Origin of the sequence: Saccharothrix sabaoui, assembly GCF_051756985.1 — a bacterium.
In the GTDB taxonomy this organism is placed as follows: Bacteria; Actinomycetota; Actinomycetes; order Mycobacteriales; family Pseudonocardiaceae; genus Actinosynnema.
The window spans coordinates 1-57220 of record NZ_JBPKJK010000006.1 but is presented as its reverse complement, the minus strand read 5'-3'; the positions used below and the strand labels follow the sequence as shown (position 1 = coordinate 57220).

The 57220-nt window shown below is 74.6% G+C and carries 51 protein-coding genes, 1 pseudogene and 1 riboswitch (1 of these 53 cut by a window edge); of the genes and pseudogenes, 14 read left to right on the top strand and 38 right to left on the bottom strand.

The window, feature by feature from the left end:
- On the bottom strand, positions 1-795 hold the 5' portion of the coding sequence (locus ACR807_RS03465; RefSeq protein ID WP_438919709.1) for a DNA polymerase III subunit beta family protein. It extends 285 nt beyond the left edge of the window; 795 of the gene's 1080 nt are visible here — the first part of the coding sequence; the start codon lies at positions 793-795; its stop codon lies beyond the left edge, outside the window.
- Positions 796-842: 47 nt separating this feature from the next.
- Positions 843-1157 (bottom strand): DMT family transporter, encoded by a 315-nt coding sequence (locus ACR807_RS03460; RefSeq protein WP_438919708.1) that lies wholly within the window; start codon positions 1155-1157, stop codon positions 843-845.
- Between the two features lie 10 nt (positions 1158-1167).
- A riboswitch (guanidine-III (ykkC-III) riboswitch) is annotated at positions 1168-1232 on the bottom strand.
- 251 nt (positions 1233-1483) lie between these two features.
- Between ACR807_RS03460 and ACR807_RS03455 the strand changes: the two genes are divergently transcribed.
- Complete coding sequence (locus tag ACR807_RS03455; protein WP_438919707.1) at positions 1484-2872, top strand: FAD-dependent monooxygenase; 1389 nt, start codon at positions 1484-1486, stop codon at positions 2870-2872.
- Here ACR807_RS03455 and ACR807_RS03450 read toward each other — a convergent pair.
- The 7 genes from ACR807_RS03450 to ACR807_RS03420 all read right to left on the bottom strand — a co-directional run bounded on the left by ACR807_RS03450 (position 2820) and on the right by ACR807_RS03420 (position 13236).
- Positions 2820-5642, bottom strand: a complete 2823-nt coding sequence (locus tag ACR807_RS03450) for an ATP-binding protein (protein WP_438919706.1) — start codon at positions 5640-5642, stop codon at positions 2820-2822. The two genes, ACR807_RS03455 and ACR807_RS03450, sit on opposite strands and share 53 nt — an antisense overlap.
- A 60-nt stretch (positions 5643-5702) precedes the next feature.
- On the bottom strand, positions 5703-6503 hold the full coding sequence (locus ACR807_RS03445; RefSeq protein ID WP_438919705.1) for a hypothetical protein: 801 nt from the start codon (positions 6501-6503) through the stop codon (positions 5703-5705).
- A gap of 227 nt (positions 6504-6730) precedes the next feature.
- Positions 6731-8131, bottom strand: coding sequence for a Gfo/Idh/MocA family protein (locus ACR807_RS03440; protein WP_438919704.1), 1401 nt, complete (start codon positions 8129-8131; stop codon positions 6731-6733).
- Positions 8132-8142: 11 nt separating this feature from the next.
- Entirely contained in the window at positions 8143-10158 is a 2016-nt protein-coding gene (locus tag ACR807_RS03435) for a hypothetical protein (protein ID WP_438919703.1), read from the bottom strand.
- A 7-nt stretch (positions 10159-10165) separates the two neighbouring features.
- Positions 10166-11443: an ABC transporter substrate-binding protein gene (locus ACR807_RS03430; RefSeq protein ID WP_438919702.1), complete on the bottom strand. Its 1278-nt coding sequence runs from the start codon at positions 11441-11443 to the stop codon at positions 10166-10168.
- A 10-nt stretch (positions 11444-11453) separates the two neighbouring features.
- The gene (locus tag ACR807_RS03425; protein WP_438919701.1) at positions 11454-12290 is read right to left on the bottom strand and encodes a carbohydrate ABC transporter permease; all 837 of its coding nucleotides are present in this window, start codon (positions 12288-12290) and stop codon (positions 11454-11456) included.
- Between the two features lie 40 nt (positions 12291-12330).
- Positions 12331-13236 carry a carbohydrate ABC transporter permease gene (locus ACR807_RS03420; RefSeq protein WP_438919700.1) on the bottom strand — a complete coding sequence of 302 codons (906 nt, stop codon included), beginning with the start codon at positions 13234-13236 and terminating at the stop codon, positions 12331-12333.
- A gap of 130 nt (positions 13237-13366) precedes the next feature.
- On the opposite strand from ACR807_RS03420, the gene ACR807_RS03415 reads away from it, so the two are divergent.
- Entirely contained in the window at positions 13367-14749 is a 1383-nt protein-coding gene (locus tag ACR807_RS03415; RefSeq protein WP_438919699.1) for a glycoside hydrolase family 5 protein, read from the top strand.
- Between the two features lie 133 nt (positions 14750-14882).
- Here the strand turns inward: ACR807_RS03415 and ACR807_RS03410 are convergent, their stop codons facing one another.
- A complete protein-coding gene (locus ACR807_RS03410) occupies positions 14883-15917 on the bottom strand; it encodes an Lrp/AsnC family transcriptional regulator (protein ID WP_438919698.1) in 1035 nt (344 codons plus the stop codon).
- 71 nt (positions 15918-15988) lie between these two features.
- On the opposite strand from ACR807_RS03410, the gene ACR807_RS03405 reads away from it, so the two are divergent.
- Positions 15989-16396: a hypothetical protein gene (locus tag ACR807_RS03405; RefSeq protein WP_438919697.1), complete on the top strand. Its 408-nt coding sequence runs from the start codon at positions 15989-15991 to the stop codon at positions 16394-16396.
- A 51-nt stretch (positions 16397-16447) separates the two neighbouring features.
- On the opposite strand, the gene ACR807_RS03400 is transcribed toward ACR807_RS03405, so the two are convergent.
- The gene (locus ACR807_RS03400) at positions 16448-16690 is read right to left on the bottom strand and encodes an acyl carrier protein (protein ID WP_438919696.1); all 243 of its coding nucleotides are present in this window, start codon (positions 16688-16690) and stop codon (positions 16448-16450) included.
- A 145-nt stretch (positions 16691-16835) separates the two neighbouring features.
- On the opposite strand from ACR807_RS03400, the gene ACR807_RS03395 reads away from it, so the two are divergent.
- Positions 16836-17294: a PaaI family thioesterase gene (locus ACR807_RS03395; RefSeq protein ID WP_438919695.1), complete on the top strand. Its 459-nt coding sequence runs from the start codon at positions 16836-16838 to the stop codon at positions 17292-17294.
- Between the two features lie 53 nt (positions 17295-17347).
- Here ACR807_RS03395 and ACR807_RS03390 read toward each other — a convergent pair whose 3' ends face one another.
- From ACR807_RS03390 to ACR807_RS03320, 15 genes and pseudogenes are all read right to left on the bottom strand, one after another.
- On the bottom strand, positions 17348-18238 hold the full coding sequence (locus ACR807_RS03390) for an alpha/beta fold hydrolase (RefSeq protein WP_438919694.1): 891 nt from the start codon (positions 18236-18238) through the stop codon (positions 17348-17350).
- Positions 18239-18329: 91 nt separating this feature from the next.
- Positions 18330-18797, bottom strand: a complete 468-nt coding sequence (locus ACR807_RS03385) for a type II toxin-antitoxin system RatA family toxin (protein WP_438919693.1) — start codon at positions 18795-18797, stop codon at positions 18330-18332.
- Positions 18794-20380, bottom strand: a complete 1587-nt coding sequence (locus ACR807_RS03380) for an aldehyde dehydrogenase family protein (protein ID WP_438919692.1) — start codon at positions 20378-20380, stop codon at positions 18794-18796. Before ACR807_RS03380 ends, ACR807_RS03385 begins: the two co-directional genes overlap by 4 nt.
- Complete coding sequence (locus ACR807_RS03375) at positions 20377-21774, bottom strand: FAD/NAD(P)-binding protein (RefSeq protein WP_438919691.1); 1398 nt, start codon at positions 21772-21774, stop codon at positions 20377-20379. The genes ACR807_RS03380 and ACR807_RS03375 overlap by 4 nt, the downstream gene beginning before the upstream one ends.
- Before the next feature lie 7 nt (positions 21775-21781).
- Positions 21782-23071, bottom strand: a complete 1290-nt coding sequence (locus ACR807_RS03370; protein WP_438919690.1) for a sulfate adenylyltransferase subunit 1 — start codon at positions 23069-23071, stop codon at positions 21782-21784.
- On the bottom strand, positions 23071-23985 hold the full coding sequence (gene cysD / locus ACR807_RS03365) for a sulfate adenylyltransferase subunit CysD (protein ID WP_438919689.1): 915 nt from the start codon (positions 23983-23985) through the stop codon (positions 23071-23073). Before cysD ends, ACR807_RS03370 begins: the two co-directional genes overlap by 1 nt.
- Positions 23982-24548, bottom strand: a pseudogene (gene cysC / locus ACR807_RS03360) (adenylyl-sulfate kinase); the annotation flags it as partial. The pseudogene cysC and the gene cysD, both read right to left, overlap by 4 nt.
- A gap of 42 nt (positions 24549-24590) precedes the next feature.
- The gene (locus ACR807_RS03355; RefSeq protein ID WP_438919688.1) at positions 24591-25736 is read right to left on the bottom strand and encodes an acyl-CoA dehydrogenase family protein; all 1146 of its coding nucleotides are present in this window, start codon (positions 25734-25736) and stop codon (positions 24591-24593) included.
- A 12-nt stretch (positions 25737-25748) separates the two neighbouring features.
- A complete protein-coding gene (locus ACR807_RS03350; RefSeq protein ID WP_438919687.1) occupies positions 25749-27404 on the bottom strand; it encodes an AMP-binding protein in 1656 nt (551 codons plus the stop codon).
- A 32-nt stretch (positions 27405-27436) separates the two neighbouring features.
- Positions 27437-28195 (bottom strand): SDR family oxidoreductase, encoded by a 759-nt coding sequence (locus ACR807_RS03345; RefSeq protein ID WP_438919686.1) that lies wholly within the window; start codon positions 28193-28195, stop codon positions 27437-27439.
- Positions 28195-29115 carry a sulfotransferase gene (locus tag ACR807_RS03340; RefSeq protein ID WP_438919685.1) on the bottom strand — a complete coding sequence of 307 codons (921 nt, stop codon included), beginning with the start codon at positions 29113-29115 and terminating at the stop codon, positions 28195-28197. Before ACR807_RS03340 ends, ACR807_RS03345 begins: the two co-directional genes overlap by 1 nt.
- A complete protein-coding gene (locus ACR807_RS03335; RefSeq protein WP_438919684.1) occupies positions 29112-30017 on the bottom strand; it encodes a family 3 encapsulin nanocompartment shell protein in 906 nt (301 codons plus the stop codon). Before ACR807_RS03335 ends, ACR807_RS03340 begins: the two co-directional genes overlap by 4 nt.
- A gap of 40 nt (positions 30018-30057) precedes the next feature.
- Positions 30058-30846: a 2-amino-3,7-dideoxy-D-threo-hept-6-ulosonate synthase gene (locus tag ACR807_RS03330; protein WP_438919683.1), complete on the bottom strand. Its 789-nt coding sequence runs from the start codon at positions 30844-30846 to the stop codon at positions 30058-30060.
- Between the two features lie 26 nt (positions 30847-30872).
- Positions 30873-32135 carry an aspartate kinase gene (locus tag ACR807_RS03325; RefSeq protein WP_438919682.1) on the bottom strand — a complete coding sequence of 421 codons (1263 nt, stop codon included), beginning with the start codon at positions 32133-32135 and terminating at the stop codon, positions 30873-30875.
- 286 nt (positions 32136-32421) lie between these two features.
- A complete protein-coding gene (locus ACR807_RS03320) occupies positions 32422-35271 on the bottom strand; it encodes a helix-turn-helix transcriptional regulator (RefSeq protein ID WP_438919681.1) in 2850 nt (949 codons plus the stop codon).
- Positions 35272-35592: 321 nt separating this feature from the next.
- Between ACR807_RS03320 and ACR807_RS03315 the strand changes: the two genes are divergently transcribed.
- From ACR807_RS03315 to ACR807_RS03305, 3 genes are read left to right on the top strand one after another with little or no spacing between them, the layout of a single operon-like run.
- Positions 35593-36789, top strand: coding sequence for an MFS transporter (locus ACR807_RS03315; RefSeq protein ID WP_438919680.1), 1197 nt, complete (start codon positions 35593-35595; stop codon positions 36787-36789).
- Between the two features lie 41 nt (positions 36790-36830).
- Complete coding sequence (locus tag ACR807_RS03310) at positions 36831-37484, top strand: HAD-IA family hydrolase (protein ID WP_438919679.1); 654 nt, start codon at positions 36831-36833, stop codon at positions 37482-37484.
- 3 nt (positions 37485-37487) lie between these two features.
- Entirely contained in the window at positions 37488-38243 is a 756-nt protein-coding gene (locus ACR807_RS03305; protein WP_438919678.1) for an inositol monophosphatase family protein, read from the top strand.
- Between the two features lie 5 nt (positions 38244-38248).
- Here the strand turns inward: ACR807_RS03305 and ACR807_RS03300 are convergent, their stop codons facing one another.
- Complete coding sequence (locus tag ACR807_RS03300; RefSeq protein WP_438919677.1) at positions 38249-38488, bottom strand: hypothetical protein; 240 nt, start codon at positions 38486-38488, stop codon at positions 38249-38251.
- 120 nt (positions 38489-38608) lie between these two features.
- Between ACR807_RS03300 and ACR807_RS03295 the strand changes: the two genes are divergently transcribed.
- The 4 genes from ACR807_RS03295 (at position 38609) to ACR807_RS03280 (ending at position 41551) form a co-directional block, all read left to right on the top strand.
- Positions 38609-39352, top strand: coding sequence for a DUF3800 domain-containing protein (locus tag ACR807_RS03295; RefSeq protein ID WP_438919676.1), 744 nt, complete (start codon positions 38609-38611; stop codon positions 39350-39352).
- A 143-nt stretch (positions 39353-39495) separates the two neighbouring features.
- Positions 39496-40194, top strand: coding sequence for a GTP cyclohydrolase II (locus ACR807_RS03290; protein WP_438919675.1), 699 nt, complete (start codon positions 39496-39498; stop codon positions 40192-40194).
- Positions 40191-41084, top strand: a complete 894-nt coding sequence (locus ACR807_RS03285; RefSeq protein ID WP_438919674.1) for a dioxygenase family protein — start codon at positions 40191-40193, stop codon at positions 41082-41084. Before ACR807_RS03290 ends, ACR807_RS03285 begins: the two co-directional genes overlap by 4 nt.
- A complete protein-coding gene (locus ACR807_RS03280) occupies positions 41081-41551 on the top strand; it encodes a MarR family winged helix-turn-helix transcriptional regulator (RefSeq protein ID WP_438919673.1) in 471 nt (156 codons plus the stop codon). The genes ACR807_RS03285 and ACR807_RS03280 overlap by 4 nt, the downstream gene beginning before the upstream one ends.
- On the opposite strand, the gene ACR807_RS03275 is transcribed toward ACR807_RS03280, so the two are convergent.
- The 5 genes from ACR807_RS03275 to ACR807_RS03255 all read right to left on the bottom strand — a co-directional run bounded on the left by ACR807_RS03275 (position 41538) and on the right by ACR807_RS03255 (position 45369).
- Positions 41538-42707 (bottom strand): RtcB family protein, encoded by a 1170-nt coding sequence (locus tag ACR807_RS03275; RefSeq protein ID WP_438919672.1) that lies wholly within the window; start codon positions 42705-42707, stop codon positions 41538-41540. The two genes, ACR807_RS03280 and ACR807_RS03275, sit on opposite strands and share 14 nt — an antisense overlap.
- A 32-nt stretch (positions 42708-42739) precedes the next feature.
- A complete protein-coding gene (locus tag ACR807_RS03270) occupies positions 42740-43387 on the bottom strand; it encodes a hypothetical protein (protein WP_438919671.1) in 648 nt (215 codons plus the stop codon).
- Between the two features lie 66 nt (positions 43388-43453).
- The gene (locus ACR807_RS03265; RefSeq protein WP_438919670.1) at positions 43454-43603 is read right to left on the bottom strand and encodes a hypothetical protein; all 150 of its coding nucleotides are present in this window, start codon (positions 43601-43603) and stop codon (positions 43454-43456) included.
- Positions 43604-43676: 73 nt separating this feature from the next.
- On the bottom strand, positions 43677-44597 hold the full coding sequence (locus ACR807_RS03260; protein WP_438919669.1) for a PDR/VanB family oxidoreductase: 921 nt from the start codon (positions 44595-44597) through the stop codon (positions 43677-43679).
- Positions 44590-45369, bottom strand: coding sequence for an MOSC domain-containing protein (locus ACR807_RS03255; protein WP_438919668.1), 780 nt, complete (start codon positions 45367-45369; stop codon positions 44590-44592). Before ACR807_RS03255 ends, ACR807_RS03260 begins: the two co-directional genes overlap by 8 nt.
- Before the next feature lie 125 nt (positions 45370-45494).
- On the opposite strand from ACR807_RS03255, the gene ACR807_RS03250 reads away from it, so the two are divergent.
- Positions 45495-48308 (top strand): AfsR/SARP family transcriptional regulator, encoded by a 2814-nt coding sequence (locus ACR807_RS03250; protein ID WP_438919667.1) that lies wholly within the window; start codon positions 45495-45497, stop codon positions 48306-48308.
- Here the strand turns inward: ACR807_RS03250 and ACR807_RS03245 are convergent.
- Together ACR807_RS03245 and ACR807_RS03240 are read right to left on the bottom strand one after the other, a co-directional pair.
- Positions 48305-49630, bottom strand: a complete 1326-nt coding sequence (locus tag ACR807_RS03245; protein ID WP_438919666.1) for an MFS transporter — start codon at positions 49628-49630, stop codon at positions 48305-48307. The two genes, ACR807_RS03250 and ACR807_RS03245, sit on opposite strands and share 4 nt — an antisense overlap.
- A gap of 134 nt (positions 49631-49764) precedes the next feature.
- Positions 49765-50418 carry a TetR/AcrR family transcriptional regulator gene (locus ACR807_RS03240; RefSeq protein ID WP_438919665.1) on the bottom strand — a complete coding sequence of 218 codons (654 nt, stop codon included), beginning with the start codon at positions 50416-50418 and terminating at the stop codon, positions 49765-49767.
- Positions 50419-50544: 126 nt separating this feature from the next.
- On the opposite strand from ACR807_RS03240, the gene ACR807_RS03235 reads away from it, so the two are divergent.
- Positions 50545-51411, top strand: coding sequence for a shikimate dehydrogenase (locus ACR807_RS03235; RefSeq protein ID WP_438919664.1), 867 nt, complete (start codon positions 50545-50547; stop codon positions 51409-51411).
- Entirely contained in the window at positions 51401-53200 is a 1800-nt protein-coding gene (locus ACR807_RS03230; protein ID WP_438919663.1) for a bifunctional sugar phosphate isomerase/epimerase/4-hydroxyphenylpyruvate dioxygenase family protein, read from the top strand. Before ACR807_RS03235 ends, ACR807_RS03230 begins: the two co-directional genes overlap by 11 nt.
- Positions 53201-53325: 125 nt before the next feature.
- On the opposite strand, the gene ACR807_RS03225 is transcribed toward ACR807_RS03230, so the two are convergent.
- Genes ACR807_RS03225 through ACR807_RS03210 form a run of 4 tightly spaced genes read right to left on the bottom strand, consistent with a single transcriptional unit; the run spans position 53326 to position 56961 of the window.
- Complete coding sequence (locus ACR807_RS03225) at positions 53326-53985, bottom strand: tryptophan 2,3-dioxygenase family protein (protein WP_438919662.1); 660 nt, start codon at positions 53983-53985, stop codon at positions 53326-53328.
- 11 nt (positions 53986-53996) lie between these two features.
- Positions 53997-54929 (bottom strand): diiron oxygenase, encoded by a 933-nt coding sequence (locus ACR807_RS03220; protein ID WP_438919661.1) that lies wholly within the window; start codon positions 54927-54929, stop codon positions 53997-53999.
- On the bottom strand, positions 54926-56173 hold the full coding sequence (locus ACR807_RS03215; protein ID WP_438919660.1) for an aminotransferase class I/II-fold pyridoxal phosphate-dependent enzyme: 1248 nt from the start codon (positions 56171-56173) through the stop codon (positions 54926-54928). The genes ACR807_RS03220 and ACR807_RS03215 overlap by 4 nt, the downstream gene beginning before the upstream one ends.
- Positions 56173-56961: an SDR family oxidoreductase gene (locus ACR807_RS03210; protein ID WP_438919659.1), complete on the bottom strand. Its 789-nt coding sequence runs from the start codon at positions 56959-56961 to the stop codon at positions 56173-56175. Before ACR807_RS03210 ends, ACR807_RS03215 begins: the two co-directional genes overlap by 1 nt.
- Between the last annotated feature and the right edge of the window lie 259 nt (positions 56962-57220).

Genomic DNA, 57220 nt, shown 5'->3' with positions numbered 1-57220 from the left:
CTGCGCCTCCAGGTCCCGCAGCAGGGCGTTGCGGGGGACCAGGACGCGGGTGCGCACCTCCGGCAGGGACGCCAGCAGCAGCCGGTGGTCGGGGAACGGTCCGGGCAGGGCGCGGCACTCGCGGGCGTCCGCGTCGTCGTCGCCCCGGAGATGGACGCGGCCGGCTCGGGCGCTCACCCGCAGGTCGTGGCGGCGGCGCGTCCACGGCAGCGCCAACCTCAGGTCGTCGGCGTCGACGGTGACCGCCCAGTCCGCCTCGCTCGGCGCGGTGGGGACGAGGGCGCGGGTCGACAGGCGGTACCGGTCGGTGGCGGTGAGCACGACACCGTCGGCGGACACCTCGACGCGCACCCCGTTGAGCACGGGCAGCTCCGGTTCCTGCGCGGTGGCGGTGAGGACCTGCTCGACGGCGGCGGTGAACACCGGGCCGTTGAGGCGTACCTCCGGCGCCGGCGGCACGAGACCGAGCGCGGCCTTGACCGCCGCGGCCGTCTCCCGGGCCCGGCGGGTGCGGTGCGCGAGGCGCGCCACGTACTCGTCGATGATCCGGGCGGCGTCGCGGGAGCCAGGTGCGAGGACCTCGGCGATCAGCTCCAGCGGCATGTCGACCTCGCGCAGGCGGCGGATCGCCGCGGCGCGTTCCGCCTGGTCGCGGGTGTAGTAGCGGTACCCGGACGAGTCGTCCACGCTGGCCGGCGGCAACAGGCCCGAGTCGGCGTAGAAGCGCAGCGCGCCGGCCGTCAACCCGCTGGAGCGGGCGAAGGCGCCGATGGTGAGGAGTTCGGGGTCGGGCACCCGGCCATCATCGGGCTTCGGGTAACCCGAAGGTCAACCGCGCGCCGTCAGTGGGTGAGCTTGAGGCCGATCACGCAGCCCACGACCCCCGCCAGCAACAGGGCCCTGACCGGCGACACCGGTTCCGCCCCCGACCACATGGCGTAGCCGGCGGTCAGGGCCGCGCCGATGCCGACCCACACCGCGTACGCCGTGCCCACGGGCAGGCCGCGCATGGCGTACGCGAGACCGGCCACGCTGCCGGTCGCGGCGAGGGCGAAGACGACCGTCGGCCAGAGCTTGGAGAACCCCTCCGACCTGCTCAGGGCGGTGGCCCACACGGCTTCCAGCACGGCGGAGAGGACGAGGACGACCCAGTGCACGACGACTCCCGGAACGCCGTCTTGTCGCTGACCGGGTACGGCGCCGCTCGTCCGGGAACCCGTTCCGGGCTCGTCCCCACCTTCCCACACGCCGGCGCGGCGCGTGCCGAGTCCTCCACCACGGCCACCGTGAAGGCCACCACGATGACGATGACCGCCGCCACCACCCTCATCACGTTCCCCCCTCCGGTCACCCCACGCCGTTGTACTGCGGATCGGTTGTCCGGGATCGGGGGTCCGGGGACGAACGACAAAGCGCGGACGCGGCAGCGCGCCGGCAGCGGCCTGTCGGTGCGCCGGCAGCGCGGCCGGACAGGGTGATCGGCATGGATGAGGCAGTGGTGATCGTCGGCGCGGGTCCGACCGGTTTGACCCTGGCGTGCGACCTCGCCCGGCGCGGGGTGCCGCACCGGGTCGTCGACCGCGACCCGGGCGCGTTCGTCGGGTCGCGGGGCAAGGGGTTGCAGCCCCGGACGCTGGAGGTGTTCGCCGACCTCGGCGTGGTGGACGGCGTGCTCGCGCACGGCGGGCCGTACCCGCCCGTGCGGGCCTACCTCGGGCACGAGGTGGTGTGGGAGCGGCACATGGCGGAGGTGTCGCCGCCGCGCCCCGACGTGCCCCACCCGAACGGCGTGATGCTGCCGCAGTGGCGGACGTGCCTGCTGCTGCGCGAGCGGCTGGCCGAGCTGGGCGGCGAGGTCCGCACCGGCGTGGAGTTCACCGGGTTCGAGCAGGACGCGGACGGGGTGACGGTCCACCTGGGCGACGAGCGGGTGCGGGCGGCGTACCTGGTCGGCGCGGACGGCGGGCGCAGCACCGTGCGCGGGGGCATGGGCGTCGGGTTCGCCGGGCAGACCGACGAGGACTTCCGCCAGCTCGTCGCGGACGTGCGGATCTCCGGGCTGGACCGCGACCACTGGCACTTCTGGGGTGCGCCGGACGCGCCGGGCACGCCGCTGCTGGGGGCCTGCCCCCTGGCGGGCACCGACACGTTCCAGGTGACGACCTCGTTCCTGGAGGAGGCGTCGGTCGAGGGCGTCCAGGAGCTGCTGACGCGGGCGTCCGGGCGGGACGACCTGGTGGTGGAGGGCCTGGTCTGGTGGAGCTCGTGGCGGCCGAACGTGCGGATGGTGGACCGGTACCGGGTGGGGCGGGTGTTCCTCGCGGGGGACGCCGCGCACGTGCACACGCCGGCCGGCGGCCAGGGGCTGAACACGGGGGTGCAGGACGCCTACAACCTGGGCTGGAAGCTGGCCACCGGCGACGACGAGCTGCTCGACACCTACGAACAGGAGCGGCTCCCGGTGGCCGCCGGCGTGCTGGGCATCAGCAGCGAGCTGTTCGACCGGGCGGTGCGGGGCGGGGTGGCCGCGGTGGACCGCGGTGATCCGGCGCTCACGCAGCTCGGCGTGCACTACCGGCACAGCGCGTTGTCCGAGGAGCGCCGGGCCCGCCCCGGCGCGGTGCGGGCGGGCGACCGGGCCCCGGACGGGCTGTGCGGCGGGCGGCGGGTGCACGAGGTGCTGGCCGGGCCGGGGTTCGCGGTGCTGGCCTTCGGGGACGCCCGCTGCGACGGGGCGCACGTGGTGACCGACGCGCCGGCCTACGACGTGCGCGGGGACGCGCTCGCGGTGGTCCGCCCGGACGGCCACATCGGGTTGTTCACCGACCGGGCGGAGGACGTCGCGCCGTACCTGGCGCGCTGGAGCCGGTGATCTCGGCCCGCAGGGCGGGGTTGTCGGTGCCCCGGGCCCGCCGGGCGAGGTCGAGGAGGGCGAGCGCGCCCTCCTGGTCGCCGGTCGCCGCGCACCAGGCGGCGCGGCCCTCCAGGGCGGTGGCGCGCACCGGGCCGTCCGGGGCCCGGTGCGCGTGCTCGACGGCGAGGGCGTGCTGCTCCCCCGCCGCGTCGAGGTCGCCGAGCGCGGTGAGGGTGCGGGCGTGGTTGTCGTGCGCCATGGCCAGGAACTGCGGCGAGGCCGCGGCGGGGTCGACGGCCAGCGCCAGGTGGTGCCGGCGCAGCGCGGTCGCGGTGTCCCCGGCCAGCCGCGCCACCTCGGCCAGGCCGTTGTGCACGCGGGCGAGGGCGAGCGGGTCGTCGTCGCGTACGGCCTCGCGCTCGGCGCGCTCCAGGACGGCGCGCGCGCCGTCGAGGTCACCGGTGCGGGCGCGCAGCTGGGCGGTCTGCGCGCGCATGATCGCCGAGGCGGCGGGCACGTGCCTCGTCGCCTCGCTCACCGAGCCGAGCGCCGCGAGGACGTCGCCCCGGTTGGCCTGGAGGGTCGACAGGAACATCAGCGAGCAGGCCAGGCCGGTGTGGTCGCCGACCTCGCGGAAACCCCGCGCCGCCGCGGCGTAGTGCCGCTCGGCCCGCGCCCCGCCGCCCTCGCTGATCTCCGAGGCGGCGTACCCGTGCACCAGCTCCCCCGCCGCGCGCCGCCACGCGTCGGTCGAGGCGGTGAGCCGGTCGGCGATCGCGGTCAGCCGGGCGTGGTCGGTGTGGTCGCCGACGCACGCGGCGAGCAGGGCGGCGGGCTCGTCGCGGCGGGCGAGGTCGTCCAGCAGCCCGGGGGTCGGGTCGGTCAGGGCGCGCGCCAGGTCGCCGTCCACCCGGGCCGCCCACCGCCGGGCCTCGTCGAGCCGGCCGCGCACCAGCCAGTACCAGAGCCTGGCCGCGAACAGCCGGGTGGCGAACGGCGGGCGGGACATCGCCAGGTCGAGGTTCGCGCCCTCGGCGGTGAGGCGCTCGCCCCACACCTCCTGCGCGGGGCCGCGCAGCAGTGGTTCGGCGCGCTCGGCGAGGTCCGCGTAGTGGGCCGCGTGCCGCCGGCGGACCTCGTGCCCCCGGTCGGGCACGACGCCGGACTCGCCGCCGGGCACGACGCCGGGCTTGCCGGCCGCGTACTCGCGGACGGTCTCCAGCAGCCGGTAGCGGCCGTCCACCTCGACCACGAGCGACTTGTCCACCAGCGACGACAGCTCGTCCAGCGAGGCGCCGGTGACGTCCTCGACGGCGTCGGCGGTCGCGCCGCCCGCGAAGACCGAGAGGGCGGCGAGCAGGGCGCGCCCGGGCTCGTCGAGCAGGTCCCAGCTCCAGTCGAGGACGGCGCGCAACGTGCGGTGCCGGGCCGGGGCCGCGCGCACGCCGCGGTCGAGCAGCCCGAGCCGGTCGCCGAGCCGCCGCACGAGCTGGTCGGGGGTGAGCGAGCGCAGCCGGGCCGCGGCCAGCTCGATGGCCAGCGGGAGGCCGTCGAGCGCGCGGCAGACGTCCGCGGTGGACGCGTCGGCGGTGAAGCCCGGTCGCACGGCGCGGGCCCGGTCGGTGAACAGGGCGACCGCCGGGTCCTCGGCCAGCGGCGCGAGGGGCCGCAGGGTCTCGCCGGTGATGCCGAGCGGTTCCCGGCTGGTCGCCAGCACGCGCAGCCGGGGGCAGCGGGCGAGCAGGTCGGCGGTGAACCCGGCGATGTCGTCCAGCAGGTGCTCGCAGTTGTCCAGCAGCAGCAGGGCGGCGCGGTCGGCGAGGAAGTCGCGGGGGTCGTCGGCGGTGTCGACGGCGGCGCGCACGGCGGCCGTGACGCCCTCGCCGGACGTGACGGGCACGAGGTCGACGAGCCAGACGCCGTCCGGCACGCCGTCCCGGAGGCGTTCGGCGGCCTCGACGGCCAACCGCGTCTTGCCCGCGCCGCCGGTGCCGGTGATCGTGACCAGCCGGGCCGGGCCGAGTGCGGCGACGACCTGCTCCAGCTCCCGTTCCCGCCCGACGAAGCTGGTCAGCCGGGCCGGCAGGGTGGAGCGCGCGGCGGTGGCGCGCAGGGCGTGCAGGTGGGCGTCGCGCAGTTCGCGGCCGGGGTCGGCGCCGAGCTGGTCGGCCAGCGCGGACCGGGCGCGCTCGTGGGCGGCGAGGGCGTCGGCGCGGTGGCCGAGGGCGGTGTGGGCGCGCACCAGCCGCGCGTGCAGCGCCTCGCGCAGGGGTGCGGCGGTGATCAGCTCCTCGATCTCGGCGATGAGCGCGGGCGTGGGGCCGGCGGCGAGGTCGAGGTCGATCCGCGCCTCGACGGCGCTCGCGCGCAGCCCGGCGAGGCGGGCGGCGGGGGCGGTGGTGAACGCGGCGTCCCCGGCGTCCGCGAACGGCTCGCCCCGCCACAGCGCCAGGGCGTCCCGGGGCCGCCCCTCGGCCGCGGCGCGGGCGAACACCTCGGCGTCGACCTCGTCCGGCGGGACGTCGAGCCGGTAGCCGGCGGGGTGCGAGCCGATGGCGTCGCGCCCGAGCGCCCGGCGCAGCCTGGCGACCAGCGACTGCAACGCCGCCACGGGGTCGGCCGGCTCGTCCCCGGGCCACAGGTCGGCGACCAGCCGGTCGGTGGTGACCACCCGGCCGACGTCCACGACCAGCCTGAGCAGGAGGGTGCGCAGCATCGTGCCGCCGAGCGCGGTGGGCGCGCCGTCCGGCCCGAGGACCTCCAGCTGGCCGAGCACCCTGATCCGCACGCGGCCATTCTCCCCGCCGGAGGGGCCGGGCACGTCGCCGCACCCGGCCCCGGTGGCCCGCTACGCCGACGCGGCGCGTTCCAGCAGCACCCGGTGGCGGATCATCCAGTCCGCGGCACGGGCTCGCCACGCCAGTGCCCAGAGCGGTCCCGGGTCGGTCGAGTCCGGGGTGATCCGGGCCCGGGCCGCCTCGGCGGCGCAGTCGCGGATCGCGAACTCGATCATCCTGGTGACCAGCCCGTCCCGTTCGGCCACCGCCAGGCGGTAGCCGTCGAGGAACAGCCCGAACTGCCGGGCGCGGGCGGGCGGGTCGGGCAGGCCGTGGCGGCGGTCGACGTCGGCGCCGTGCAGGCGGGCGTGCCACCAGGCGGCCGAGACGACCTCGTCGAGGCGGTCGACCGGACCGGCCAGGGTCCAGTCGATGAACGCCACCGGCCGGCCGTCGCGCGACACCGTGTGCCACGGCCCCGCGTCGCGGTGCCCGATGACGCTGCCGGGGCCTTCGTGGTGCATCCACCACGGCTTCCACCCCGCGCCGGTCGGCGGCACGAAGTCCGCCGTGGCGTCGTGCAGCCCGCGCAGCAGCGCGCCGACCTCGTGGACGGCCTCGTCCGACCACCCGTGCGGGTGGGCGATGACACCGTCGTAGTACGTCAGGACCTCGTTGCCGTCGACGTCGACGCCGTCGCCGACTACCCGGGGCGCGCCGGCGAAACCGACGCGCTCCAGGTGGCGCAGCAGGGCGTGGACGGTCGGGGTCCACGGCCCGGCGGGGCGCCTGGTGGTCCGACCGGACCGGACGACGTGGCTGGGACCTCCCTCGGCCGCTGTCAGCGGTTCGGGGGACGTTGCGGAAGACATGCTCGTGCTCCTCGTGCTCGACGTGGTGGGCGGGGGAACCGCCGGACGCGAGACGGGGCACCGGGTCGTCGGACGACGCCCGCGGAACGGGGGTCAGACCTCGGTGCGCTCGGGCGTCCGGGCGGTGGTGACCACATCGGTGGACTCGCGCGACATGTCGGCCCTCCTCGTTCGGGTGGGTGCACGCTAGCGGGGCGGCGCGCCGTCCCGCGACGGGATTTCCGCGCTCAGCCCTCCGGGAACAGGCCGAGGTCGGCGAGGTGGACCACCTGCCCGGTGTCCAGGGAGCGGTTGGCCGCGATGCCCACGCCGACGCTGAGCAGGCCGTCGCGCAGTCCCGCGCGGCGGCGCAGGGGGTCCGGGGTCGGCGAGGGGCGGAACACGTCGGCGAGCAGGTGGGCGTCGCCGCCGCCGTGGGCACCGTCGCCCCGCGGCAGGGGGACCTCCTCGGCCGGGGACCAGTGGGGTTGCCACAGGAGGCGTTCGCCGGCCGGGCGGGGGTCCGGCGCGGTCGGCCCGTGCGGCGCGGCACCGGTCCCCACGACACCGGGGTCGGCGGCACCGGGGTCCACGGCAGTGGGGTCGGCGGGCGGGCGGCCGACCACGCCCGCGGCCCCGGCGGGCGGCACGTGCCCGCGTTCCACCACGTCCAGCTCCAGCCGGCCCTGCGTGCCGTTGACCGCGACCCGGTAGCCCTCCCACGGCGAGTGGGCGTTGAGCGAGTAGCTCATCGACGCCCCCGAGCGGTAGCCGACGACCACCGAGAGGTTGTCCTCCGCGGTGATGCCGGCGCTGAACACGTCGCGGTCGCGCAGGTAGCCGTCGTCCGGTTCGGCCTCCAGGTAGAGCCGGCGCAGCACGTCGTCGGCGCGCAGGTCCAGGCCGAACGGGTCGTGCTCGACGCCGGGCGCGCCCGTGGAGCGCTCCGGGCGGGGGCCGAGGCCGCGGCGGGCGGCGTTGTCGGCGCCGTAGAACCGCAGGCCGCCCAGCGCGAACACGGTCCGCGGCACGTCCCCGAGCCACCAATTTACAAGATCGAAGTGGTGCGCGGCTTTGTGCACGAGCAGGCCGCCGGAATGCCGCTTTTCCCTGTGCCAGCGCCTGAAGTAGTCCGCGCCGTGCACGGTGTCGAGCACCCACTCGAAGTGCACGGAGGTGACCTCGCCGATCGCGCCGCCCGCGATCAGCCGGCGCAGTTCGGCGTTGCGCGGCGAGTACCGGTAGTTGAACGTCACGACCAGCCGGCCGGCCGAGTCGCGGGCGGCGTCGGCGATGGCCCGCGCGCCCTCGGCGGTGGTGGTCAGCGGCTTCTCCACCACGACGTCGCACCCGGCCCGCAGCGCGGCGACGGCGTAGCGGTGGTGGGTGGCGTCCGGCGAGGTGACGACCACCGCGTCCGGCCGCCGTTCGCGCAGCAGGTCGTCGAACCGCTCGGGCGCGTAGCGCGCCGGCGCGTGGCCGAGGACGGCGTCGTAGTACGCCATGCGGGTCGGGCTCGGGTCGCACCACGCCACCACCTCGCCGTCGTCGGCGTACTCGGACGCGAGGGCCTCGACGTACAGGGCGGCGCGGTGGCCCACGCCGACCACGGCGTAGCGGCGGCGGGAACCGGTGGTGTCGGCGGACAAGTGAGCTCTCCTCACGGCGCGGGGTGGAGTCCTTCGTGCCGGACGGTCCAGTCGGCGGGGAAGCCGGGGCGGGGCGGTGAGCCGTCCCACCCGGCGGCCATCAGGGCCACGGCGGCGAGCAGCCCGCCGTTGCCCGGCAGGTAGGCGGGCAGCAGGTCGCCCTGCCGGTTGTGCCCGTTGGGCAGGTGGTGGTTCTTGGGCGTGTCCATCAGCAGGGCGTCCACCGCCGTGCGCGGTTCGCCGAGCCGGGTCGCGGTCATCGCCACCGCCGGGAAGTCCCAGCCCCACGTACTGCCCCAGTCCCAGTCGGCCAGCACGTCGCGCAGGGTCGCGCGCAGCACCCGGTGGTCGACCAGGCCGGTGTCCGGGACGACGCCGAGCGCGTACAGCACCGACGGGTGGTCGTCGCGCCGCGTCCACGGCGGCGTGCCGACTGCGGCGTACCGGCCGTCGCGCACGACCGGCCGGACCAGGTGGTCGGCCACCGCGGTCCACCGGGGCTCCTCGGGCAGGCCCAGCAGGACCCGCCACCGCTGCGCGACCCGCAGCCCCCACGCCCAGTAGGCCAGTTCGAACGCGGGGTTCGCGGTCGTGGCGCGGTCGCGGTAGTAGGTCTCCTGCGCGGGCACGAGCGGCGGCCCCAGCGCGTGACCGGCGTCGGTGGCGACGGCGAAGTCCGCCATGAACGCCGCCGTCTCCAGCACGCACTCACCGTAGCGCTCCAGCGCGTCCGGGACACCGGCCCGGCGCACCAGCTCGGCGAGGTGGACCGGGTGCGGCTGCTGCCACACCAGGAACGGCCCGATCGGGCTCGGGCTCTCCCGCCCGTCCGGGCCGACCTGCTTGGGCCACCGCGCTCCCCCGCACCCCTGGGCGCGGGCGGTCGCGCGGGCGGCGTCCAGGACGCGCGGGTACCAGTCGAGGCTCCGGGTCAGCAGCTCGGGCCGGCCCCACAGCGGGAAGTGCGCGCCGTGCCACCAGTGCATCTCCAGGTGGAACCGGCCGCGCCAGCTGTTGCACAGCAGCCCGGTCTCGGCGGGCGGCAGGGAGCCCGCGCAGTGCACCGCGGTGAGGTACTGCGACAGCACGACGCGCCGTTGCAGCTCGGGGGCGCGCCCGTCGTCGGAGTCCAGCTCGACCGCGCCGCCGGAGGACCAGAACCGGGGCCACGCGCGTTCGGCCGCCGCCAGCACCTCGGCGAACGGGACCGGTCCCGCGTCGGGTACCCCGGCGCCGAACCCCGCGGTCAGCTCCAGCACCTCCCGGTCGGTGGAGACGACGAACTCGTGCGGTCCGGTCCGCCGCACGGCCGCGCCCGGCGCGTGGACGCGCACCGACAGCCGCGTCCCGTCCAGCTCGCGGTCGACGGCGAACCCGCCCGGCAGCCGGCGGAGCGTGCTGCGGTGCCGGTCGGGGTGGTCCCAGTCGGCGGCGTCGTGCCAGCTCTCCGAGCCGCGGGGGAAGGCGAACCGGACCCCGAGCCGGGCCTGCGCGGGCGAGGCCACCCGGAAGCCGAGCACGTCCCGGTCCGGGTGGCAGCACGTCACCACCCGCACCGGCACGCCAGCCAGCACGACGGCGCTGGTGATGGTCCCGCGCCACAGGTCCAGCCGCTGCCGCGCCCCCTCCAGCCGCCCGGGGTCCGGTGGCGCGCCGTCGACCAGCAGGCCGATCCGGGCCAGGTCGAGCCGGTGCGGGTTGGCCCGCAGCCACTCCTGCCCCGGCGTGGCCGCGTCGAAGTCGGCCAGGTCCACGTACGGCACGGGGCCCCGGGGCGTGTCGTACCGGCGCACGCTGTCGGCGAGGACCGGCGGCGGGGAGGGCGGGGGCGTGCTGTGCCACGCCCACTGGGCCATGGTGCCCAGCAGCGTGCCGCCGCCCACCGGGTGGGCGCGGGGGAAGGTCTGCAACCCGGTCACGTCGACCGTGCAGCACAGCTCCCCGTTGCCCACCGACAGGGGCGAGCGCGGGTCGAGGCCGGTCACCTCGACGGCGTGCCGGTCGACCAGCGCGCGTCGCTCGATCACCCGCGGCTCACCCGCCGATCGCCGCCGCGACCTCGTCGACGAACCGCCGCGCCGCCCCGGGCGGGCCGACCCGGTCGAACAGCACGTCGGAGTGGACGCGCTGGAGGATCTGGAGGGTGTCGGTCGAGCCGACCGGGCCCTGCACCAGCGCCGGGGTGGTCTTGCCGCTCACCTCGTCGATGAACGCGACCTCGGCCTCCTGGTCCTCGGTCAGCGACCCGGCGACGACGTCGCGGATCCGGGGGTTCGCCGGGATGCCCCGGTCGGTGCCGATGGCCGCGCCGGCCGCCGGGTCGCCGACCAGGAACGCGATGAGCTTCGCCGCCTCCCTCGGGTGCTCGCTGCGGGCGTTGACGGTGTAGAGCTGGGACGCCTGCAACCACATGCCCACCTGCTCCCCGGTGGACTCCCCCGGCGCGCGCAGCATCACCAGCGGCGCGCCGGACGAGGTGCGCAGGGCGGTGAGCCGGTTGCTCCAGTCGAACCTCATGCCCGCGAGGCCCCGGCCCACCAGCGTCTGCTCGGGCGCGGACACGGACACCTGCTCGATCGTCACGGTGGCCTGCGGCGTGGTACCCGCGTCGCGCAGCCGGGTCGTCATCCGGAACCAGTCCTCGACGCTGCCGGTGCTGATGCCGACCTTCCCGTCCGCGGTGTAGAGCCCTTCACCGCGCTGCTTGGAGAAGATCTCCAGCGCCTCCGGCGAGGTCGGGTCCTCCACGCCGACCGTGCCCGCCGGCGCGCGGTCGGCGACCTCGCCCGCGATCCGCTCGAAGTCGTCCCACGTCCAGGTGTCGTCGTCGGGCAGCGGCACGCCCGCCGCCCCGAACACCGCCGGGTTGGCCACGACCCCGTAGGTGTTCACTCCGGTCGGCACGCCGTACTGGACGCCGTCGAACCTCCCGTTGGCGACGGCCGCCTGGTCGAGGTCGGCGAGGTTCAGCTCACCGGCCACCCCGGCGAGGTCGAGCAGCGCGCCGCGACCGCCGTACTCGCGCGGGTAGACCCCGCCCATGGTGATCACGTCCGGCGCGTCGCCCGCCGCGACCTGGGTGGCGATCCGGTCGAAGTAGGCGCTGAAGTCGGCGTACTCGCCCTCGACCGCGATGCCGGGGTTCGCGGCCCGGAAGGCGTCGACGGCCTCCTGCGTGGACTGGGCGCGCTGTTCGTTGCCCCACCACGAGAAGCGCAGCTCGACCGGTCCGCCGTCGCCGCCCGACCCGGACCAGCACCCGGACAGGGCCAGCGCCGCGACGCCGACCAAGCACAGCACGGTCCTGCTCATGTCGCTCTCCTCACTTGATGCCCGTGGTCGCGATCCCCTGCGTCAGGTAGCGCTGCCCGGCCAGGAAGAACCCGAAGACCGGGGCCAGGCCGACCACCGACATGGCGAACAGCGGCCCCCAGGAGCTGCGGCCCTGGCCGTCCACGAAGGTGCGCAGCGCCACCGGGACGGTGTGGAGGTCCCGGTCGGTCAGGAAGATCAACTGGCTGAAGAAGTCGTTCCAGGTCCAGATGAACGTGAAGATCGCGGTGGTGGCCAGCGCGGGCGCGCACAGCGGCATGACGATCCGCCAGTAGATCCGCCAGTGGCCGCAGCCGTCGATGCGCGCCGCCTCGTCCAGCTCGGTGGGCAGCGAGCGGATGAACTGCACCATCAGGAAGATGAAGAACGCGTCCGTGGCGAGGAACTTCGGCACGACCAGCGGCAGGTAGGTGTTGATCCAGTCCAGCTGGGAGAACAGCACGTAGCGAGGCACGATCAGCACGTGCACCGGCAGCATGACGGTGACCAGGGTGAGGGCGAACAGCACCCGCTTGCCGCGGAACTCCAAGCGGGCGAACGCGTAGGCCGCCATCGAGCAGGTCAGCAGGTTGCCCACGACCGAGGCCACCGCGATCACCGCCGAGTTCCACAGGTACCGCTGGAACGGCGCGCCCAGGGCCGTCCAGCCCTCGGCGTAGTTGTCGAGCGTGAACCCGGTGGGCCACAACGACGGGTCGCGGAAGAGGGTGTCGGTCGGCTTGAAGGAGCTGGAGAGCAGCCACAGCAGCGGGTAGACCATGACCAGGCCGAGCACGACCAGCAGGGCGTGCCGCAGCGGGGCGGGCATCCGGCGTTCCCCGGGCATCCCGCGCTCCCCGGGTGGTTGGCGTTCTCCGGGTGGTTGGTCAGTCACCGTAGAACACCCAACGCCTGGCCAGCAGGAAGTTGAGCGCGGTGAGCGCCGCGACGATCAGCAGCAGGAGCCAGGCCAACGCCGAGGCGTAGCCCATCTGGAACGAGCCGAAGCCGCGTTCGTAGAGGTAGAGCGTGAAGAACAACGTCCGGTCCGACGGCCCGCCCGTGCCGCCGCTCACCACGAACGCCTGGGTGAAGTTCTGGAAGGCGTCGATGAGCTGGAGGACCAGGTTGAAGAAGGTGACCGGGGTGAGCAGCGGCAGCGTGATGTGCCGGAACCGGGCCCAGCGCCCCGCGCCGTCCACGGTGGCCGCCTCGTAGTGCGCCACCGGGATCTGCCGCAGACCGGCCAGGAAGATCACCATGGGCGCGCCGAACGTCCACACGTTGAGCACGACCAGCGTGCCCAGCGCCCAGTCCGGGTGCGAGACCCAGCCGACGCCGCGCACGCCGACCAGCGCGAGCAGGTCGTTGACCAGGCCGTCGGTGCCGAACATCTGCCGCCACAGGATCGCGACCGACACGCTGCCCGCGAGCAGCGACGGCAGGTAGTAGACCGAGCGGTAGAACGCCAGGCCGCGCACGCCGCGGTCGAGCAGCAGGGCCAGCGCCAGGGCCGCCGCGAGCTGGAGCGGCACGGAGACGAAGACGTACCGGAACGTGACGCCGAGCGAGGTGAGGAGCCGGTCGTCGCCGAGCATCCGGGCGTAGTTGTCCAGGCCGGTCCACCGCGGGGGCCGCAGCAGCGAGTAGTCCGTGAACGACAGGTACAGCGAGGCGAGGACCGGGCCGAGGGTGATCGTGACCATGCCGACGAGCCACGGCGCCAGGAACAGGTACGCGGCCCTGCCGTCGCGGCGGCGCAGGGCTCCGGCGCGCCCGGGGGTCCTCGCCACACGACCTCCTCGGCGTCGTCGGGGCGTTCGGGAAACCGCTTGCCCGATTTCCTGTCTACCATCCGGGGAGCACCACCCCGAACAGCTTCGAGAACTTGCGAAAACCCCCGAATTCCTTGCGGGAGACGAGATGGCGGACCTTTCACCGATTCGGGTCGACGGCGACCGGCTGGTCGACGGCTCCGGCGGCGCGGTGCTGCTCACCGGTTACGGGCTCGGCGGGTGGATGAACATGGAGAACTTCATCACCGGGTTCCCGAGCACGGAGTCGTTGCAGCGCAAGGCACTGCGCCGCGCGTTGGGCGAGGAGGGGTACCGGCGGTTCTTCGACCGGTTCCTGGACGTGTTCTTCGGCGAGGACGACGCCCGGTTCCTCGCCTCGCTGGGGCTCAACGCGCTGCGCGTGCCGTTGAACTACCGGCACTTCGAGTCCGACGACCGCCCGTTCGAGATCATCGAGGAGGGGTTCGCACCGCTGGACCGGTTGATCGACCGGTGTGCCGAGCAGGGGATCTACACGATCCTGGACCTGCACGCCCTGCCCGGCTGCCAGAACCAGCACTGGCACAGCGACAACCCCACGCACTGGGCGCAGTTCTGGGCGCACCGCCACTTCCAGGACCGGGTCGTGCACCTGTGGGAGGTGATCGCCGACCGCTACGCCGACCGGCCGGAGGTGGCGGGCTACAACCCGGTCAACGAGCCGGCCGACGCCTCGGGCGAGGTGATCGGCCCGTTCTACCGGCGGCTGGAGCGGGCGATCCGCGCGGTGGACCCGCGGCACGTGCTGTTCCTCGACGGCAACCGCTACTCCACCGACTTCTCCGTGTTCGACGAGCCATTCGCGAACTCGGTGCACAGCGCGCACGACTACGCGCTGCCGGGCATCGCGCGCGACGGCCGCTACCCCGGCGTAACGCGCGGCGAGCACTTCGACCGGGGCGCGCTGGAGCGGGCGTTCCTGCGGCGCACCGAGTTCATGCGGCGCACCGGGACGCCCGTGTGGATCGGCGAGTTCGGGCCGGTCTTCACCGGTGACGCCGAGGTCGACGCGGAGCGGTGCGCGTTGCTGCGCGACCAGCTCGACCTGTACCACGAGAACGGCGCGAGCTGGAGCCTGTGGACGTACAAGGACATCGGGGTCCAGGGCCTGGTGCGCACCCGGCCGGACTGCGGCTACCTGCGGCGGATCGCGCCGGTGCTGGCGAAGAAGGCGCGGCTGGGCGCGGACGCGTGGGGCGGTGACGACCGGGGCGTGCGGCACGTGCTCGACCCGGTGGAGGAGCTGTTCGAGCGCGAGTTCCCGGACTTCGACCCGTTCCCCTGGGGCCGCCGCCCCTGGCTGACCACGCTGGTGCGCAACATCCTGCTGGCCGAACCCCTGGTCGGCGAGTTCGGCCGCTGCTTCACCGGCGTGTCACCGGAGGAGGCCGAGTCCCTGGCCGACGACTTCGCCTTCGCCAACTGCCTCCCCCGCACCCCCCTGACCACCCTCCTCCACTCCCGCCCCTGACCGCGAGTCATGCGCTCGCGACCCGCGAGTCATGCGCTCGCGACCCTCGTGTCATGCGCTCGGAGAGAGCCGAATGTCGGACTCATGGGTCATGAGCGCATGACTCGCCGGTCATGAGCGCATGACTCGCGGGTCAGGCCCACGGGTCGACGGGGAGGACGTCGGTGCTGCGGCCGTCCGGGGTCAGCAGGCAGCCCATCCGCTTGACCGCGCGCAGCTCGATGGTGCGGTCGGTCACGACCAGGGTCGGGAAGCGCGTGGACAGCTGCTCCTCGAACCGCTGGCTGTCGGCCAACGAGCGCAGCCACAGGCTGATCACGAGGTTGTCCGCTCCCGTCACGGCCGCGCACATGCGGACCTCCGGCAGCGTCGCGAGCCCCTCCACCGCGGCACGCAGCTCGTGCGGCGGCACGCGGGTCCAGAAGCTCGCCGACACCGGCCACCCGGTGACGGGTTGCGCGGTCTCGCAGCGGAACGACAGGGTGCCCTCCCGCACGGCCCGGGCCAGTCGCCTGCGCGCGGTGGAGGCGCTGGTGCCGGTGCGCTCGGCGAGGTCGGCGACGCTGCACCGCCCGTCCGGGGCGAGTGCCAGGAGCAGGTCGCGGTCGGCGTCGGCCAGGACGCCCGCGGTGGGCGGTGGGCGGTGCAGGCCGGCGCGCTGCCCGCCGGTCAGCGAGTCGAACTGCCACGCGCCGCCCTCGGTGACCATGCGCGTCACCAGGTGCGTCCGGGTGGCGCGGACCCCGGTCAGGCCCAGCACCAGCGCGGACAGCGCCGCGAGGGTCGGCGTGAGGACGGTCAGGTACAGGTCGCGGCCGCTGCTGGCGATCGTCACGGACGCGATCTGCGGCACCCGGACCAGCTCGGCGATCACCCGTTCACGGGTCGCCGGCTCGCAGTCGACCTCGACGAACGCGAGGCAGCGGTGCCTCGCCCAGCCGGTCAGGCGCGGGTAGGCGACCACCCGGACCACCCCGGCCGCGGCCAGGCGGTTCCAGCGGCGGGCGGCCGTGGCCGGGTTGACGTCGAGCGCCGCGCCGATCTCGGCCCACGAGGCGCGCGGGGCGAGCTGGACGACGTTGACCAGGGCCCGGTCGGTCTCGTCGAGGCCGACGTCGAGGTCGGGCACGGAGGTGGCGGCGGGAGCCGCTGTGACCCGATCCTGCACCGGAGGCCCCTCACGTGGCGGTTTCGGGGGATTCCGGGCTCAGCGTAGACCCGATCCCCGACAGTCGGGGCATGGACGCGAACCGCGAGAACCCGCGAACCACCCGCACCGCCGGCTGGGCCGGCCTGACCGTCGCCGGCCTCGGCGCACCCGTCTACGCCCTGTGCACCGCCCTGGTCGAGCCCGGCACCGGGCTGCTCGGCCTCGTCGGCGACCTCGCCACGCTGTGGGGGCTGGGCGCGCAGGCCGCCCTCGTCCTGCTCGGGCTCGCCGCGCTGCTCGCCCTGGAGGCGGCGCTGACCAGGGGCTTCACCTCGGCCAACCGCTGGGCGGTGGTGCCGCCGGGAGCGGCGGCGGCCCTGGTCGCCGCACCGCTGCTCGTGCTCGTCGCCGTCGCCTGCCTCGCGCTGGTGCTCGTGCTCGCGCTGCTCTCCGGGGATGGCGGGGGCGACGGCGGCCACCCGGTCGGGGAGTTGTGAGCCGTGGCGGCGGGGTCCGTTCGGGGGCGGACCCCGCCGTCGGTGGGCGGCTCAGCTCACGGCGGGGCCGGACTTGTCGCTGGCCGCCATGTCCTTGAGGAACTCGTGGCACTGCTTGGCGCGCGCCGAGTCCTCCTCCATCACGCGCCGGAAGAAGTCGGCGATGTCCTGCCGACCGGCGTTCTCGGCGTCGCGGACGTACTGGCCGTAGTCGTGCCCGGCCTTGAGCGAGTGGTACTGCACGGAGATGAGGTCGTAGCTGACGTCGTCGAAACCGGTCTCACCGGTGGCCATCGTTCCTCCTCGGTGTCTCACCCGGACTGCGGTGTCCCTTGGCGTGCTCCTGTTACCCCGTCCGCCGCCGCTCAACCTCACCCGACGGGATTGCGTCCGGACGGGTGTCGCGCGCACGGCCGGGGGTCCCTCTACTGTGGACGCGGTGATCAGCATCCAGGAGCGCCTCTATCCCGACCTGCCCTGCTTCGGCTGCGGCCACGGCAACCCGAAGGGGCTGCGGCTGCGCAGCTACCCGGGCGACGACGGCGTGGTGACCGCCGCGTTCACGCCCTGGCCGGAGCACGACAACGGGCTCGGTTTCCTCAACGGCGGTGTGGTCTGCACCGTCCTGGACTGCCACAGCGCGGCGGCGGTCGTGCTGGAGGCCGAGCGGCGGGGGTGGCCTCCCCTGCCGGGGGCGGCGTTGCCCTACGTGACGGCCGGGTTGGACGTGCGCTACCTGCGGCCGTCGCCGCTGCACGAGCCGGTGGAGCTGCGGGCGGTGGTGCGGGAGGCGTCCGAGGCGCAGATGACCGTGGACGTCTCGCTGGTGTGGGACGGCAAGCCGCGGGCCGAGGCGACCGCCCTGTGGAAGCGGTGGCGGCCCCGGCCCGCGAGCTGAACGGTCCCGGCGACTGGACGGCACCGGCTGGGCGGCACCGGGTCGAGGGGGTGCTACGGGGTGCGGCCGGGCAGTGTCCTGGTGAGGAAGTCGCGGACGAGGGGGACCACCTCGGTGAGGTTGGTCTCCAGCGCCCAGTGCCCGCCCTCCAGCAGGTGCAGCTCGGCGTCGGGCAGGTCGCGCAGGTAGGCGCGGGCGGCGCCCTCGGGCATGTAGCCGTCCTCCGGTCCCCACACGATGAGCGTGGGCGGCCGGTGCTCGCGCAGGTACGCCTGCTCGTCGGCGAACCAGTCGAGGGTGCACGCCTGGTCGGCGATCAGGTTGACGAGGTTGGCGCGCCGCTCGGGCGTGGTCAGGGACCAGTGCAGGTGCCACAGGTCGGGGCTGACCCGGGCGGCGAGGTGGTCGGCGACCTCGCCGACGAACTCGTCGCGGAACCCGTCCTCGGTCACGTTGGCGGCCAGCTCCTCGCGGCCCTCCTCGGTGGGGTTGGCCCAGTACTCCTTGAGCGGCTTGTACTTGGGGCCGTGCTGGTCCTCGTAGATGTCGCCGTTCTGGATGATCAGCGCGGTGACGCGCTCGGGGGCCGACATGGCCAGGCGCAGGCCGAACTGGGTGCCGTAGTCGTGCAGCCAGATGGCGTAGCGGTCCAGGCCGAGGGTCTCGGTGAAGCGGCGCAGGAAGTCGGAGTAGCCGGCGAAGGTGTAGGGGAAGTCGTCGGGGGTGGCGCTGTAGCCGAAGCCCGGGTAGTCCGGGGCGATCAGCCGCCACCGGTCGCCGAGGGCGGGCATGAGGTTGCGGAACTGGAAGGACGAGCAGGGGTACCCGTGCGGCAGCAGCACCACCGGCGCGTCGGCGGGTCCGGCTTCGCGGACGAAGGTCTCGATGCCGTCGACGTCGAGGGTGCGGTGCGTGACGGTGGCCGGCTCGTGCGACGAAGTCATGCTTCGGGGTTTCGCACCACGAGCTGATCAAACACCTACCGTTCGGGCGAATTCCCACGCCGGTGTGATCACGCACCGCAACATCGACTGGTCACGTGGTGCTGAACACCTCGTCGCGCAGGGCCGATTCGCCCTCCACGACCTCCGCCGGTCCCGCCGCCCGGGACACCACGGACGTGGCCGCGCGCAGCAGCACGCGGGCGATCATCGGGTCGATCGCGCCGGCCAGGTGCGGGACGCCGGTGCGGAACGACACCCGGTGCACGACCCGGCTGCCGCCGTCGGTCGACCGGACCTCCCAGGTGCCGCCGAAGTCCACGAAGTCGCCCTCGACCTGCTCGAACCGCAGGGTGCGGGCGTCGACGTCGACCTCGGTGCGCTGGGTCCAGCGCGCCACCCCGCCCCGGAAGCGCAGGGCGTAGCGGTGCTCGCCCCCGGCGAGGACCTCGACCGATTCGAGGTCGTCCGCCGTCTCGGCGAAGCGCTCCTGGCGCCGCAGGACGGCGAACACCTCGTCCGGGGTCCTGGGGGTGGACAGGACCACGCTGTGCTCGTTCATCGGCTTCCTCCGCGCGTCACGTTGACGCCCTGCAGGTGGGACGTCCTCAGCATCAGGTAGTTGGCCTCGCCGAAGACCCCTCCGGTCAGGCCGGTGCCGCCGTGCGTCGGCAGGAACGGCCGGAACGCCGAGTGGGAGTCGTTGACGTTCACCACTCCCCCGTTGGTCACGCCGGTGGCGATCCGGTCGACCAGCCGGTCGTCGCGCACCCAGAACGAGTTGCGCAGGCCGTAGGCGTTGTCGTTGACGAACCGCAGCACCTCGTCGAACAGGGCGTCGTCGGAGGCGGCCTCCGCGGCGTCGGGCACGACGACGGGCAGCAGCGGGGAGAAGGTCTCCTCGCGCACGGCGGGCGTCTCGCGGGCGGCGCGCAGGCCGTCGACCCGCAGCACGGTGGGTTCCACGAACAGGCCGGTGTCCGACGGCGTGCCGTCCACCTCCAGGCGGCGCCCGCCGTGCAGCAGCCGCGCGCCCCGGCCGAGGGCGTCGGCGACGTTGGCGAAGTGCGCGCGGGCCATGAGCACGGGGGTGAGCACCACGCCGGGCTCGTCGGGGTAGCCGGGGCGGGTGTCGGCGGCGATCGCGACCAGGCGGGACAGCAGCTCGTCGGCGACGGCCGGGTGGGCGATGACGTGGTTGGGGATGTTGCAGATCTGGCCGGACTGCCGGAAGTTCTCGGTGATGGAGCGGGCGGCGGCGTCGAGGTCGGCGTCGGCCCACACCACCACGCAGTCGTTGCCCGCCAGCTCCAGCACGGGTTTCTTGCCCGCGGCCACGGCGGCGCGCTCGAACTCCAGGCCCTTGGCGCTGCCGCCGACGTAGACGACGTCGTCGACGTGCGGGCTCTCCAGCCACAGGTCGGTCATCGGCGGCCCGCACAGGACGTTGAACACCCCGGCGGGCGCGCCGGCCTCCTCCAGCACGGGGATGACGACCTCGCGCAGGGCGTGCGTGGTGGCCAGCGGCACGCCGCGCGGCGCGCGCACCACCACGGCGTTGCCCGCGAGCAGCGCGGACGCGCCGAACAGCGCGTTGGGCGTGGAGGCGTTCTGCGGCGGGTTGACGCACACCACGCCGTCGGGCACGCGGCGGACGGTGGCGTACCCGGAGCCGTGGTGCTTGGTGGTCTCCATCTGGGTGGCGCACCAGTGCAGCGTCTCGCTGCTGAAGTCGGCGCGCCAGTACTCGTCCAGGGTGGGTCCGGCCAGGTCGACGGGCTGCCCCTCGGCGACGAGCAGGTCCACGAGGTCGTCGCGCTTCTCGCGCAGCCGCTCCCCGATGCGCAGGCCGAGCGCCACCCGCTCGTGCAGCGGGACGCGCGCCCACTCCGGCGCGGCGCGCGCGGCCGACTCCAGCGCGTACCGGGCCATCCGGTCGTCGGCCAGCGCGCAGCCGCCGGCGACGGACGGGCCCGCGGAACGGGGGTCGACCCGGCCCGCGTCGAGGTCCCGCTTGAGGGCCTGCGCGGCGATGGTGTCCTCCAGCACCGCGCGGGCGGCGACGGTGTGCACGTAGCGGCCCTCGGGGTGCTCGACGTCCTTGCCGTCGATGTAGGCCGGGTACATCAGCAGGTCGTTGGTCATGTCCTCACCTCTCGCGCGGCGGCGTCCACCGCGACGGCGCCCATCGCGGCCGCGGCGATCGTCGCCGCCTGGTTGCGGATCTCCGGGACGGCGGTGCTCTCGAACAGCTCACCCCGCCGCAGCGCGCCGAGGGTGAAGATGCGGCGGGGCGCGCCGCGCCGGTCGAGCACCCGGCCGTCGCCGCCGGTCGCCACGCCCAGGCCCACCGGGTCGGGGCGGGCGGTGCCGCCGGCCACCAGGTCGTGCAGCAGCGGGTCGCCGACGTCCTGCCGGAACCCGGTGGTGTTGACCAGCCACCCGACGCGCAGCGACCGCGTGCCGCCGGGGGTGGCCAGGTCGACGTCGAACCCGTCGTCGACCTCGCGCACGCGGGCGACCCGGCCCCGGTGCACGTGCAGCCGGCCGGCGCCGACCAGCGCCCGGACCCGCCGGTGGGTGGCGGGCGCGGCGCGGTGGCGGTGCACGTCCCAGTACCTGTTGACGCGGTCCAGGAAGCGCCGCCGGTCGTCCACGTCGAGCTGCTGCCACAGCCGGGGCGCGTGCGGGCGCATCCGGTCGACGAACTCGCGCCAGCGGTCCGGGTCGGCCTTGACGCAGCGCCGCGCGAAGCCCAGCAGGTCGCCGAGCGAGGCGATCCGGTCGGGCGGCTCGGGCACCCGACCGGCGGGCGCGCGGCCCGCCCGGTGGGCGCGGGGCAGCAGGCCGTGCCGCGACACGGCGTGCACGACCGCGTCCGGGTGGGCGCGGGTGACCGTCGTGGCCAGGTCCATCATGGACAGCCCGGTGCCGATGACCAGGACCGGCGAGCCGTCGGTGGCGGCGAGCGGCCCGGCCCACGGGTCGCGCACGTAGCGCGGCGACCCGGTGGGCAGCACGGCGGCCAGCGGGTCGCCGCCGCCGACGCCGGGGGCCAGCACGGCGAGGTCCGCCCGCACCGGGCCGCGCCGGGCCAGCTCGACGGTGACGCCGCGCTCGTCGGCCGACAGGCCGGTCGCGGTGTCGGCGACCCGGTCGACCACCGCCGCGCGGCCGGCGCGCCGCTCCTCGGCCAGCAGCGCCTCGACGAGGTAGCGGCCGTAGTCCCCGCGCGGCAGGAACGTCGTGCCGTCGGCGTCGCGGCCGCGGTCCCGGCTCCAGCGCACGAAGTGGTCGGGGTCGTCGGCGAGGGCGCTCATCTTCCCGGCGGGGGTGTTGAGCAGGTGGTCCGGGTCGGCCGTGCGGTAGGCCCGGCCGGGGCCGAACTCGCCGCTGCGGTCGACCAGGACCAGCTCCAGCCGCGCGCCGCCGGGGGTGCCACCCCCGGCGGCGTCGGCGGCGGCGCGCAGCAGGTGGATCGCCGCCAGCGCCCCGCTGGCGCCGACGCCGACGACGACCACCTTCATGCTGTCGGCCATGCCGCGATCAGCCGTCCTGCCCGCGGCGGTCGGCGGCGACCACCGACAGCGAGTCGCCCAGCAGGCCGGCGGCCAGCGTGTTGCCGCCGTTGGGGTCGATCAGCAGGAACGCGCCGGTGGCCACGCACTCGGCGTAGTCGTCGAACGGCAGCGCGTCGGCGACCTGGAGCCGGACCTGCCCGATCTCGTTGAGCGCCAGCTCCTCCGGGTCCTGCTCGATGGCCAGCTCCTGCTCGTCGAAGCGGGCGGGCAGGCTGGGCACGCGGCACTGCGTGGTCTGCGTGCCGTGCCGCAGCAGCACCTTCGCGCCGGGCCGCAGCGGTTCCTCGGCCAGCCAGCACACCGTGGCGTCGAACTCCTCCTCGACCTTGGGCCTGCGCTCGGCGGAGGCGATGAGGTCGCCGCGGGTGACGGCCAGGTCGTCGGCCAGCACCAGCGTCACCGGCTGCCCCTCGTCGGCGGAGTCGACCGGCCCGTCCGGGGTGCCGACCTCGGTGACCGTGGTGACGGTGCCCGCGGGCAGCACCACGACCTCGTCGCCGGGCGCGACCCGGCCCGCCACGACCTGCCCCGCGTAGGCGCGGTAGTCGTTGCCGTCGGAGCGCAGCACGTACTGCACCGGCATCCGGAACCCGACGTCGCAGCCGCGCCGGTCGGGTGAGACCTCCTCCAGGTGCTCCAGCAGCGTCGGCCCGTCGTACCACGGGGTGTTCTCCGAGCGGGTCACCACGTTGTCGCCGGTCAGCGCGGACAGCGGGATGGTGGTGACCTGGTCCTCGCGGTAGCCCAGCGAGACGGCGTGCGCGACGAACTCCTCGCGGATCTTCTCGTGGGTGTCGCGGTCGAAGTCGACCAGGTCGAGCTTGTTGACCGCGAGCGTGATGCCGGGGACGCCGAGCATCGCCATCACGGCCAGGTGCCTGCGGGTCTGCGGCAGCACGCCCTTGCGGGCGTCGGTGAGCAGCACCGCGTGGTCGGAGGTGGAGGCGCCGGTGACGGTGTTGCGCAGGTACTGGACGTGCCCGGGGGTGTCGGCCAGCACGAACGTGCGCCTGGCCGTGGCGAAGTAGCGGTAGGCCACGTCGATGGTGATGCCCTGCTCGCGCTCGGCCCGCAGGCCGTCCACGAGCAGCGACAGGTCGGGGTTGTCCAGGCCGCGCTCCTCGCTGCTGGAGATCACGGCGTCGATCTGGTCGCTGAGCACGGACTTGGTGTCGTAGAGCAGCCGGCCGACGAGGGTGGACTTCCCGTCGTCCACGCTGCCCGCCGTGACCAGCCGCAACAGGTCGGACGTCATCAGAAGTACCCCTCCCGCTTGCGGTCTTCCATGGCTGCCTCGGAGATCCGGTCGTCGGCCCGGCTCGCGCCGCGCTCGGTGAGCCTGCTGGCCTTGATCTCCTCGATGATGTCGGCGACGGTGGCCGCGTCGGACTCGACCGCGCCGGTGCACGAGCCGTCGCCGACCGTGCGGTAGCGCACGACCTTCCGCACGACCTCCTCGTCCTCGGCCGGGCCGCCCCACTGGCCGGAGGTCAGCCACATGCCGTCCCGCAGGTACACGTCGCGCTCGTGCGCGAAGTACAGCGGGGGCAGTTCGATGCCGCGCTCGTCGACGTAGCGCCACACGTCCAGCTCGGTCCAGTTGGAGATCGGGAAGACGCGGACGTGCTCGCCGGGCTTGTGCATGCCGTTGTAGAGGTTCCACAGCTCGACGCGCTGGCGGCGCGGGTCCCACCGGCCGAAGTTGTCGCGGATGCTGAAGATCCGCTCCTTGGCGCGGGAGCGCTCCTCGTCGCGGCGACCGCCGCCGATGACGGCGTCGAAGCCCTGCTCGGTGATGGTGTCCAGCAGCGGCGTGGTCTGCAGCGGGTTGCGCAGGCCGTCGGGCCGCTCCTCGACCTTGCCCCGGTCGATCCAGTCCTGCACCTCGGCCACGTGCAGCGAGAGGCCGAACCGCTCGACGATGTCGTCGCGGAACTTCAGCACCTCGGGGAAGTTGTGGCCGGTGTCGACGTGGACCAGGGTGAACGGTGGCGGCAGCGGCGCGAAGGCCCGCACCGCCAGGTGCACCAGGGCGGTGGAGTCCTTGCCGCCGGAGAACAGCAGCGCGGGCTTGTCGAACTCGCCCGCGACCTCGCGCAGGATGTGGATGGCCTCGGCCTCCAGCGTGGCGACGCCGGTGACCGCCCTCTCCTTCGTCGGAGCGCTCATCGCAGCACCGCCTCCCTCGTGTCCGGTTCCCGGCTTTCCTGCTCGCAGCGCTCCAGGGCGCGTTCGATCATGTCCAGGCTCTCCTCGATGCCGTGCTCGGCGGTGTCCACGCGGACCTCCGGCGAGGCGGGTGCCTCGTAGACGTCGCTGACACCGGTCATGCCGTCCACCTCGCCGCGGTCGGCCTTGGCGTACAGGCCCTTGACGTCGCGGTCCGCGCACACCTCGACCGGGGCGTGGACGTGCACCTCGACGAAGTTGAGGCCGGCGTCCTCGTGGGCGGCGCGGACCTCGGCGCGGGCGGAGCGGAACGGCGCGATGACGGACACGACGGTGAGCACGTCGTGCTCGGCGAGCATCGCGGCCAGCTTGCCGATGCGCCGGACGTTCTCGGTCCGGTCCTCCTTGGTGAACCCCAGTTCGGGGAAGAACTCCTTGCGGATCTCGTCGCCGTCCAGGTGCTGGACGTGCCGCCGGTCGCGGAACCGGGCGACCAGTTCCCGGCCGAGCGTGGACTTGCCGGAACTGGGCAGCCCGGTCAACCACAGCGTGGTGGCCACAGGTCTTTCCTCCTTCTCCTCCGTCGTCGTGTTCTCCGGGCGTGCCTAGGGCGCGTGCTCCCGGCCCAGCAGCTGTCGGGCCACCACGAGCTTGGTGGCGTTCTCGGTGCCGTCGGCGATCTCGGGCCCGATGGCGTCGCGCATCCGGCGGCTGATCGGGTGCTCGTCGTTCCAGCCGCGGTGGCCGAAGGTGAGCAGCGCCTGGTGGGTGGCCTCGACGCCGACGCGCGGCGCCCACCACTTGGCCATGTTGGCCTCGACCCGGTGGTCCAGGCCCGCGTCCTTGCGCCACAGCGCCTCGTAGGCCAGCAGGCGCGCGGCGTGCACCCGGGTGGCGTGCTCGACGAGCGGGAACGCCACGCCCTGGTGCTGCCCGATGGGCTTGCCGAACGTGGTGCGCTCGCGGGCGAACGCCATCGCGTCGTCCAGCGCGGCCTGCGCGGAGGAGGCGGCCATGACGGCGATGAGGGCGCGGGAGTGGTCGAAGCCGCGCATGACGCCGACGAAGCCCTCCCCCACGCTGCCGACGACCTCGTCGTCGGCGGCCGCGACGTGGTCGAACTCCAGGGTGGCGCGACCGCCGGCGCGGGCGCCGAGGTCGTGCAGCCGCTCCCGGGTCACGCCGGTGCGGTCCAGCGGCAGGTAGAACGCGGTGACGCCGCGCGCGCCGTCCTCGCCGGTGCGGGCGAAGACCAGGCCGTGGGTGGCGTGGGCGCCCAGCATGATCGACGTCTTGGTGCCGGTGAGCACCCAGCCGTCGTCCTCGCGGTCGGCGCGCAGCTCGATGGCGGCGGCGTCGGTGCCGTGCTCGGGCTCGGTGAGCACCAGCGCGACCACCGACTGGCCCTCGGCCACGGGCGGCAGCCAGGCCGCCTTCTGCTCCTCGGTGCCGCTGCGGGCGATGATGCCGCCGATGAGCGCGGCGTTGAGCACCGGGTAGCAGGCGGTCACCTCCGCCCTGGCCAGCTCCTCCACGGCGATGCCGACCTCGACCGCGCCCAGGCCGCGCCCGCCGTGCTCCTCCGGGATGCCCAGACCGGTCAGGCCCGCCCGTCCCAGCTCGGCGAAGAAGCCGGGCATGAACGTGCCGTCGCGGTCGTGCCGGGCCGCGCCGGGCGCGATCCTCTCCTCGGCGAACGCCCGCACCTTCTCGGCCAGCGCGCGCTGCTCGTCGGTGAAACCGAAGTCCACGTCCCCACCTCCTCAGCTGTCGACCAGCTGCTCGCGCAGCTTGAACTTCTGGACCTTGCCGCTGGGCGTCGTGGGCAGCTCGCCCGCGTACTCGACGCGCTCGGGCCAGTACTGCTTGGCCATGCCCAGCCCGTCGAGGTGCTCGCGCAGGTCGGGCAGCTCGGGCTTGTCGCCCTGCGCCACGATCACCGCGCACGCCTTCTCGCCGAGCCGGTCGTCCGGGTAGCCGACGACCGCGACGTCCTTGATCGCCGGGTGGCGGCGCAGCGCCGCCTCGACCTCCACGACGGGGACCTTCTCGCCGCCGCGGGAGATGACGTCCTTGTCGCGGCCGGCGATGCGGATGCCGCCGTGGCCGTCGTCGCGGGCGAGGTCGCCGGTGTCGAACCAGCCGTCGTCGGTGACGTTCCCGGCGTAGACGTCGGGCCGGCGGAAGTAGCCCAGGCACTGCGTCGCACCGCGCACCTGGAGCCGGCCGGTGCCGCCGTCGGTCACCGGGTTCCCCGTTTCCTCGTCGACGATGCGCACCTCCATGCCGGGCACGGCCGAGCCGTCGCTCTCGGAGGCGCGCATCTCCGGGTCCTCGGGGCGGGTGATGGTGGGCGCGCCGTTCTCCGTCATGCCCCACAGGGCGTAGAGCCGGCAGCCCAGCACGTCGCGGGCCTGCTCGACGAGCACCGGCGGGATGGGCGCGCTGCCCGTGGCGAAGGTCGTGAGGTTCGACAGGTCGCGCCGCTGCTCCTGCTGCTGGTCGATGAGGTCGACCAGGAACGGCGGGGCGCCCATGAAGAAGGTGACCTTCTCCTCCTCCAGGACGCGCAGCATCAGCGCGGCGTCCCAGTTGTCGATGTGCACGCACGTGGCGCCCAGCAGCAGCGGCATGGTGAAGTTCCACGTCCAGCCGGCGTTGTGGGTGGTGGGCGAGCCCATCGCGGTGATCTCGTCGCCGGTCAGGTGCAGCGCGTCGATCTGCATGCGGTTGGTGGCGTGCAGCGTGTTGTGGCTGTGCACCACGCCCTTGGGCTCGCCGGTGGTGCCGGAGGTGAACATCAGGTACGCCGTGTCGTCGGGGCGCGCCTCGCGGCCCTCGGTGTCGCCGAAGACGGCGCCCTCGGTGCCCGGTTCGCCGAGCAGGGCGGTGTCGAAGTCCAGCGCGCCCGCCAGGCCCGGGGTGCCCTCGGGTTCGTCCGCCGCGCCGACGAGCACGCGGTGCTCGACGGTGCCGACCTCGCGGGCGACCTCCTCGCTCAGCTCGGCGTGCGAGAACCCGCGGTGGCTGACCGGTCCGATGTAGACGCTGCTCTCGGTCAGGCCCGTCATGAACGTCAGCTCGCGCTTGCGCATGATCGGCAGCACGGGGCCGGCGACCGCGCCGATCCGGGAGCACGCCAGCGTCGTGGCGAGCAGCTGCCAGGAGTTGGGCAGCTGGAGGGTGACCACGTCGCCGTGCCGCACGCCCAGGCCGGCCAGGCCGGCGGCGATCCGCTCGACGCGGGCCTCCAGCTCGGCGTAGGTGAGGGTCTCCTTGTCGCGGCCGTCGGTGTGCCACACCACGACCGCACGCCGCTCCGGGTGCTCGCGGGCCGCGCGGCGCAGGTCGTCGACCAGCGTCTCCTCGGCTCGCCACCACCCCTCGGCGAGGTACTTGTCCTTGAGTTCCGCGGACATCAGCTCTCCCGTGATCGTGTCGTGGTGGTCGGTCAGACGACGCCCCGCGTGTTGCCGCCGTCGACCAGCAGCAGGGCGCCGGTGACGAAGGCGGCCTGGCGCGAGGCGAGGAACGCGACGAGCGCGCCGAAGTCGTCGGGGTCGCCGACCCTGCGCAGCGGCACCTCGGCGGCCGCGGCGGCGGCGTCCTCGCCGGTGGGGCCGCGCAGCGCCGGCGTGTCGTGGTAGCCGGGCGCGAGGACGTTGACGGTCACGCCGCTGTCGCCGAAGGAGTGCACCAGGTTGCGCGCGTAGGACAGCACGCCCTGGCGGGCGACGCCGGAGAGCACGTTGTGCGGCATGGGCTGGCGCACCGCCTCGGAGGTGATCAGCAGCACCCGGCCCCAGCCGCCGCGCTTGAGGTGCGGCGTGGCCGCGGTGACGAGCGCGACGTGCGGGATGAGCGCGGTGTCGACCGCCGCGCGGTAGTCGTCGGGGCCGAAGTCGTCGACGGGGCCCTGCACGACGCCGCCGGTGTGGCCGACGGCGATGTCGATCCCGCCGAACTCGGCCGCGGTGTCGTCCACCCACCGCCGCACGGCGGCGGTGTCGGCGACGTCGACGACCTGGCTGCGCACCCGGCCGCCGCCGGCGGCCTCCAGCTTGCCGTGCGCCTCGGCGAGCCGGTCGGCGTCGCGGGCGCAGATCGACACGTCGGCGCCCTCGGCGGCCAGTGCCGTCGCCACGCCCAGGCCCAGGCCGCTGCTCGCGCAGGCGACCATCGCGACCTTGCCGTCCAGTCCCAGGTCCATCAGCCCTTCCCCTCCCCCGCGCGCACGCGGTAGCCGTAGCGCAGCAGCTGCGGCCCGGCCGCGGCGGTGGCCAGCGCCTTCGGCTTCCAGTCCAGTTCGGTCCGCCAGCGCCGGTCGGCCCGGATGGGCACCCGGCCGTGGTGGAAGCGGTCCGGGTTGCCGGTGACGGTGTGGTTGACGCCCAGCTCGACCGTGCCGTCGGCGTCGACCGGGTTGGGCCCGGTGATGCCCGCGAACGCCATGACCCGCTCGACGACCTCGCGCGGCCGGGCGGAGAAGTCCTCGTGCCGCACCCGCAGGTAGCGGTCGCGGCCGGCCAGCGCGAGCAGGTCCGAGGCGGCGTTGACGCCCGCCCAGATGCCGGTGCTGCGGCCCGCGCTCATCCGCTCCACGTAGCTCTTGTCCTTGCGGTAGGAGTACGCGGTGGCGCGAGCGTCGCGCACGACGTGCAGCACGCGCACGTCCAGCTCCCGGCGCCCCAGCAGCGCGGCGGCCTCGGCCGGGTACTTCGAGCCGTCCACCAGCACCTCGGAGCCCGAGGCGGACGCGGCGGCCCGGTACAGCTCGGTCGTCACGCCGGTCAGCCACGCGACGTCCGCCGGGGTGCGGCGCAGGCCGAGGGACTCGGCGAGCCGGGCCGGGGTGTGGCGGGCGCGCAGCCGGGCGCTCTGCACCGCCTCGACCGCCGCGGCGGCGTGCGGGTCGGCGGCGACGCCGGTGCCCAGCACCCCCGACCACAGCGGGCAGAGCGCGACCGGCTCGCCGCAGCCGCAGTCGGAGTTCGTGCCGTTGCGCAGCACGCCGTTGCGCCACAGGTAGTGCAGCTCGCCGACGTGCAGGGTGCCCGGCACCTCGCCCAGCACGTTGCCGATCATGGTGCTGCCGCAGCGCATCATGCCGGTGATGTAGAGGACCTTCACGAGCCGCCCCCCTTCTGCTCCAGCAGGACGAAGTGCTGCGGCAGGTGCACGGCCAGGCCCATCCGGCTGTTGGCCTCCAGCAGGTCGCCGCCGTCCGGGGCGCCGCCGCGGTGCAGCTTGAGGTAGGCCACGCCGGGGTCGAGGAACGTCGTCGCGGCCCGGAAGTCGCCCAGCAGCACCTGGTGGCGCGGGATCATCCGGGTCCGCGAGATCCGCACGCCCGCCTCGGCGAGCCTGCCCAGCAGACCGGACTGCACGGCCTCCCAGTACACGGCGGTGTGCGCCACGATCCCGTCGCACGAGCCACCGGTCTCCTCCACCAGCGCGGCGGCCTCGGTGAGCACCTCCACCGGCTTGCGGTCGACCTCCACGCGGCGCGCGTCGGGCAGCTCCAGCAGGCCCGGCACGGCGCCGTCGTCGCTGCCGCGCAGCAGCACCTGGTTCTCCGTGGTGCCGAACCGCACCAGCAGCCGGAAGTCGATGAACGAGGCCAGCAGCCGCGGGTGGTCGAGCAGCCCCGGCGGCACCGGCAGCGTCACGCCGATGTCGGTCAGCGGCGCCTGGCCCAGCGTGGGCTTGAACGCCGACTCGGGGGTGGTGTCGAACGTGGTGCCCGACGCCTTGCCCTGCTGCTCGTCGGGCTGCGGCTCGTAGACGAAGTTGACCGCGCCGTCGCGGATGGTCGCCATCTTCATCAGCTGGCGCACCGTGTAGCGGGGGCGTTCGGCGAACAGCGGGAACGCGGTGGGCAGGTACGCCCGGAACGTCACCGTGACGTCCTCGTCGCCGTTGCCGAGCGCCGCGGCCTGCGCGAACTCCGAGCCCGGTGTGCTCTCGGTCATCGCCGGATCGGCCAGCAGCTGCCGCGTCTGGTTGAGGGGGGAGCTGGTCTGTGCTGTCATCACTGCCTTCCTCGTCGGCTCTGCGGCGGGTGGTCCGCGCTCACGCGGCGATCGCCATGCGGCCGTGCACGACGTCGCCGATCTCGCGGGCCAACCGGCCCGGGTTGGGGTGCCGGAAGATGTTGCGGCCCATGGCCACCCCGGCCGCGCCGGCGCGCACGGTGGACGCGACCCGCTCCAGCAGGACCCGCTTCTCGTCCACCGGCGGACCGCCGGCCACCACGACCGGGATGGGGCACGCCGCGACGACGTCGGCCATCGCGGCCGCCGACCCCGGGTAGCTGACCTTGACGACGTCCGCGCCCAGGTCCGCGGCGAGCGTCGCCGAGTGGGTGACCAGTTCCGGGTCGGTCGAATCCTCGATCTCCGGACCGCGCGCGTACATCATCGCCATCAGCGGGATGCCCCACCGGTCGGTCTCCTCCGCGGTGCGCGACAGGTCCGCGATCTGCGCCGCCTCCTGCTGCGACCCCATGTTGACGTGCACGCTCACCGCGTCCGCGCCCAGCCGCAACGCCGCCTCCACGCTGGTCACCAGGTACTTGGCGTCCGGGTCCGGCGCGTGCGACGTGCTGGCGCTCAGGTGCACGATCAGCGAGGTGTTCACGAAGTTCTTCGGGTTCAGGTGCCGCACGGTGCCCTTGTGCAGCACCACGGCGTCCACCCGCGCGGCGGCCAGCTCAGCGACCAGGTCGTCCAGCGAGTCGTCCGGGGTGACCGGACCGTCCGCCACCGAGTGGTCCAACGGGACGATCATCAGCCTCCCGTCGCCGTTGCGGTCGATGCGGTCCAGGCGCAGGCGGGCGCCGAAGGACTGGGGCTGGCTCACGGGAACTCCCTTCGTGGTGGTGGGTCTCAGGCGGGTACGGCGGGCGCCTCGGCGTCCGCGTGCTCCAGGCCGAAGCGGTGGTAGAGCGTGCGCACGGCGTCGTGGACGCGGTGCCGCGGCACCAGGAACGTGGTCCTGGCCTGGCTGCACGACACGCACTCGGCCGGGATGCCCTCCGTCGCCAGCGACGACAGCGCCAGCGCCGTCAGACCGGGCCTGCTCAGCAGACCGGTGCCCACGACCGCGACCCGGCCCAGCTCCTCGCGCAGGGTGACGACGCACTCGTGCGCGGCCAGCTCCTCCTCGATCGCGACGACCGCGGCCTCCACCGCGTCGTCCGCCACGCACAGCGCCACGTGCAGCGCCGTGCCCGGCTGCGACCACCAGATCGCCGAGTCGACCGTGATCTCCTGCCGCGCCAATGCCTCCAGCACGCGGGCGCCGCCGCCGACCAGGTCGCACTCGGCGGTGACCACGACCTGCGTCACCTTCTCGTCGTGCGTCACCGCGACCACGCCGGCCCGTCCTTCCAGGACGTCCGAGTCGAGCATCGCTGCTCCCCTTCCGGTTATCGTGCTTCCCTCACCGCGCCCGGACGCGTCGCGGACCACGATGTCGACGCCGTGCGCGGCGGCCAGCTCGACCGACCGCGGGTGCAGCACGCGCGCACCGGAGAACGCCATCTCGGCCATCACCTCGGCGGGCAGCCGGTGCAGCAGCCCCGCGTCGGGCACCACCCGCGGGTCGGCCCGCCGCACGCCCTCGACGTCGGTGTAGATCTCGCACACCGGCGCGCCGTGGGCCACCGCCAGCGCGACCGCCGAGGTGTCCGACCCGCCGCGACCGAGCGTGACCAGCTCGCCGTTGCGGTCGACGGCCTGGAACCCGGCGACGACCACGACGTGGCCCCGGTCGAGCCAGAAGCGGACGTGCTCGACCTCGATGGAGGCGATGACGCCCGCACCCGGCCTGCCCACGGCCCTCAGCCCCGCGTCGGGCCCCGACAGCGACACCGCGGGCACACCCAGCTCGCGCAGCGCGATGGCCAGCAACGCCGCCGAGGCCAGCTCGCCGGTCGCGAGCAGCTTGTCGGTCTCCCTCGGGTCCGGCGCCGGGCTCACCGCCGTCGCCGCGCGGACCAGGTGGTCGGTGGTGTCACCGCGGGCGGACACCACGACCACCACGGCGGTGCCGTCGGCGCGCACCCGCTGGACCCGCCGCGCGATGGCGGCGACCTGGGCGTCGTCGGCCAACGAGCTGCCGCCGTACTTCTGGATGCTGATGTCCATGCCACTCCGTTCACGTGGAGTCGACCGCGCCGCGCGATCCCGCGGAGCGATCCGTCGAGCGATCCCCAGAGCGGTTCGAGCGCCCCGACACGTCCATGGGCTCGATTCCGTACGCAAAAGGAGTTCCCACACCGGGGTGATGCCCACGCTCGCGCAAACACGTGAACTACCGCCGCACCGGCCGCGCCCGCGTCACCGCCGCCTCACGTGAATGGGTGAGGACGAATGGCCGCACGAAAAGGCGCCCGCCGGCGGACCGCCGACGGGCGCCACAACGGTCACACCGTTATCCGCGGTGCGCGCCCGACCCCTGACGCCCCTGCGCGATGACCCGCAACGCCAATTCGACGCGATTGGTCACACGCAACTTCGTGAACGCGTTGCGCACGTGCGTGCCGATCGTGTTCGGCGACAGCGTCAACCGGCTGGCGATGGCCTTGTTCGTCAACCCGCGCGCCACCAGCCGGGCCACCCGCACCTCCGTCTCCGTGAGGCTGGCCCACTGCTCCGGCGCCGGCGGCGGCACCACCTCGTCCTCCACCGCGACCTCACCACCACCGCCCCGTTCGGCCAAGCGGGCCAGGTACCGCGCCGCCTGCCGGGCCGCCGGCCGCGCGTCGCACGCCACCCACGTGCGCTCCGCCTCCGCCATCAGCTCCCGCGCCCGCGCCCGGTCACCCGCCCGGTGCGCCAGCTCGGCCGCGTCCGCCAGCGCCCGCGCCATCGCGGGCCGCCGCTCGGTCATCCGGTGCAGCTCCGCCGCCGACACCACCTCGGCCAGGTCACCCCTGTCCAGGCCCCGCACGTGGGCCGCCGTCGCCGCCACCCACGGCACCCCCGGGTTGTGGTCGCTCAACTCCTGCGCGGCCCGCACGACCTGCTCCGCCCGCCGCCGGTCACCCCGGCGCCGCACCAACCGCAGCAGCACCGGCGCGATCGGCGACGTCGACGTCGCCTCGAACGTCAACAGGTCGGCCGCCGCCAGGACACCCTCGGCGACCTCCGCCGCCTCGTCCTCCCGACCCGCCGCGCACAACCACAGCACGCGCCGCCACGTCAGCTGCGCCGGGTCCACGTCACGACCGCCCAGCTGCTCCACCTCGCTCAGGTTGGCCTGCGCCGCGGCCAGGTCCCCGCGAGCCGTGCGCACCTCCGCCAACAACCGCAGCGCCTTGCCCAGCAGCGGACCCGCCGCACGCTCCCGCGCCGCCCGCACCGCCGCCTCCGCGTCCACCTCCGCGTCGGGCAGCGCGCCCCGCGCGACCCGCACCCGGGCCCGGTGGTACCGCCACTCCGGCTCCACCCACGGCGTGCCCAACCGCCGCGACTCCCGCTCCACCACCTCCAACGTCGAATCCACCTCGTCGAACCGGTCCAGCGCCACCAGCGGCGGGCACAACCACAACCGCGGGTGCCGACGCCACCCCACCGGCCCGATCCGGTCCGCCTCGCGCACCGCCGCCCGCGTCAGCTCCAACGCCCGGGTGAACTCGCCGTGGTGCAGCGCCACCAACCCCTGCGCGGCCGACCCCAGCATCAACGCCTCACCCCGGCCCAACCCCGTGACCTGGTGCTCCTCCGCCGCCCGCTCGGCCGCCGACGTGTGCCCGATCGCCGCCAACCGGTACGCCTGCACCGCACCCAGCTCGGCCCGGTGCTGCTCGGTCAGGTCCGGCCTGGCCAGCGCGCGACGGGCGTACTCGACCACCGCGTGCTCGTCCCCCCGCGCGTGCGCCGGGTCGGTCAACGCCGCCAACGCGCACACCAGGCGCGTCTCCGCCTCGGCGTCGAGGTCCCGGTGCAGCGCCCGCACCGCGAGGTCCCACGCCTCCCGGCCCCGGTCACCCGCCGCGAGCAGCCGCACCGCCTCCACCGTCACCCCCGCCGCGCTCGGGTGCCCGTCCCCCAGCAGGTCCAGCAGCCGCAGCGCCAGGTCGGCCGCCGCGTCCGGCGCCGTCGCCGCACGCGCCCGCACCACCCGCCGCAACGCCTCCACCACCGCGGGCGACCCACGCCGCCCACCGCGCTCCACGTGGTGCACCACCTCGTCGGGGCTGTGCCCCTCCTCGGCCACCACGTCCGCAGCCTCCCGGTGCAACGCCATCCGCACCGGCTCCGCCAACCCCGCGTACACCACCCCCCGCACCAGGTCGCTGCGGAAACCCAACCCCCGCGGACCCGGCACCAGCACACCCGTCTCGACCGCCTCGCCCGCGGCCGACACCAGCTCGCTGACCGGACGACGGGTCAACCCCGCCACCTCGTGCACCGTGAACGGCCTCCCCAGCACCGCACCCGCCTCCAGCAGCGCGGTGACCGGCTCCGGCAGGTCCACCAGCAACGACCGCACCTCGGCGACCAACCAGTCCGGCAGCGGCAACCCCTCCGCCCCCGCGACCACCTCCGCACGACCCGCGCGCACCCGCACGTGCCCCGCCGCGTGCAACGCCCGCACCACCCGGCGCACCAGGTCCGGGTGCCCGTCGGCCACCGCGGCCAGCCCGAGCACCTCCGCGTCGGCCTCCGCGCCCAACGCCTCCTCGCACAACCGCCGCACACCCTCCTCGGTGAGCCGCTCCGGCGGCACCCGCCGCCCACCCCCCTCCAGCAGCGCGTCCACCACACCCCACACCGGTACCGACGCCAACGGCGGGCGCAAAGACAACAACCACAGCACCGGCGTCGACGCCAACGCCGGCACCAGCACCCGCAGCGCCAACGCGGTGAACTCGTCCGCGTGGTGGAAGTCGTCCAGGCTCACCAGCAGGCCGCACCCGTCCGACAACCGCACCAACCGGGCCCGCAACTGCTCCAACACGGCCATCCGGTCGCCGTCCAGCTCACCCAACCCCGCCTGGCGCGCCCCCAGCGCCACGACCAGCGTCGACAACGGCGCCACCCGGTCCAACCGGGTGGCGCGGCCGTGCACGACCGGCACGCCCCGCGCCGCCGCCTCCGCGCGCACCCGTTCCACGACGGTCCGCCGACCGAGCAGCCCGGACTGCTCGACCACCAGGACCCCGCCCTCCCCCCTCTCCAGCGCGGCGAGCGCCGCCTCGACCGCCTCCGCGGCCCCGTCCCCCGCTAATCGCCTCGTCGGTGGTGGTGTGATCGGCTCGACGCCTTCCTCGAGCACGCGAATTCCTCCTCGCCGTCGCGGACACTCGTGCACGGGCCCCCAGGGCTCGCCGATTGCTCCCCCCGTGGTACCCGCCGGTACACCGCCCGCGGTCCTCCGAACGGCTGCTTCACCCTCCGCGACACTGCTCCGATCCGGTGAATCCACACCCGCGCCCACCACCCCGCGACCGCGCCGCCCACACCCGTTTACAGGCATTTCGCGGATTCACCCGGCAGTCACCCACCACCCACCCGCCGAGCCCTTTGCGTAACCACCGCCCGGAGCGTCAACCCTCGAACCGACTCCTCCCCCCATCCGCCCCCGTTGGAGGGTGCTGTGAAGAAGATCTGGATCTGGGCGTTGTTCGCCGGGGCGTTCGCGGTGTCGTGCACCGAATTCGCGGTAGTCGGCCTGCTGCCCCAGATCGCCCGCGACTTACGGGTTTCCGAAGCCGTCGCGGGACAACTCGTGACGCTCAACGCCGTGGCCTTCGCCATCAGCGCACCCGTGCTGGCCGCGGTCTTCCACCGCGTGGACCGCCGCAAGGTCCTCTTCGGCTGCCTGACCGTCTTCGCGCTCGGGCACCTCACCGCCGGGCTCGCGCCCAACTACCCCGTCCTGCTCGGGTCGCGCATCCTCTCCGGCGCCATGATGGGCCTCTACCTCGGCACCGCCCTCGGCGCCGCCGCCCGCCTCGCCAACGAGGACCGCCGCGCGTCCACCATGGCCACCATCCAGGCCGGCGTCAGCACCGCCACCGCCCTCGGCGTGCCGTTCAGCACCCTGCTCGGCCAGCACATGGGCTGGCGCGTCCCGATGCTCGTCATCGGCGGCATGGCCCTGCTCGCCATGGCCTTCATCGCCACCGCCCTGCCCCCCGTCGGCGCCGACGACGAGGGTCCCGGCCTCGGCGACCGCATGCGCGCCCTGCGCACCCGACCCGTGATCGTCGGCCTCGCCGCCATCACCGTGTTCTGGGGCGCCTCGTTCACCGTCTACACCTACCTCGTGCCGCTGCTGGAGCAGCGCGCGGGCATGAACGGCACCCTCGTCATCATCGTGCTGTTCATCGCCGGCCTCTGCGCCGTCGCCGGCAACATGATCGGCGGCAAGGGCGCCGACCGGAACTCCCGCCTCACCCTGCTGATCACCTCCGGTGTAACCGCCGCCGCCCTGCTCGCCGTCCTCCCCCTCTCCACCGCCGTCGTGCCCGCCATCGTGCTGGTCACCGTCTGGCAGCTCGCCGCCTGGTCCTTCGTGCCCGCCGTGCAGGCCGCGCTGTTCCGGGCCGCCGGCGAAGGCGGCGAACTCGCCGTGTCCTTCGCCGTCTCGGCGTTCAACATCGGCATCGTCGCCGGCGCGGGCTTCGGCGGCATCGCCCTCGACCAGGCCGGGCTGCCCGGCGTCGCCGTCCTCGGCTCCGTCGCCGGCATCGCCGCCCTCGGCCTGGTCTTCCTGCTCACCCGCCACGTCGCCCGCCGCGACACCGCCGAGCCGCGGCACGAGCACCACTCCGCCACCGCCGACCACTGACCACCGACCCCACACCCACACCCGCCAACGGAAGGACCACCATGCGACTGGAATTCGACGCGGTGCTCTTCGACCTCGACGGCACCCTGATCGACTCGACCGCCGCCGTCCGCCGAGCCTGGGAGCGCTGGGCCGAGGAGGAGGGCGTCGACCCCGAACTCCTCGCCGGCACCAAGGGCAAACCCGCCAAGGACATCGTCGCCGCCCTCCTGCCGCCCGAGCGGCACGAGGAGGGCCTCGCCCACTACTCCCACATCGCCACCCACGACCTGGAGGGCGTCGTCGTCCTCCCCGGCGCCGTCGAGGCCATCCACGCCGTCGGCGACCACAAGGCCATCGTCACCTCCTGCACCCGCGACGTCACCGAGGCCCGCACCGCCGCCGCCGACCTCCCCGTCACCGACGTCCTCGTCACCGCCGACGACGTCGACCGCGGCAAACCCGAACCCGTGCCCTACCTCGTCGGCGCCGAGAAGCTCGGCCTCGACCCCCGCCGCTGCCTCGCCGTCGAGGACACCGAACCCGGCCTCGCCGCCGGCCGCGCCGCCGGCTGCACCACCCTCGGCATCGGCCACGACCTCGACGCCGACGTCGTCGTCCCCGACCTCTCCCACGTCCGCTTCGAGGTCGTCGGCGACCGCATCGCGGTCACCGTGCCCGACACAGCGGCGCCCGACACAGCGGCCAGGAGCTGACCCGTGGACGACCACACCCTCGCCCGCAGCCTCGCCGACTCCGCGCGCGACCTCCTGCTCCGCCTGCGCGCCGAACGCACCGACCTGCACGGCACCGACCTGGGCGACGAGGGCGACCGGCTGGCGCACGACCAGCTGGTCGCCGCCCTCGCCCGCCACCGCCCCGGCGACCCCGTCCTCTCCGAAGAGGGCGGCACCGCCCCCGAGGACCGCCGCGCCGGCCGGCTGTGGATCATCGACCCCCTCGACGGCACCCGCGAGTACTGCGACCGCGACCGCGGCGACTGGGCCGTCCACGTCGCCCTCGCCGACGGCGGCACCCTCGTCGCCGGCGCGGTCGCCCTCTCCTCCGGCCGCACCCACGCCACCGACACCCCCACCCCGCTCCCCCCGCCCACCCGACGCACCCGCCCCCGCGTCGTCGTCAGCCGCAGCCACCGACCCGCCCTCGTCGACGCGCTCGCCGACGTCCTCGACGTCGACCTCGTCCCCCTCGGCTCCGCCGGCGTCAAGACCGCCGCCGTGTGCACCGGCGACGCCGACGCCTACGTCCACGCCGGCGGCCAGTACGAGTGGGACAGCGCCGCACCCGCCGCCGTCGCCGCCGCCGCGGGCGCCCACACCTCCCGCATCGACGGCTCACCCCTCGTCTACGGCACCCCCGACGCGAGCATCCCCGACCTGCTCGTCTGCCGCCCCGAACTCGCCACCACCCTGCTGACCGCCCTCTCCACCGCCCGCGACCGCACCGCGGCCTGACGCGGTCAGCGCACGCAGTCACCGCACGGGCGCACCGAGGTGTACCGGGCCTCCAGCTCACGCCGCGTACCGCAGATCCTGATGTGCTCGCCCAACCCCGTCACCGCGCCGATACTGCGGCAGCCGGCCCGGTGCAGCACCATCGTCCCCGGCTCCAACGACCGCTCCGCGTCGATCACGAACTGACCGGGGTTCGCCGAGACCCACCACTCGTAGGCCCCGTTGTCCTCGTTGAACTCCAGCATGCCCCCATGATCCCCGCCCCCGCACGCTTCGGCTTGGGCCGATCGACCGAACCCCACCCCCGACCACCACCCCGGAAAACGCTGGTAGAACACCCCCACCGCTTGTACGTTGACCACGGGATGACGGTGGAGATCGCGTGCGACGAATCCGGCTCCGAGGGCGAGAAGCTCGTCGGCGGGGTCACCGCCGTGTTCACCCACGCCGCCGTCCGCCTCGACCTCGCCACCGCCGAAGCCTGCGTCCGCGAACTGCGCGACCGCATCCGCTCCCCCGCCGAGGAGTACAAGGCCAACCACGTCCTGCGCACCCGCAACCGGACCGCCCTCGTCTGGCTGCTCGGCCCCGACGGCCCCCTCCTCGGCCACGGCCACGTGCAGCTCGTCGACAAGCGCCTCTTCCTCGCCGAACGCGTCACCGCCGCCTACGGCCACCCACCCACCGGCGAACTCGGCCCCTACAACGACGCCCTGCGCGCCCGCGGCCCCCGGGGAGCCCTCGACCCGCTGTTCCCGGCCATCGTGCGCGCCGTCGCCCACTGGGGCGGCGACGTCGACGTGCTGCACGACCACCACCCCTCCCTCACCGCCGCCCGGATCAGGAAGCTCCAGCAGAGCGCACCGGGCCTGCGGCGCCTCACCCTCGTCGACTCCCGCGCCGACGCCCGCGTCCAGGTCGCCGACTTCCTCGCCGGCATCGCCCGCCGCACCGCCGAGGAGGAGCTGCACGGCAGGCGCGACGACGAGGTCATCGCCCTGCTGCGCCCCTACCTCTTCGGCGACCTCCGCCACCCCCGTCCCGAGCAGCACCCGCCGTTCGCCGCCCGATCCGACCCGGTGCGCCCGTCGAGGACTTGTTTCAGTTAACACTGAAGTAACCACGCAAATCGGGACCACTGGTCCGTCCTTTCGGGACGAACGGCGGCATGACGCAGACCACATCCCAGGTTGTTGAAGTTTCAAGTTTTTGGGCGCAGGCTGTCCTCGGAACTTCACCTCCGGAGGTCGGGATGACGAGCACAGCGGTGGACCCGGCGACCCGGCCGAGCAGGCCCGCACCCGCGTCCGTGCGCACCAGGGTCGTCGTGCCCCTGGAGTTCGCCGACGGCTACAGCACCGCGGCCGAGGTGTTCACCTTCACCGGCCTGGCGGACGGCCGCGAGCACCTCGCCCTCGGCCTGGGCGACTGGCGCGCCGCCGTCGACCGCCCCCTCGACGCCCCACTGGTCCGGCCGCACAGCGAGTGCCTGACCGGCGACGTGTTCGGCAGCCTGCGCTGCGACTGCGGCCCCCAGCTGCGCGAGGCGGTCGAGCGGATCGCCGACGCCGGCGGGTTCCTGCTGTACCTGCGGCAGGAGGGGCGCGGCATCGGCCTGTACGCCAAGCTCGACGCCTACGCGCTCCAGGACACCGGCCTGGACACCTACCAGGCCAACACCGCCCTCGGCCGCGGCGAGGACGAGCGGGACTACACCCCGGCCGCCCAGATGCTGCACGCGCTGGGCGTCGACCGGGTCGCGCTGCTGAGCAACAACCCCGACAAGGCGGCCCAGCTCGACGCGCTCGGCGTGCACGTCGCCGAACGGGTCCCGACCGGCGTCCACCTCTCCCCGACCAACGCCCGCTACCTGGCCGCGAAGGTCGCGCACACCCACCACACCCTCGACCTGCCCGTCTCGGGCCGACCGACCCCGGAGCGCACCCCATGACCACGACGACCACGGCGCGCGCGGACGCCCTCGTGCCCGCCTCGCACCCGTTCCGGCAGCACCTCGACCGCGTCGCCCTCGCCCCCGCCGACGCGCACCGGCCGTGGACGCCCGCCGACGGGCCGCTGCCCGCCCTCTACCTCAGCCACGGCGCGCCGCCGCTGTTCGAGGACGGGCCGTGGATGACCGAGCTGCACTCCTGGGCCGGGGACCTGCCCCGGCCCCGCGCCGTGCTCATCGTCAGCGCGCACTGGGAGTCCGCGCCCCTGGCGATCAGCGGCACCGAGGCGGGCACCGGGCTGGTGTACGACTTCGGCGGCTTCGACCCGCTCTACCACCGGATGCGCTACGACACGCCCGACGCCGGCGACCTCGCCCGCCAGGTCGCCTCGCTCCTGCCCGACGCGGTGCACGAGCACCGCGGCCGGGGCCTCGACCACGGCGCCTGGGTGCCGCTCAAGGTCATGTACCCGGAGGCGGACGTCCCGGTGCTCCAGCTCAGCATCCCGACCCACGACCCGTCCCGGCTGCTGGCCCTCGGCGAGCGGCTGCGCCCCCTGCGCGACCACGGCGTGCTGGTCGTCGGCTCCGGGTTCATGACGCACGGCCTGCCGTTCCTCACCCGCGACATGGTCGTCGACAACGCCGTCCCCGGCTGGTCGGCCGACTTCGACGCCTGGGCCGCCGACGCCCTGGCCCGCGGTGACGTCGACGAGCTGGCCGCCTTCCGCGACCGCGCGCCGGGGATGCCCTACGCGCACCCCACGGTCGAGCACTTCACGCCGCTGTTCGTCACCCTCGGCGCCGCCGCCGACCCCGCCGCCCCCGTCACCACCACGATCGAGGGGTACATGATGGGCCTGGCCCGGCGATCGTTCCAGACGTCGTGAGCGGCACCGACCAGGCTCCCCGGTGGCTCACCGGGCCGGAGCTGGACACCTGGATGAGCCTGACCCGGGTGCTGCTCCTGCTGCCCGCCGCCCTCGACCGCCAGCTGCGCCAGGACACGGGCGTCCCGCACGCCTACTACCAGGTGCTGGCGATGCTGAGCGACCAGCCCGACCGGTCCGTGCGCATGACCGACCTGGCCCGGGCCACCGGGACCACGCCGAGCAGGCTGTCCCACGCCGTCGCCGGCCTCGAAGAACGCGGCTGGGTCGAACGCCGGGCGTGCCCGACCGACCGGCGCGGCCAGGTCGCCCGGCTCACCGACACCGGTGCGGCGGTCCTCGACGCCGCGGCCCCGGGCCACGTCGCCGAGGTCCGCCGGCTCGTCTTCGACCACCTCACCGCGCAGGACGTCGCCCGGCTGAAGGCCGTCGCCGACAAGATCGCCGCCGGCCTCAGTCACCCTTGACGTTGACGACCTGCCGCAGCGTGTGGCGCACCTCCACCAGGTCCCGCGCGTCCTGCATCACGACGTCGATGTCCTTGTAGGCGGCCGGGATCTCGTCGATGAACGCGTCCGTGTCGCGGTACTCGATGCCGACCATCGCCTTGCGCAGGTCCTCGCGGTTGAAGGCCCGCCGCGCGGCCGAGCGCGAGTACTCGCGGCCCGCCCCGTGCGGCGAGGAGTTCAGCGCGAGGCGGTTCCCCTTGCCCACCACCACGTACGACGCGGTGCCCATCGAGCCGGGGATCAGGCCGGGCCGGCCCTCCTCGGCGTTGATGGCGCCCTTGCGGGACAGCCACACGCGCTTGCCGAAGTGGGTCTCCTGCTCGGTGTAGTTGTGGTGGCAGTTCGTCGTCTCGGTCCGCTCCACGTCACGGCCGGTCCACTCGGCCACGCACCGCACGAGCCGGTCCATCATCTCCTCGCGGTTGAGCCACGCGAACTCCTGCGCCCAGCGCATCTCCTTCACGTAGCGCCAGAACTCGTCCTCGCCCTCCACCAGGTAGGCCAGGTCCGGGTCGGGCAGGTCGACCCAGCGACGACGGCACTGCTCCTGGGCGATGCGGATGTGCTTCTGCGCGATCTTGTTGCCGACGCCCCGGCTGCCGCTGTGCAGGAACAGCCACACCCGGTCGGTCTCGTCGACCGTGATCTCGATGAAGTGGTTGCCGCTGCCCAGGGTGCCGAGCTGGAGCCGCCAGTTCCCGGCGTACGAGGCGGGGTCGAACCCGGCCTCCTCCGCGCGGGCGCCGAGCACCTCGACGCGCTCGCGCGCCGTGTCGGTGAGGGCGGTGTTGTACTTGCCCGCCGACAGCGGGACGGCCTTCTCCACGGCCTCGCGCAGCGGGGTGAGCGGGCGGGAGCGGAAGTCGTCCCCGGTGAACTGGGTGCGCACCGCGATCATGCCGCAGCCGATGTCGACCCCGACGGCGGCCGGGATGATCGCGCCCAGGGTGGGGATCACGCTGCCGACCGTGGCGCCCTTGCCGAGGTGCGCGTCCGGCATGAGCGCCAGGTGCGGGAAGATGAACGGCATCCGCGCCGTCTTCTCGGCCTGCTCGCGCGTGCCGGGGTCCAGGATGGACGCCCAGTTCATGAGGCGCTTGCTGATCTGCTCCACGGTTCTCCTCTGCTCGATGCTGAAGTTATGCGTCATCGAGCGCGAACGCGACCCGAATACCACCGGTGGCGCGGCAGGACGACGGGCTGGTCGAGGACGGCCGTGAACTCCTCCGCCAGCGGCGGGGCCAGGAGCACCCGACCACCGACCGCTTCGGGCAACCGGACCTCGACCAGCCGCGGCACCGGCTGGTCCAGGGGGCAGGTCCCGGAGTCCCGGCGGTCCTCGGCGACGGCGGCGAGCACGACCGAGGTCGCGGTGTACTCGACGAAGAACCCGAGAGGCGCGTAGCAGGCGAACCGCTCCTGGTAGCGGACGACGAGGCGGTCCGTGCCGTCGACCATCCGCCGCCACGGCATCGGCGCGGCCCGCGCCGGCAGCGGCCCCCGCTTCGCCTCCAGCACGGGCAGGCCGGGCAGGCCGGGCAGCCCGACCCCCGGCTCCGCCGGCGGTGCGGACTCGGTGGCCGCCACGACCGCATCGCCCGCCGAGAGCCCGGCGATCGGTCCCGGCCCCCACACCACTCGCTCGACCCGCGAGTTGACGCACCCGGCCGCCGGCAGCACGAGTGCCGCCAGCGCCCACGCCACGAGCGCCGAACGGGCACGACGACGACCCGCCCGGCCGCCCTTGCCCGACCACGCCCCGTCACCCCGACACGCGCCACCACCTCCGCTCACGCCGTCACCCCACCACGCCCGCCACCCACCACGCCCCGCCATCCCGCCGCGCGCCGCCGCCACTGCTCACGCCGTCGCCCACCGCGCGGTGCCGCCGCTCCCGCACCCCGGGTGATCCGGGGGTTGTTCGCGCCACAGCACCCGCCTCCGTCCGAGCCCCGCCTCCACCTGCTCCCGCCGCTGCGGTCCGCGGTTGGTGGCCGAGCGCTCGGTCACCAACCACTCCACTCCCCCGGCGGCCGACGCACGCCCGTCCCGGCACGCACCTCCGCGAGTCCCCGCCGCGCGGTCATGCCGGACCCACGGTGATCTCCTCCGACACCGCGCGCGACACGCAGGCCATCACCGAGGTCTCGCGCTCGGACTCCTCCAGCACCACGTCGCGGTGGTCGGCCTCGCCCGCCAGGAGGGTCAGCCGGCACGTGCCGCACGTGCCCGCCTCGCACGACGACTCCACCTCGATGCCCTCGCGGCGCAGGGCGGACAGCAGGGATCGGTGGGCCGGGACCTCGACGCGCAGGCCCGTCGGGGCCCACACGGCCTCGAACGGGCCGGTGTAGCCGTCGTCGGGGGCGGTGAACTCCTCGACGTGGACCCGGCTCGGCCGCCAGTGGGCGGTGCGCTCCTGGACCGCGCGGATCAGCGGCAGCGGGCCGCAGCAGTACACGCGGGTGTCGTCGTCCGGCACGGCCAGGTACGGCCACAGGTCGAGCCTGCCCCGCTCCTCGCTGTGGTGCACGATGTCCCCGGCGAACTCCTCCAGGAACGGCGTGTCCGCCGCCGACCGCGACAGGTACAGCACGCGGACCGACGGGTGGCCCTCGGCGCGCAGCCGCGCCACCATCGACCGGATCGGCGTGATGCCGATGCCGCCCGCGATGAACAGGTAGTGGCGGGCGGGGTGCAGCGGGAACCGGTTGCGGGGCGGGGCGACGGCGAGGACGGTGCCCTCGGCGAGGGCGTGCACGCTCACCGACCCGCCGCGCCCGCCGTCCTCCCGGCGCACGCACACCACGTACTCGCGCGGCGCGCTCCCGCCCGGCTCGACGAGGCTGTAGCTGCGCCGGTGCCCGTCCGGCGTGCTCAGCGTGATGTGCGCGCCGGGCTCGTACCCCGGCAGCGCACCGCCCTCTTGGTCCCGCAGCACGACCCGGGCCACCGACGGCGTCAGGGCCGTCCGCGACGCCACCACCAGCTTGAGGTCAGACACCCAACCCACCCCCCACGCTCAGCACGCCGTCGGACAGCACCTCGGCGTAGATGCCCAGTTCCTGGTGACCGTAGGTCCGGTCGAGCAGCCGCAGCACCGGCAGGTCCCGCCGCCCGGACACCGGGTCGACCTCGGTGGCCGCGCACCGGCCCGTCCGGTACCTGCCGATCATCCGCACGCCGCCCAGCGTGAACTCCCGGTCGAGCAGGTCCAGCTCGCCGAACGGCGGCAGCCCGTCCAGCAGCACGTTGGCGCGGAACCGCCGCGGGTCGACCTCCGCCCCGGTCCGCTCGGCGAAGTCGCGCACCGAGGCCAGGTTGAGCAGCGAGACCCAGTGCATGGGCCCGTCGCCTGCGGACGCGACGTCGGTGAACCGCCTGCCCTCCTCCGCGGCGGGCACCGGCAGCACGCCCTCGGGCAGGTCGAGGACCCGCGCGAAGAACGCCAGCAGCTCCTCCCGGTCCTCCTCCAGGTGCGCGGTCAGCACCTCGTGCCCGGCGACGCGGACGGTGAGCTCGCCGGTGCCCACGTCGAGGTGCGTGTGCAGCCCGGCCAGGCGGTGGTCGCTGACCAGCGCGTAGAACTCCGTCTTGCGCAGTCCCTCGCGCAGCCCCGGTCTGTACTTGCCGCCGGGGCGCGCGAGCGCGAACTCCCGGTCGTGCGGGAAGCCCTCGCCGCGGCGCAGCGGGACGTGCGTGAGCGGTTGGGGGCTCAGCCCCTTGATCGGGTAGACGTACAGCTCCGCCACCCGCGCGGTCTCGTGGAGTTCCATGCGCACAACGGTAGATCTTGGGCGGGGCGCCTACGCCTGTACATCCATTCGTGTGAATGTGGTCCGGAACGCCCCTGACCGGGTCGGCGACGCCGCTATCCAGGTCCGCGGGGGAGGTGACGGGGGTGGTCGAACTCCGCCTGCTGGGCGAGGTGGCGGTGCACGTCGACGGGCGTCCGGTGGACCTCGGGCCGGCGCGGCAGCGGTGCGTGTGGGCCGCGCTGGCGGTGGACGTCAACCGCGTGGTGCCGGTCGAGCGGCTGTCTGAGCGGGTGTGGGGCGGGAACCCGCCGCTACGCGCCAGGGCGATCCTGACGACCTACCTGTCGCGCCTGCGCCAGGCGCTGCCGGAGGACGACGCGGTGAGCCTGGCCAGGCGTTCGGGCGGTTACCTGCTGCAGGCGGACGAGTCCGCGGTCGACCTCTGCCGGTTCCGCGAGCTGCGCGCGCTGGCGCGGGCGAGCACCGACGACGACCACCGCGCGGCGGAGCTGCTGACCGGGGCGCTGGGGCTGTGGCGCGGCGAGGCGTTGACCGGCCCGGACAGCGAGTGGGCGGCGGCCGAGCGCGACCGGTTGCGACGGGAACGCCTGGACACCGCCTGCGACCTCGTCGACGCGCGGCTGCGCCTGGGGCACGGCGACGACCTGGTGGCGGAGCTGGTGGCGCGGACCGCCGAGCACCCGCTCGACGAGCGCGTCGCCGCCCAGTACCTGCTCGCCCTGCACCGGGCCGGGCGTTCGGCGGAGGCGCTGGAGCACTTCCGGGTCGTCCGCGAGCGGCTCGCCGACGAGCTGGGCACGGACCCGGGCGCGGCGCTGCGGCACCTGCACCGGCAGGTGCTGGCCGACGACCCGACGTTGGCGGGCCGCCCGGCGCACGTCGCGGGGCGCGGGACCGACCGGGTGGTGGTGCCCCGGCAGCTGCCCGTCCCCCGCACGGCCTTCGTCGGCCGCCGCGACGAGCTGGACCGCCTGGACGGCACGTTCGACGCGGGCGGCACCGTGGTCATCTCGGCCATCGCGGGCGCGGGCGGCATCGGCAAGACCTGGCTGGCGCTGCACTGGGCGAACACCCGGCTGGACCGCTACCCGGACGGCCAGCTGTTCGCCGACCTGCGCGGGTTCAGCCCGGACAGCGCGCCGATGGCCCCGGCCACGGCGCTGCGCGGGTTCCTGTCCACCCTGGGCGTGGAGCCCGGTTCGATCCCGGCCGACCCGCACGCCCAGGCCGCGCTGTTCCGCAGCCTCACCGCGGGCAAGCGGATGCTGGTGGTGCTGGACAACGCGGTCGACACCGACCAGGTCGTCCCGCTGCTGCCCGGCGGCGAGGGGTGCGCGGTCGTGGTGACCAGCCGCAACCGGCTGGCCGGCCTGGTCACCGGGTACGGCGCCCGGCGGCTGGACCTCGACGTGCTGACCGACGCCGAGGCCCGCGACCTGCTGGCGGGTCGGCTCGGCGAGGACCGGGTCGAGGCGGAGCGGGCGGCGGTGGACGAGCTGGTCGGCCTGTGCGGCGGGGTGCCGCTGGCGCTGAGCATCGTCGCGGCGCGCGGTGAGGCGCCGTTGGCCGAGGTCGTCGCCGAGCTGCACGAGTCGGGGCTCGACGGGCTGGACGACGACGACCCGGCGGCGAGCCTGCCCACCGTGCTGTCCTGGTCGTGCCACGCGCTGACCGACGAGCAGGCGACCGCGTTCGGCCTGCTGGCGGTCGCGCCGGGCCCGGACACGAGCCTGGCCGCCGCCGTCAACCTGACCGGCCTGACCCCGGTCCGGACCAGGGCGGTGCTGCGCGGGCTGGAGCAGGCGTCGCTGCTGGAGCGGGACCCGGCCGGCCGGTACCGGATGCACGACCTGGTCCGCCGGTACGCCACCGAGACGGCCCACCGCGACCTCGCCGAGGACGTCCGGGAGGCCGCGCTCCGGCGGGTGGTGGACTTCTACCTGCACACCGCGCACACCGCGGACCGGTTGCTGCGCCCGCACCACGAGCCGTCCGTCAACGGCACGACCGCCGAACCCGACCACCGGCTCGACGGGCTCGCCGACCACACCGCGGCGCTGACCTGGTTCGACGCCGAGCACGCCTGCCTGCGGGCCGCGCAGCGGACCGCCGCCGAATGCGGTGGGCACCGGGCGGCGTGGCACCTCGCCGCGACCCTGACGACCTACTACCGCGGGCAGGGCAGGTTCCGCGACGCGGTCGCGATGTGGCGGGCGGTGCTGGCTTCCGCCGACCAGCTGGACGACCCCGCCGTGCACATCGAGGCGCACCGCAACCTCGGTGCCGCCTACGCGCCCCTGGGGCGGCACGAGGAGGCGCTCGACCACCTGCGGCGCGCCCTGGCGCTGACCGAGCAGACCGGTGACCCGGGAGCCGGGTTCCAGGTCCACCGGGCGCTGTCCAACGCCTGGACCCAGCACGGGGACGACCGCCGCGCGCTCGACCACGCCACGCGCGCGCTGGACGTCTGCCGCGTGCTCGACGACCCGGTGTGGGAGGGCCACCTGCTCAACCAGGTCGGCTGGCTCACCGCCCGGCTCGGCGACCACGAGCGGGCCCGCGAGCACTGCCTGGCCGCGCTGGCGCTGGCCCGCGAGCACCACGACCCCGACTGCCAGGCGACCACCCTGGACAGCCTGGGCTACATCGACCACCACACCGGCCACCACGCGCGGTCGGTGCGGCACTACCGGGAGGCCCTGGCCCTGTTCCACGACCTGGGCGACCTCTACATGGCGGCCGAGACGCTGGACTACCTGGGGCACCCGCACCTGGCGCTCGGCGAGGTCGAGGAGGCGCGCGTGGCGTGGCGGGAGGCGCTGGCGCTGTACCGGGCGCAGCAGCGGGACGAGGCGGCCCGCCGCGTGCGGCGGCGGGTCGACGACCTCGACCGGTCACCGGGCCTGGACCGGTCACCGGACCCGGACCGGCGCTAGCCCTTCACCGGCGCCGCCCCGGTGCCCAGGCGGTCCATCGGGGTCCGGAACGTCTCGCGCGCGGTGAGCGCGGCGACCGCCGAGACGACGCAGCAGGCCAGCACGAACACCGCCACCGGCAGCCACCCGCCACGGCCCGGGCCGGCCGCGGCGGCGGCGATCGTCGGCGAGAAGCCGGCGAAGGCGAACCCGATCTGCGTGCCCAGCGCCATGCCGGACAGGCGCACGCGGGTGCTGAACATCTCGCCGTAGAACGACGGCCACACGCCGTTGGCGGCGCTGTAGACCACGCCCGACATGAGGATGCCGACCGCCATCACGAGGGCGAAGCTCCCCTCGGAGATCGCCCACAGGTAGGCGAACATCAGCAGCCCGCTGCCGAGCGTGCCCGCGATGAACACGGGTTTGCGGCCAACCCGGTCCGACAGCACCGCCCACAGCGGGATCGCGGCCAGCGCCACCACGTTGGCCAGCACGGCCACCCACAGCATCCCGCTGCGCCCCATCCCGACCGTGTTGACCGCGAAGCTCAGCGCCCACACGCCGAAGATCGTGCTGACCACGGCGACGAACGCGGCGAACACCACCCGCAGCACGTCGGCCCAGTGGTCGCGGAGCAGCACGGCGAGCGGGAGCTTGGCCGTGCCGCCCTGGACCTCCTCGCGGCGGAACACGGGCGTCTCGTCGACCGACCGCCTGATCCACAGGCCCACCACCACGACGACGGCGCTGAGCCAGAACGGCACCCGCCAGCCCCACGACAGCAGCTGCTCCTCGGGCAGCGCGGCCACCGGCAGGAAGATCGCGGTGGCCAGGATCTGCCCGGCCTGCGTGCCGCTCAACGTGAAGCTGGTGAAGAAGCCGCGCCGGTGGGCGGGCGCGTGCTCCAGCGTCATCGAGTTCGCCCCGGCCTGCTCGCCGCCCGCGGAGAAGCCCTGCGCGAGGCGCAGCACGACCAGCAGCACGGGTGCCAGCACGCCGGCCGTCGCGTGGTCGGGCAGGCAGCCCACCAGGAACGTCGAGACCCCCATCAGGACGATCGTGAACACCAGCACGGTGCGGCGGCCGAAGCGGTCGCCGACGTGCCCGAGCACCAGCGCGCCGACCGGTCGGGCGAGGTAGCCGACGCCGAACGTGGCCAGCGCGAGCAGCGTGCCCGCGGCGGGTTCGGAGGCGGGGAAGAACACCTTGCCGAACACGAGCGCGGCGGCGGTGCCGTAGATGAAGAAGTCGTAGTACTCCAGCGCGCTGCCGATCCAGGCGGCCAGCGCGGCCTTGGCGGGGCGTGCCTCGACGGCGTCGGGGGGCGGGGTGCGGGTCATCGGGCACTCCTCTGCGGCTGCGTCGTCGCCGCGCAGTGGGGCGGGATGGGGTGGCCAGCAGTATGTACTAACTGGTTAGTACGAGATGGTGGGTGAGCTGCGCCACGCCTGTCAAGCGGTTCGCCGGGACCGGGTCAGCGCGCGGTGAGGTGGTCCACCAGGACGTCGCCGAGCATGCGGCGGTAGTGCTCGCGCCGGGCCGGGTCGAGCATGTCGCGGCGGAAGATCGCGTCGAACGTGTACCGGTTCGCGGTGCGGAACACGCAGAACGAGCTGATCAGCATGTGCACGTCGAGCGGGTCGACGCCGGGGCGGAACACGCCGGCCGCCTCGCCGCGGGCCAGGATGCGGGTCAGCACGCCCAGCACCGGGTCGGCCAGCCCGGAGAGCACCTGCGACGTCGCCAGGTGCTCGGCGCGGTGGATGTTCTCGATGCTGACCAGCCGGATGAACGCCGGGTGCGACTCGTGGTGGTCGAACGTCAGCTCGGCGAGCGCGCGCAGCGCCTCCACCGGGTCGAGGTGGTCGACGTCGACCTGCTGCTCGACGGCCCGGATGGTGGCGTACGCCTGCTCCAGCACGGCGACGTAGAGCTGCTGCTTGCTCCCGAAGTAGTAGTAGATCATCCGCTTGGTGGTGCTGGTGCGCGCGGCGATCTCGTCGACCCGCGCCCCCGCGTAACCGCGGTCGGCGAACTCCTCGGTGGCGATGCGGAGGATCTCCGCCCGCGTCCGCTCCGCGTCGCGCTGCCGTTCGGGCGACGGGTCGGCGGGCTGCGACGCGGTCATGGACTCCCCTTCACCGGCTGACGACCGTCCAACTCTAGGCGGGCGGCGGGTGGCGCGCCTTCCACCCGCGCGGCCCGGCGGGTATAAGTAACTATCTAGTTCATACATTGCGGAGGTGATGGCGGGGTGGGCCACCTGATCGGGTTGATCGGCTCCGGCATAGGGCCGTCGCTCAGCCCCGCGATGCACGAGCGCGAAGCCGACGAGCTGGGCCTGCGCTACCTGTACCGGCGGTGGGACCTCGACGTGCTCGGCGTGCCCGCGCGCGACGTCGGCCGGCTCCTCGACGCCGCGCGGCTCGCGGGCTACGACGGCCTCAACCTCACCCACCCGTGCAAGCAGCTCGTCCTCCCCCACCTCGACGCGCTGTCCCCCGACGCGGAGGCGATCGGCGCGGTCAACACCGTGGTGCTGCGCGACGGCCGGGCGGTCGGCCACAACACCGACTGGTCCGGGTTCGCCCGCAGCCTGCGCCGCGGCCTGCCCGACGCCGCGCTGGGTTCCGCGGTGCTGGTGGGCGCGGGCGGCGCGGGCGCGGCGGTCGGCCACGCGCTGCTCACCCTGGGCGCGGGGCGGGTGGACGTGCTCGACGTCGACCCGGGGCGCGCGGCGGACCTCGCGGCGGCGCTCGCGGACCGGTTCGGCGCGGGCCGGGCCGTCGCGGGCGGCGTCGACGAGCTGGAGGCGCGGCTGCGCGGCGCGGACGGCCTCGTGCACGCCACGCCCACCGGCATGGCCGGGCACCCCGGGCTGCCCGTCCCCGCCGACCTGCTGCGACCCGACCTGTGGGTGGCGGACCTGGTGTACCGCCCGCTGGCCACCGGCCTCGTCCGCGCGGCACGGGCGCGCGGCTGCCGGGTGCTCGACGGCGGCGGCATGGCCGTGTTCCAGGCCGTCGACGCGTTCGCCCTGTTCACCGGCGTCGAACCCGACGCCGACCGGATGACGAGACACTTCACGGAACTGGTGGGGGTGACCGCCGATGTCGGCTGAGCGGACCGCGATCGCGACCGTGTGCCTGTCCGGGACGCTGGAGGAGAAGCTGGACGCCGCCGCGGCCGCGGGCTTCGACGGCGTGGAGCTGTTCGAGAACGACCTGGTCGCGTCCGCGTCGAGCCCGGAGGACGTCCGCGCGCGCTGCGCCGACCTGGGCCTGGCGATCGACCTGTACCAGCCGTTCCGCGACTTCGAGGCGGTGCCCGAGGAGGTGCTGCGAGCCAACCTGCGCCGCGCCGGGCGGAAGTTCGACGTGGTGCGGCGGTTGGGCGCGGACACCGTGCTGGTGTGCTCGTCGGTGTCGCCGCACGCCGTGGACGACGACGGCCTGGCCGCCGACCAGCTGCGCCGGCTGGCCGACCTGGCCGCCGAGCACGGGGTTCGGGTCGCCTACGAGGCGTTGGCGTGGGGCCGGTTCGTGCGCACCTACCAGCACTCGTGGGAGGTCGTGCGGCGCGCCGACCACCCGGCGCTCGGCGTGTGCCTCGACAGCTTCCACGTCCTGTCGGTCGGCTCGGACCCGGCGGGCATCCGCGACATCCCGGGCGAGAAGCTGTTCTTCCTGCAACTGGCCGACGCGCTGGACCTCGGCATGGAGGTGCTGCCGTGGAGCAGGCACCACCGGCTGTTCCCCGGGCAGGGCTCGTTCGACCTCACCGCGTTCCTCGGGCACGTGCGGGCCGCCGGGTACACCGGCCCGCTGTCGCTGGAGGTGTTCAACGACGTGTTCCGGCAGTCCGACCCGGCGCGGACGGCCGTGGACGCCGTGCGCTCGCTGCGCCACCTGGTCGACCCGACCGCTCCCCCGCTGCTCGGCCACGCGTTCACCGAGATCTCGGCGGACGGCGAGGCCGGGCCGCGGCTGGCGGGCGCGCTGGCCGCCATGGGGTTCGCGCACACCGGGCAGCACCGCTCCAAGCCCGTGCAGCTGTGGCAGCAGGGGCGGGCGCGGGTCGTGGTGAACTCGGCGGTGACCGGGCCGGGCGCGTCGGTGAGCGGGATCGGGCTGGTCAGCACCGACCCGGTGGCGTCGGCGGCGCACGCGGAGGCGTTGCACGCGCCCGTGCTGCCCCGTGCCCGCGGTGAGGGTGAGGCCGACCTGCCGTCGGTGAGCGCCCCCGACGGCACCTCCGTGCTGTTCTGCGACGCGGGGGCCGGGTGGCTGGCGGACTTCCTGCCGACCGGGGCGACGGCGGTGGACGACCACCTCACGGGCGTGGACCACGTGGCGCTGACGCAGCCGTTCGACCGGTTCGACGAGGCCACCCTGTTCCACCGCGCCGTGCTGGGCGTGGACATCGACCGCTCGACGGAGTACGCCGCGCCGTACGGCCTGGTGCGCAGCCGCGTGATGTCCACTTCGGACGGCACGGCGCGGGTCGTGCTGTCGTCGTCGCTGCTGCGCCGGGGCGACTGGGCGCCCGGCGTGCCCGACCCGCAGTGCGTGGCGTTCTCGACGGACGACGTGTTCGCCGCCGCGGCGGCGTTGCGGCGCGAGGGGGTCGTCGTGCCGACCTACCCGGACAACTACTACGAGGACCTCGACGCGCGGCTCGGGGTGGGGCCGGAGCTGGTGGCGCGGATGCGGGAGCACGGCGTGCTGCACGACCGCGACGAGCACGGCGACTGCTACCTGCTGTGCACCGAGGTGTTCGGCGGTCGGGTGTTCTTCGCGGTCGTGCAGCGGGTCGGCGGGTACGCGGCGTGCGGTGAGGCGGTGGCCCCGGTCCGGATGGCCGCGCACCGCAGGCTCAGGCTGGCCGCGACCAGCGCATCCGACGCCTGAACGTAGAACTCAGGGGTCCTGGGCGTTGGACTCTCGGGGTCTGGACGTTGGACTCTCGGGTCGGGAACGCATGACACGCGGGGTGGGAGGGCATGACACGCGGGGTGGGAGGGCATGACTCGCGGTCAGGTGGGGAGGTCGGGGAACGGGGAGCGGACGCGGGCGGCCAGGTAGTCCGCGCCCGTGGTGCCGCCGGTGCCGCGGTGGGCGCCCACCAGGCGGTGCACGCACTCCAGGTGGGCGGTCTTCCAGCGCCGGTAGCAGGCGGCGATGTCGTGCAGGGCGTCGACCACCTGGCGGTAGGCGGGGTCGCGGCGGCACGCTTCGGCGAGGGTGGTGCCGGCGGTGGCGGCGTGCAGGGCCTCCAGGACCGGCGCCGGGCCCCGGCCGAAGCCCAGCGCGCGCTCCACGTCGGCGAACTGCTCGGACTGCGCGCCGCTGGCCGTGCCCAGGTAGGGGCGGAAGCGGGCGAAGCAGTCGGCGGGCAGCCGGTCCAGCACGTCGATGTGCGAGCGCAGCAGGTCGAACACGCGGCCGACGCGCAGCAGGTGCTCGGCGGCCAGGCGCGGCCGGGCGGCGCGCAGCGCGTCGACCCCCAGGTCCAGGTCGAGCAGGAGCTGCCGCAGCCACAGCTCGCTGGTCTGGTGCACGACGATGAAGAAGTGCTCCGCCAGGCGCACCCGGTCGGTCTCCCGGCCCGCGACCCTGGGCCGCTGCAACGACAGCAGCGCGTCCAGCTCCAGGTACCGCCGGTAGTCCAGGTCCTCGTCGACGACGGGGTTCATCGCTGGTCCCTTCAGGAGGAGGTGGCGGGCAGCAGGCGGTGTCTCGCGAAGACCTCCTCCGCGCCCGGCACGTCGAGCACGCCGGCCGAGCGGAACACCCGCACGGTGGCGCGGCAGATGTGCGCGACCCGGTCGGCCCCGGCGTCACCGCCGTAGGTGTCGGCCACGACGCCGCGCGCCGCGTCCCGGCTCAGCCCCGCCAGCTCCAGCGAGCCCACGATCGGCGCCACGTCCCAGTTCAGGCACGCCAGCACCAGTTCGGGCAGCGCGTGGGCGACCGGTCCGCGCAGCCCCGGGTCGAGCTGCGCCCACAGCCGGTGGAAGAAGTCCGCGAAGAACCGGTGGTGGTGCCCCTCGTCCTTGGCGTGGTCACGGGTCAGGTCGCGCACCACGGTGAGCACGGTCGGGTCGTTGGGGATCTCGTTGAGCACCGCCGTCACCAGCGTCTCGAACACCACGGCCTGCAGCAGCGGCACGAGCGCGGGCGAGTCCGGCAGCAGCCGGGCGGCGGCCGACTCCAGGGCGTCCACGAACCCGCCGTAGTCGACGTCCGGCACGGGGACGCCGGTCTCCGCGGCGATCTGCTGCGCCAGGTCGAGGCTGTAGAGGGAGTGGTAGCCCTCGTCGCAGTAGACCTTGAACGCGTCCAGCTTCGCCGAGCCGGGCAGGTCCACGCCCGAGCGCCCGTTGGCGATCAGCTCGGACGCCCGGTTCACCACCCGGGTCTCCAGGTGCGCGGTGGAGAGCAGGAACTGGTACAGGTGGCGGATCGTCACGTCGCGCCGCGCCCGGTCGGGCAGCGCCAGCACGGCCTCGTGCCCCAGCACCGGCACCTGGTCGGCCGGGTAGAACACCTTGCCCTGGTCGGTCTCGTCGTGGAACAGCCTGCGCGGCCCGGACCGCACCCCGGACGTCTCGTACCAGCCGCGGAACGCCTCGCTCACCGGTCGCCCCCCGCGGGTGCGGTGACCTCGGCGAGCCGGTCGACGCCGACGGCGACCAGCCCGGGTTCCACGGCGTGGCACAGCCGGAACCAGCCCGGTTCGGGCGAGGCGAACGCGCCGCCGGGCAGGACGTTGACGCGGCCCGCGTCCAGGACGTGCCGCCACAGCCGCCGCTCGGCGGCGAAGTCCGGCGCGGCCAGGCGCTCGCGCAGGTCGAGCCACACGCTGAACCCGGCGGTGGCCGGCAGGTGCGGGACGCCGCGCTCGTCGAGCCTGGCCGCCACGTGCGCGTAGGACCGCAGCAGCCGCCGCTGGTTCTCGGCCAGCAGCAGGTCGACGCGCGCCCGGTCGGCCAGCAGGTCCACCAGCAGCGCCTGCGTGTCGGTGGACACGGTCGCGAAGTAGGCCAGCGCGCGGGCGGCGGCGCGGGTCGGTCCCGACGTGCGCAGGACGCCCACCTTGAGCCCGGAGAGCCCGAAGTCCTTGGCGAACCCCCAGACGACGTGCACGCGGTCCGGGTCGGCCTCGGGCACCGCGCCCAGCACGTCCGGGTCGAGCACGCCGGTGAACCCCTCCGGGCCGAACGCCGAGTGCGCGTACACCTCGTCGGAGATCAGGTCGAGGTCGTGCTCGGCGGCGACCCGCAGCAGGTCGCGCAGCACCTCGGCGGGGTGCGTGGTGCCGTGCGGGTTCGCGGGCGAGGTGATGGCCACCGCCCGCACCGGCACGCCGTCGGCGCGCAGGGACACCGCCGCGCGGGCGACCGCGTCCGGGTCGAGGGCGAAGCCGTCACCGGGCGGCACGGGCACCAGCCGGGCGCCGGAGCGGCCGGTCAGGTCCGTGTCGAACGCCGAGTAGTACGGCGTGGGCACCAGCACGACGTCGCCCGGGTCGCACAGGACGGTGGCCGCGACGTCCAGCGCGGCGGTCGCGCCGGCGACCACGACCAGGTCCTCCGGGTCGACGGCGGTGCGCCAGGTGCGGCCGAGCAGGGCGGCGACGGCCTCGCGCAGGGCGGGCGCGCCGTGCGGCGGGCCGTAGTGCGAGTCCGCGGCGCGTCGGGGGCGCACCCCGGACAGCACCGGGCCGACGAGGTCCCACAGCAGGTGGTTCTCGGCGGTGCCCAGGTTGACGTAGCCGCGCGGGTTGTCGACCGGGTGGAAGGGGTCGGCCTCGGCCGCGAAGTGCGCGGCGGCGATCACCGGGACGTCGGCGGCGAGCCGGGCGGCGGTGCGCGACACCATCAGGCCACGCCCTGCGGCTGCGGGTGACCGCCCAGCAGGGCGGGGTGCACGCCCAGGCCCATCGAGGCGTCGATGACCGCGCCGTGCAGCAGTTCGGCCGCGGGCAGGGTCAGCCAGTGGACCAGCTCGGCGACCTCGTCGGCCTCGATCAGCCTGCCGCCCGGCAGCCCGGCGACCAGGCCCGACCGCGCGTGGTCGTCCAGGGCGGACAGGGTGCTGGCGCGGAACATCGTGGTGTCCACCGCGCCGGGGCAGACCGCGATCACGCGCACCGGCTCGTGCGCCAGCTCCGCGGCCAGGTGCCGGGTCATGTAGGCCAGGGCGGCCTTGCTCATGCCGTCGGCGACGTGGAAGTCGGGGAACAACGCCACCCCGCCGCCCACGCTCGACACGTTGACCACGACACCGCCGCGCCGGCGCATGTCGGGCAGCAGCTGCTGGACCAGCCACAGCGGTCCGACGCAGTTGATGCGCAGGAACGCCTCCGCGCGCTCCGCGTCACCGCCCTCGACCTGCCACTCGACGGTGCGCGAGCCCACGGCGGCGTTGTTGACGAGGACGTCCACCGGCCCGGGCAGCGCCGATAACAGCCGTTCGTGCGAGGGCCGGTCGCCCTGGTCGAACGGGAACGCGGCGACGTCGGCCCCGTCGTGCTCGGCGACGATCTTCTCGGCCCGTTCGCGGCCGGAGCGGTAGGTGAACCACACCCGGTCGCCCGCGGCGGCGAACCGCGCGACCGCGGCGCGGCCGATGCCGTCGGACCCTCCTGTGATCAGCACTGTGCGCATGGGCGAAGTCCTCTCCGGGTGGCGCGCCGCGCGGGACGGCGGTGGTGGTGGGCGCGCGGCACGTCGTGATCTTGCTGACCCCGCCGCCGGCGCGCCAACACCGCGGTGCCGCGGTGGACGGTCGCGGGTGGACCGGCCCGTCCCCGGATAACCGCCGGTCGCCGCGGGTAAGCGCGGTGGCCGGACGGCGGCGCGAGACCCTTCGGTGAGCCGAAGAACCGAACGGGCGCACCGGACGGGGCCGAGCGGACGGCGAAGG

What these genes read in the sequence shown, in the direction of transcription:
- ACR807_RS03400 (WP_438919696.1), bottom strand. Translation starts at nt 16,690, where the DNA reads ATGGCCACCGGTGAGACCGGTTTCGACGACGTCAGCTACGACCTCATC.
- ACR807_RS03405 (WP_438919697.1), top strand. Translation starts at nt 15,989, where the DNA reads ATGGACGCGAACCGCGAGAACCCGCGAACCACCCGCACCGCCGGCTGG.
- ACR807_RS03350 (WP_438919687.1), bottom strand. Translation starts at nt 27,404, where the DNA reads ATGTCCGCGGAACTCAAGGACAAGTACCTCGCCGAGGGGTGGTGGCGA.
- ACR807_RS03255 (WP_438919668.1), bottom strand. Translation starts at nt 45,369, where the DNA reads ATGGAACTCCACGAGACCGCGCGGGTGGCGGAGCTGTACGTCTACCCG.
- ACR807_RS03240 (WP_438919665.1), bottom strand. Translation starts at nt 50,418, where the DNA reads ATGACCGCGTCGCAGCCCGCCGACCCGTCGCCCGAACGGCAGCGCGAC.
- ACR807_RS03245 (WP_438919666.1), bottom strand. Translation starts at nt 49,630, where the DNA reads ATGACCCGCACCCCGCCCCCCGACGCCGTCGAGGCACGCCCCGCCAAG.
- ACR807_RS03310 (WP_438919679.1), top strand. Translation starts at nt 36,831, where the DNA reads ATGCGACTGGAATTCGACGCGGTGCTCTTCGACCTCGACGGCACCCTG.
- ACR807_RS03290 (WP_438919675.1), top strand. Translation starts at nt 39,496, where the DNA reads ATGACGAGCACAGCGGTGGACCCGGCGACCCGGCCGAGCAGGCCCGCA.
- ACR807_RS03225 (WP_438919662.1), bottom strand. Translation starts at nt 53,985, where the DNA reads ATGAACCCCGTCGTCGACGAGGACCTGGACTACCGGCGGTACCTGGAG.
- ACR807_RS03430 (WP_438919702.1), bottom strand. Translation starts at nt 11,443, where the DNA reads ATGAGCAGGACCGTGCTGTGCTTGGTCGGCGTCGCGGCGCTGGCCCTG.
- ACR807_RS03445 (WP_438919705.1), bottom strand. Translation starts at nt 6,503, where the DNA reads ATGTCTTCCGCAACGTCCCCCGAACCGCTGACAGCGGCCGAGGGAGGT.
- ACR807_RS03335 (WP_438919684.1), bottom strand. Translation starts at nt 30,017, where the DNA reads ATGACAGCACAGACCAGCTCCCCCCTCAACCAGACGCGGCAGCTGCTG.
- cysD (WP_438919689.1), bottom strand. Translation starts at nt 23,985, where the DNA reads ATGAGCGCTCCGACGAAGGAGAGGGCGGTCACCGGCGTCGCCACGCTG.
- ACR807_RS03390 (WP_438919694.1), bottom strand. Translation starts at nt 18,238, where the DNA reads ATGACTTCGTCGCACGAGCCGGCCACCGTCACGCACCGCACCCTCGAC.
- ACR807_RS03210 (WP_438919659.1), bottom strand. Translation starts at nt 56,961, where the DNA reads ATGCGCACAGTGCTGATCACAGGAGGGTCCGACGGCATCGGCCGCGCC.
- ACR807_RS03230 (WP_438919663.1), top strand. Translation starts at nt 51,401, where the DNA reads ATGTCGGCTGAGCGGACCGCGATCGCGACCGTGTGCCTGTCCGGGACG.
- ACR807_RS03295 (WP_438919676.1), top strand. Translation starts at nt 38,609, where the DNA reads ATGACGGTGGAGATCGCGTGCGACGAATCCGGCTCCGAGGGCGAGAAG.
- ACR807_RS03425 (WP_438919701.1), bottom strand. Translation starts at nt 12,290, where the DNA reads ATGCCCGGGGAACGCCGGATGCCCGCCCCGCTGCGGCACGCCCTGCTG.
- ACR807_RS03345 (WP_438919686.1), bottom strand. Translation starts at nt 28,195, where the DNA reads ATGGACCTGGGACTGGACGGCAAGGTCGCGATGGTCGCCTGCGCGAGC.
- ACR807_RS03455 (WP_438919707.1), top strand. Translation starts at nt 1,484, where the DNA reads ATGGATGAGGCAGTGGTGATCGTCGGCGCGGGTCCGACCGGTTTGACC.
- ACR807_RS03375 (WP_438919691.1), bottom strand. Translation starts at nt 21,774, where the DNA reads ATGGCCGACAGCATGAAGGTGGTCGTCGTCGGCGTCGGCGCCAGCGGG.
- ACR807_RS03215 (WP_438919660.1), bottom strand. Translation starts at nt 56,173, where the DNA reads ATGGTGTCGCGCACCGCCGCCCGGCTCGCCGCCGACGTCCCGGTGATC.
- ACR807_RS03325 (WP_438919682.1), bottom strand. Translation starts at nt 32,135, where the DNA reads ATGGACATCAGCATCCAGAAGTACGGCGGCAGCTCGTTGGCCGACGAC.
- ACR807_RS03385 (WP_438919693.1), bottom strand. Translation starts at nt 18,797, where the DNA reads ATGAACGAGCACAGCGTGGTCCTGTCCACCCCCAGGACCCCGGACGAG.
- ACR807_RS03415 (WP_438919699.1), top strand. Translation starts at nt 13,367, where the DNA reads ATGGCGGACCTTTCACCGATTCGGGTCGACGGCGACCGGCTGGTCGAC.
- ACR807_RS03380 (WP_438919692.1), bottom strand. Translation starts at nt 20,380, where the DNA reads ATGACCAACGACCTGCTGATGTACCCGGCCTACATCGACGGCAAGGAC.
- ACR807_RS03370 (WP_438919690.1), bottom strand. Translation starts at nt 23,071, where the DNA reads ATGACGTCCGACCTGTTGCGGCTGGTCACGGCGGGCAGCGTGGACGAC.
- ACR807_RS03300 (WP_438919677.1), bottom strand. Translation starts at nt 38,488, where the DNA reads ATGCTGGAGTTCAACGAGGACAACGGGGCCTACGAGTGGTGGGTCTCG.
- ACR807_RS03285 (WP_438919674.1), top strand. Translation starts at nt 40,191, where the DNA reads ATGACCACGACGACCACGGCGCGCGCGGACGCCCTCGTGCCCGCCTCG.